Annotated in this window: 60 protein-coding genes, 1 tRNA gene and 1 pseudogene (1 of these 62 running past the window's edge); 43 read left to right on the forward strand and 19 right to left on the reverse strand. The window is 31.9% G+C overall.

Annotation, left to right across the window (positions count from 1 at the left end):
* Nucleotides 1-84 precede the first annotated feature (84 nt).
* A complete protein-coding gene (locus Q0807_RS06815) occupies nt 85-651 on the forward strand; it encodes a hypothetical protein (RefSeq protein WP_299107910.1) in 567 nt (188 codons plus the stop codon).
* 415 nt (nt 652-1,066) lie between these two features.
* Here Q0807_RS06815 and Q0807_RS06820 read toward each other — a convergent pair whose 3' ends face one another.
* Nucleotides 1,067-1,900 (reverse strand): alpha/beta hydrolase, encoded by an 834-nt coding sequence (locus Q0807_RS06820; RefSeq protein ID WP_068359671.1) that lies wholly within the window; start codon nt 1,898-1,900, stop codon nt 1,067-1,069.
* Between the two features lie 92 nt (nt 1,901-1,992).
* Here Q0807_RS06820 and Q0807_RS06825 point away from each other — a divergent pair, with 92 nt between their 5' ends.
* The gene (locus Q0807_RS06825; RefSeq protein ID WP_299107920.1) at nt 1,993-2,406 is read left to right on the forward strand and encodes a helix-turn-helix domain-containing protein; all 414 of its coding nucleotides are present in this window, start codon (nt 1,993-1,995) and stop codon (nt 2,404-2,406) included.
* Between the two features lie 392 nt (nt 2,407-2,798).
* Nucleotides 2,799-3,542, forward strand: coding sequence for a DUF6090 family protein (locus Q0807_RS06830; protein WP_299107922.1), 744 nt, complete (start codon nt 2,799-2,801; stop codon nt 3,540-3,542).
* A gap of 231 nt (nt 3,543-3,773) precedes the next feature.
* Here the strand turns inward: Q0807_RS06830 and Q0807_RS06835 are convergent, their stop codons facing one another.
* Nucleotides 3,774-4,388, reverse strand: a complete 615-nt coding sequence (locus Q0807_RS06835; RefSeq protein ID WP_299107925.1) for a hypothetical protein — start codon at nt 4,386-4,388, stop codon at nt 3,774-3,776.
* 416 nt (nt 4,389-4,804) lie between these two features.
* On the opposite strand from Q0807_RS06835, the gene Q0807_RS06840 reads away from it, so the two are divergent.
* The 7 genes from Q0807_RS06840 to Q0807_RS06870 all read left to right on the forward strand — a co-directional run bounded on the left by Q0807_RS06840 (nt 4,805) and on the right by Q0807_RS06870 (nt 9,390).
* Complete coding sequence (locus Q0807_RS06840; protein ID WP_299107928.1) at nt 4,805-5,530, forward strand: tRNA-uridine aminocarboxypropyltransferase; 726 nt, start codon at nt 4,805-4,807, stop codon at nt 5,528-5,530.
* Nucleotides 5,531-5,701: 171 nt separating this feature from the next.
* Nucleotides 5,702-6,265: a Crp/Fnr family transcriptional regulator gene (locus tag Q0807_RS06845; protein WP_299107931.1), complete on the forward strand. Its 564-nt coding sequence runs from the start codon at nt 5,702-5,704 to the stop codon at nt 6,263-6,265.
* A 148-nt stretch (nt 6,266-6,413) separates the two neighbouring features.
* Nucleotides 6,414-7,223, forward strand: a complete 810-nt coding sequence (locus Q0807_RS06850; protein WP_299107934.1) for a type 1 glutamine amidotransferase domain-containing protein — start codon at nt 6,414-6,416, stop codon at nt 7,221-7,223.
* Complete coding sequence (locus Q0807_RS06855; protein ID WP_299107937.1) at nt 7,224-7,616, forward strand: ACT domain-containing protein; 393 nt, start codon at nt 7,224-7,226, stop codon at nt 7,614-7,616.
* Nucleotides 7,617-7,630: 14 nt separating this feature from the next.
* Nucleotides 7,631-7,957: a multidrug efflux SMR transporter gene (locus tag Q0807_RS06860; protein WP_299107939.1), complete on the forward strand. Its 327-nt coding sequence runs from the start codon at nt 7,631-7,633 to the stop codon at nt 7,955-7,957.
* A gap of 398 nt (nt 7,958-8,355) precedes the next feature.
* Nucleotides 8,356-9,000 (forward strand): spermidine synthase, encoded by a 645-nt coding sequence (locus tag Q0807_RS06865; RefSeq protein ID WP_299107942.1) that lies wholly within the window; start codon nt 8,356-8,358, stop codon nt 8,998-9,000.
* Nucleotides 9,001-9,039: 39 nt separating this feature from the next.
* Nucleotides 9,040-9,390 carry a hypothetical protein gene (locus Q0807_RS06870; RefSeq protein ID WP_299107944.1) on the forward strand — a complete coding sequence of 117 codons (351 nt, stop codon included), beginning with the start codon at nt 9,040-9,042 and terminating at the stop codon, nt 9,388-9,390.
* Here Q0807_RS06870 and Q0807_RS06875 read toward each other — a convergent pair.
* Nucleotides 9,387-9,872 carry a CBS domain-containing protein gene (locus Q0807_RS06875; protein WP_299107947.1) on the reverse strand — a complete coding sequence of 162 codons (486 nt, stop codon included), beginning with the start codon at nt 9,870-9,872 and terminating at the stop codon, nt 9,387-9,389. The two genes, Q0807_RS06870 and Q0807_RS06875, sit on opposite strands and share 4 nt — an antisense overlap.
* Nucleotides 9,873-9,985: 113 nt before the next feature.
* On the opposite strand from Q0807_RS06875, the gene Q0807_RS06880 reads away from it, so the two are divergent.
* Nucleotides 9,986-10,795 carry an NAD(P)H-binding protein gene (locus Q0807_RS06880; RefSeq protein WP_299107949.1) on the forward strand — a complete coding sequence of 270 codons (810 nt, stop codon included), beginning with the start codon at nt 9,986-9,988 and terminating at the stop codon, nt 10,793-10,795.
* A 77-nt stretch (nt 10,796-10,872) separates the two neighbouring features.
* Nucleotides 10,873-11,583: a hypothetical protein gene (locus tag Q0807_RS06885; protein ID WP_299107951.1), complete on the forward strand. Its 711-nt coding sequence runs from the start codon at nt 10,873-10,875 to the stop codon at nt 11,581-11,583.
* A 61-nt stretch (nt 11,584-11,644) separates the two neighbouring features.
* Here Q0807_RS06885 and Q0807_RS06890 read toward each other — a convergent pair whose 3' ends face one another.
* Nucleotides 11,645-12,172 carry a hypothetical protein gene (locus tag Q0807_RS06890; RefSeq protein ID WP_299107953.1) on the reverse strand — a complete coding sequence of 176 codons (528 nt, stop codon included), beginning with the start codon at nt 12,170-12,172 and terminating at the stop codon, nt 11,645-11,647.
* A gap of 174 nt (nt 12,173-12,346) precedes the next feature.
* Between Q0807_RS06890 and Q0807_RS06895 the strand changes: the two genes are divergently transcribed.
* Nucleotides 12,347-13,300, forward strand: a complete 954-nt coding sequence (locus Q0807_RS06895; protein WP_299107955.1) for an NAD-dependent epimerase/dehydratase family protein — start codon at nt 12,347-12,349, stop codon at nt 13,298-13,300.
* Nucleotides 13,301-13,447: 147 nt separating this feature from the next.
* Here the strand turns inward: Q0807_RS06895 and Q0807_RS06900 are convergent.
* The 3 genes from Q0807_RS06900 to Q0807_RS06910 all read right to left on the reverse strand — a co-directional run bounded on the left by Q0807_RS06900 (nt 13,448) and on the right by Q0807_RS06910 (nt 16,985).
* Nucleotides 13,448-13,521: transfer RNA gene (locus Q0807_RS06900), tRNA-Asn, on the reverse strand.
* 93 nt (nt 13,522-13,614) lie between these two features.
* Nucleotides 13,615-14,958 carry an RIP metalloprotease RseP gene (rseP, locus tag Q0807_RS06905; protein ID WP_299107957.1) on the reverse strand — a complete coding sequence of 448 codons (1,344 nt, stop codon included), beginning with the start codon at nt 14,956-14,958 and terminating at the stop codon, nt 13,615-13,617.
* 92 nt (nt 14,959-15,050) lie between these two features.
* Nucleotides 15,051-16,985 carry a M1 family aminopeptidase gene (locus Q0807_RS06910; RefSeq protein WP_299107959.1) on the reverse strand — a complete coding sequence of 645 codons (1,935 nt, stop codon included), beginning with the start codon at nt 16,983-16,985 and terminating at the stop codon, nt 15,051-15,053.
* Nucleotides 16,986-17,069: 84 nt separating this feature from the next.
* Here Q0807_RS06910 and Q0807_RS06915 point away from each other — a divergent pair, with 84 nt between their 5' ends.
* The 4 genes from Q0807_RS06915 to Q0807_RS06930 all read left to right on the forward strand — a co-directional run bounded on the left by Q0807_RS06915 (nt 17,070) and on the right by Q0807_RS06930 (nt 20,485).
* A complete protein-coding gene (locus Q0807_RS06915) occupies nt 17,070-17,750 on the forward strand; it encodes an SCO family protein (protein ID WP_299107961.1) in 681 nt (226 codons plus the stop codon).
* Between the two features lie 97 nt (nt 17,751-17,847).
* On the forward strand, nt 17,848-18,075 hold the full coding sequence (locus tag Q0807_RS06920; RefSeq protein ID WP_299107963.1) for a FeoA family protein: 228 nt from the start codon (nt 17,848-17,850) through the stop codon (nt 18,073-18,075).
* Nucleotides 18,068-20,317 (forward strand): ferrous iron transport protein B, encoded by a 2,250-nt coding sequence (feoB, locus tag Q0807_RS06925; protein WP_299107965.1) that lies wholly within the window; start codon nt 18,068-18,070, stop codon nt 20,315-20,317. Before Q0807_RS06920 ends, feoB begins: the two co-directional genes overlap by 8 nt.
* Before the next feature lie 27 nt (nt 20,318-20,344).
* Complete coding sequence (locus Q0807_RS06930) at nt 20,345-20,485, forward strand: FeoB-associated Cys-rich membrane protein (protein ID WP_299107967.1); 141 nt, start codon at nt 20,345-20,347, stop codon at nt 20,483-20,485.
* A gap of 29 nt (nt 20,486-20,514) precedes the next feature.
* Here Q0807_RS06930 and Q0807_RS06935 read toward each other — a convergent pair whose 3' ends face one another.
* On the reverse strand, nt 20,515-21,168 hold the full coding sequence (locus tag Q0807_RS06935; protein ID WP_299108647.1) for a metal-dependent transcriptional regulator: 654 nt from the start codon (nt 21,166-21,168) through the stop codon (nt 20,515-20,517).
* 123 nt (nt 21,169-21,291) lie between these two features.
* On the opposite strand from Q0807_RS06935, the gene Q0807_RS06940 reads away from it, so the two are divergent.
* The 6 genes from Q0807_RS06940 (at nt 21,292) to Q0807_RS06965 (ending at nt 28,155) form a co-directional block, all read left to right on the forward strand.
* Nucleotides 21,292-23,544 carry a TonB-dependent receptor gene (locus Q0807_RS06940; RefSeq protein WP_299107969.1) on the forward strand — a complete coding sequence of 751 codons (2,253 nt, stop codon included), beginning with the start codon at nt 21,292-21,294 and terminating at the stop codon, nt 23,542-23,544.
* Between the two features lie 40 nt (nt 23,545-23,584).
* A complete protein-coding gene (locus Q0807_RS06945) occupies nt 23,585-24,511 on the forward strand; it encodes a zinc ABC transporter substrate-binding protein (protein ID WP_299107971.1) in 927 nt (308 codons plus the stop codon).
* Nucleotides 24,512-24,558: 47 nt separating this feature from the next.
* Nucleotides 24,559-25,329 (forward strand): metal ABC transporter ATP-binding protein, encoded by a 771-nt coding sequence (locus Q0807_RS06950; protein ID WP_299107973.1) that lies wholly within the window; start codon nt 24,559-24,561, stop codon nt 25,327-25,329.
* A 147-nt stretch (nt 25,330-25,476) separates the two neighbouring features.
* On the forward strand, nt 25,477-25,869 hold the full coding sequence (locus Q0807_RS06955; protein WP_299107975.1) for a VOC family protein: 393 nt from the start codon (nt 25,477-25,479) through the stop codon (nt 25,867-25,869).
* A 5-nt stretch (nt 25,870-25,874) separates the two neighbouring features.
* A complete protein-coding gene (locus Q0807_RS06960) occupies nt 25,875-27,002 on the forward strand; it encodes a metal ABC transporter permease (RefSeq protein WP_299108649.1) in 1,128 nt (375 codons plus the stop codon).
* Nucleotides 26,995-28,155, forward strand: coding sequence for a metal ABC transporter permease (locus tag Q0807_RS06965; RefSeq protein ID WP_299107977.1), 1,161 nt, complete (start codon nt 26,995-26,997; stop codon nt 28,153-28,155). Before Q0807_RS06960 ends, Q0807_RS06965 begins: the two co-directional genes overlap by 8 nt.
* A 3-nt stretch (nt 28,156-28,158) precedes the next feature.
* Here Q0807_RS06965 and Q0807_RS06970 read toward each other — a convergent pair whose 3' ends face one another.
* The gene (locus tag Q0807_RS06970) at nt 28,159-28,950 is read right to left on the reverse strand and encodes a TerB family tellurite resistance protein (RefSeq protein WP_299107979.1); all 792 of its coding nucleotides are present in this window, start codon (nt 28,948-28,950) and stop codon (nt 28,159-28,161) included.
* Nucleotides 28,951-29,076: 126 nt separating this feature from the next.
* Here Q0807_RS06970 and Q0807_RS06975 point away from each other — a divergent pair, with 126 nt between their 5' ends.
* From Q0807_RS06975 to Q0807_RS07005, 7 genes are all read left to right on the forward strand, one after another.
* A complete protein-coding gene (locus tag Q0807_RS06975) occupies nt 29,077-29,484 on the forward strand; it encodes a hypothetical protein (RefSeq protein ID WP_299107981.1) in 408 nt (135 codons plus the stop codon).
* 130 nt (nt 29,485-29,614) lie between these two features.
* Nucleotides 29,615-30,025, forward strand: coding sequence for a BrxA/BrxB family bacilliredoxin (locus tag Q0807_RS06980; RefSeq protein ID WP_299107983.1), 411 nt, complete (start codon nt 29,615-29,617; stop codon nt 30,023-30,025).
* Nucleotides 30,026-30,138: 113 nt separating this feature from the next.
* Nucleotides 30,139-31,599 carry a VWA domain-containing protein gene (locus tag Q0807_RS06985; RefSeq protein WP_299107985.1) on the forward strand — a complete coding sequence of 487 codons (1,461 nt, stop codon included), beginning with the start codon at nt 30,139-30,141 and terminating at the stop codon, nt 31,597-31,599.
* Nucleotides 31,600-31,643: 44 nt separating this feature from the next.
* On the forward strand, nt 31,644-32,042 hold the full coding sequence (locus tag Q0807_RS06990) for a hypothetical protein (protein WP_299107987.1): 399 nt from the start codon (nt 31,644-31,646) through the stop codon (nt 32,040-32,042).
* A 51-nt stretch (nt 32,043-32,093) separates the two neighbouring features.
* The gene (locus tag Q0807_RS06995; RefSeq protein ID WP_299107989.1) at nt 32,094-32,831 is read left to right on the forward strand and encodes a 1-acyl-sn-glycerol-3-phosphate acyltransferase; all 738 of its coding nucleotides are present in this window, start codon (nt 32,094-32,096) and stop codon (nt 32,829-32,831) included.
* 23 nt (nt 32,832-32,854) lie between these two features.
* Complete coding sequence (locus Q0807_RS07000) at nt 32,855-33,835, forward strand: acyl-ACP desaturase (protein ID WP_299107991.1); 981 nt, start codon at nt 32,855-32,857, stop codon at nt 33,833-33,835.
* 9 nt (nt 33,836-33,844) lie between these two features.
* Nucleotides 33,845-34,507: an HD domain-containing protein gene (locus Q0807_RS07005; RefSeq protein ID WP_299107993.1), complete on the forward strand. Its 663-nt coding sequence runs from the start codon at nt 33,845-33,847 to the stop codon at nt 34,505-34,507.
* Here Q0807_RS07005 and Q0807_RS07010 read toward each other — a convergent pair whose 3' ends face one another.
* From Q0807_RS07010 to Q0807_RS07020, 3 genes are all read right to left on the reverse strand, one after another.
* A complete protein-coding gene (locus Q0807_RS07010) occupies nt 34,508-34,933 on the reverse strand; it encodes a hypothetical protein (protein ID WP_299107995.1) in 426 nt (141 codons plus the stop codon).
* 69 nt (nt 34,934-35,002) lie between these two features.
* The gene (locus tag Q0807_RS07015) at nt 35,003-35,176 is read right to left on the reverse strand and encodes a hypothetical protein (RefSeq protein WP_299107997.1); all 174 of its coding nucleotides are present in this window, start codon (nt 35,174-35,176) and stop codon (nt 35,003-35,005) included.
* Nucleotides 35,177-35,192: 16 nt separating this feature from the next.
* Complete coding sequence (locus Q0807_RS07020; RefSeq protein ID WP_299108000.1) at nt 35,193-36,071, reverse strand: AraC family transcriptional regulator; 879 nt, start codon at nt 36,069-36,071, stop codon at nt 35,193-35,195.
* A gap of 238 nt (nt 36,072-36,309) precedes the next feature.
* On the opposite strand from Q0807_RS07020, the gene Q0807_RS07025 reads away from it, so the two are divergent.
* Entirely contained in the window at nt 36,310-36,867 is a 558-nt protein-coding gene (locus Q0807_RS07025; protein ID WP_299108002.1) for a hypothetical protein, read from the forward strand.
* 443 nt (nt 36,868-37,310) lie between these two features.
* Nucleotides 37,311-37,868, forward strand: a complete 558-nt coding sequence (locus Q0807_RS07030) for a hypothetical protein (protein ID WP_299108004.1) — start codon at nt 37,311-37,313, stop codon at nt 37,866-37,868.
* An 835-nt stretch (nt 37,869-38,703) separates the two neighbouring features.
* Here Q0807_RS07030 and Q0807_RS07035 read toward each other — a convergent pair.
* From Q0807_RS07035 to hemH, 5 genes are all read right to left on the reverse strand, one after another.
* Nucleotides 38,704-39,486 carry an enoyl-CoA hydratase-related protein gene (locus tag Q0807_RS07035; protein WP_299108006.1) on the reverse strand — a complete coding sequence of 261 codons (783 nt, stop codon included), beginning with the start codon at nt 39,484-39,486 and terminating at the stop codon, nt 38,704-38,706.
* A 100-nt stretch (nt 39,487-39,586) separates the two neighbouring features.
* A complete protein-coding gene (locus Q0807_RS07040; RefSeq protein WP_299108651.1) occupies nt 39,587-41,071 on the reverse strand; it encodes an ATP-binding protein in 1,485 nt (494 codons plus the stop codon).
* A gap of 141 nt (nt 41,072-41,212) precedes the next feature.
* Nucleotides 41,213-41,761, reverse strand: coding sequence for a CopD family protein (locus Q0807_RS07045; RefSeq protein WP_299108008.1), 549 nt, complete (start codon nt 41,759-41,761; stop codon nt 41,213-41,215).
* 63 nt (nt 41,762-41,824) lie between these two features.
* Nucleotides 41,825-43,180: an MATE family efflux transporter gene (locus Q0807_RS07050; RefSeq protein WP_299108010.1), complete on the reverse strand. Its 1,356-nt coding sequence runs from the start codon at nt 43,178-43,180 to the stop codon at nt 41,825-41,827.
* Complete coding sequence (gene hemH / locus Q0807_RS07055; RefSeq protein WP_299108011.1) at nt 43,180-44,217, reverse strand: ferrochelatase; 1,038 nt, start codon at nt 44,215-44,217, stop codon at nt 43,180-43,182. Before hemH ends, Q0807_RS07050 begins: the two co-directional genes overlap by 1 nt.
* A gap of 221 nt (nt 44,218-44,438) precedes the next feature.
* On the opposite strand from hemH, the gene Q0807_RS07060 reads away from it, so the two are divergent.
* Both Q0807_RS07060 and Q0807_RS07065 read left to right on the forward strand, forming a co-directional pair.
* Entirely contained in the window at nt 44,439-47,954 is a 3,516-nt protein-coding gene (locus Q0807_RS07060; RefSeq protein ID WP_299108013.1) for a TraB/GumN family protein, read from the forward strand.
* Nucleotides 47,955-47,992: 38 nt separating this feature from the next.
* A complete protein-coding gene (locus Q0807_RS07065) occupies nt 47,993-48,325 on the forward strand; it encodes a hypothetical protein (RefSeq protein WP_299108015.1) in 333 nt (110 codons plus the stop codon).
* A 32-nt stretch (nt 48,326-48,357) separates the two neighbouring features.
* Here Q0807_RS07065 and Q0807_RS07070 read toward each other — a convergent pair whose 3' ends face one another.
* Nucleotides 48,358-49,257: a helix-turn-helix transcriptional regulator gene (locus Q0807_RS07070; protein ID WP_299108017.1), complete on the reverse strand. Its 900-nt coding sequence runs from the start codon at nt 49,255-49,257 to the stop codon at nt 48,358-48,360.
* Between the two features lie 209 nt (nt 49,258-49,466).
* On the opposite strand from Q0807_RS07070, the gene hemA reads away from it, so the two are divergent.
* From hemA to Q0807_RS07115, 9 genes and pseudogenes are all read left to right on the forward strand, one after another.
* On the forward strand, nt 49,467-50,714 hold the full coding sequence (gene hemA, locus Q0807_RS07075) for a glutamyl-tRNA reductase (protein ID WP_299108019.1): 1,248 nt from the start codon (nt 49,467-49,469) through the stop codon (nt 50,712-50,714).
* Nucleotides 50,707-52,287 carry a hydroxymethylbilane synthase gene (gene hemC / locus Q0807_RS07080; protein WP_299108021.1) on the forward strand — a complete coding sequence of 527 codons (1,581 nt, stop codon included), beginning with the start codon at nt 50,707-50,709 and terminating at the stop codon, nt 52,285-52,287. The genes hemA and hemC overlap by 8 nt, the downstream gene beginning before the upstream one ends.
* Before the next feature lie 2 nt (nt 52,288-52,289).
* Nucleotides 52,290-53,318 (forward strand): uroporphyrinogen decarboxylase, encoded by a 1,029-nt coding sequence (gene hemE, locus Q0807_RS07085; RefSeq protein WP_115815600.1) that lies wholly within the window; start codon nt 52,290-52,292, stop codon nt 53,316-53,318.
* A 73-nt stretch (nt 53,319-53,391) separates the two neighbouring features.
* Entirely contained in the window at nt 53,392-54,159 is a 768-nt protein-coding gene (locus Q0807_RS07090) for an EI24 domain-containing protein (protein WP_299108025.1), read from the forward strand.
* Nucleotides 54,156-54,704 (forward strand): GNAT family N-acetyltransferase, encoded by a 549-nt coding sequence (locus tag Q0807_RS07095; protein WP_299108027.1) that lies wholly within the window; start codon nt 54,156-54,158, stop codon nt 54,702-54,704. Before Q0807_RS07090 ends, Q0807_RS07095 begins: the two co-directional genes overlap by 4 nt.
* A 69-nt stretch (nt 54,705-54,773) precedes the next feature.
* Nucleotides 54,774-55,127 (forward strand): annotated as a pseudogene (locus Q0807_RS07100) (transposase); the annotation flags it as partial.
* 273 nt (nt 55,128-55,400) lie between these two features.
* On the forward strand, nt 55,401-56,303 hold the full coding sequence (gene hemF, locus Q0807_RS07105) for an oxygen-dependent coproporphyrinogen oxidase (protein ID WP_299108653.1): 903 nt from the start codon (nt 55,401-55,403) through the stop codon (nt 56,301-56,303).
* Nucleotides 56,304-56,321: 18 nt separating this feature from the next.
* Complete coding sequence (locus Q0807_RS07110) at nt 56,322-56,708, forward strand: YchJ family protein (protein ID WP_299108029.1); 387 nt, start codon at nt 56,322-56,324, stop codon at nt 56,706-56,708.
* Nucleotides 56,709-56,719: 11 nt separating this feature from the next.
* Complete coding sequence (locus Q0807_RS07115) at nt 56,720-57,493, forward strand: hypothetical protein (RefSeq protein WP_299108031.1); 774 nt, start codon at nt 56,720-56,722, stop codon at nt 57,491-57,493.
* 12 nt (nt 57,494-57,505) lie between these two features.
* Here Q0807_RS07115 and Q0807_RS07120 read toward each other — a convergent pair whose 3' ends face one another.
* Nucleotides 57,506-57,671: the 3' portion of a DEAD/DEAH box helicase family protein gene (locus Q0807_RS07120; protein WP_299108033.1), read on the reverse strand. The gene runs 2,471 nt beyond the window's last position; 166 of the gene's 2,637 nt are visible here — the last part of the coding sequence; the start codon falls outside the window, past its right edge; the stop codon is at nt 57,506-57,508.

The raw sequence follows: 57,671 nt of genomic DNA on the forward strand, positions 1-57,671 counted from the left end.
ATATTCTATCTGTGATTTATTTGCTAAATTAGTTGCTTAACCACGCAACTAACCATACACAACAACGTTGGCAACAAGCTGAAAATGAAACACGCATTAAACATATTACTTCTGATTTTCACTTTGATTTCCTGTAAAAATCAATCGGAATCAAAATCTGAATTGAGCATTGAAACTGCTGAATTGACTAAAGAATTTTCCCAACCCGAAATTCAACAGACCGATTCAATTGCTGAACAGTGGAATTTTATGGTCTTTGAAAAAGGAGGTTGTTTAGGTGGAACACAATATGTTGCAGAAAAAAAGAGAAAAATTCCTACTATGGTTTTTAGCGAAAAGGAATGGGAGAAATTTGAGAAAAATGACAAAACGGAATTGACTGAATTTCTTATAACCAAGCTTTCTGACACAACTAAAACCAAAGTGCATACTTGCCCATTTTTTGGAGCAACAAACGGAGAAATGGCTGTTTATTCACTTCAGCATATTCACAACAAGAATTGGCTTGAATTTTCGGAATTTAAAGAATATAAGGATAGAGAATACGGGAATGCAACTGACCAACCACAAATGTGGCTACAGAATATTTTAAAAAACGAAAACGAAAGGAAAAAAATAGCGGAATTGTATAAAAACGAACTGAATAAATAAAAGCCAGATTGCCAACACCGTGTATAATTAATTGCTTGGTCACTGCCGACTTACGAACATTCCTGCGGAATATTCTATCTGTGATTTATTTACTAATTTAGTTGCTTAACCACGCAACTAACCATACACAACAACGATGTGGTGAAATTGCCTGCGGCACGTAGAATCGCGTTTTCCAAACGCTTCCTTTCTACTAATTTCACCACATCGTCCACTGTTAATTGCACCTCGTCTAATTTTGTGCTATATTTAGTCGAGTCTACGAGAGCTCCACACGAAACTAAACACATCAAAGTGTATAGCGAATGAGGCGCAATTATGGCTTCCCATGAGGCGCGCCTCACTTCGCCATACACAGTGGACGTTAGCCACAAGTTAATCAAGCTAATCACAATTTATTAAAGAATCTATTTTTCTAATTCTTTAGGAAAATATTAATATACTCAGTCGATAATTTAGGATATTGAAAATGCATTGCGTGACCTGAATCAGGTAAAATAATGTGTTGAATTGTAGGAGCGTTTTTTAAAAGTGGAAACCAATTTTCCGTAGCGTATGATATATCGTGGTCTGATGAAATAACTAAAATTGGTGTCTGTAAAGTTGTATACTTTTCTCTAAAATTTTCTTTATCCTCTACCACAGATGGAGCAACAGCAAAATAGCGTTTAAATTCTTCTTCACTAGATGGAATTTTTGAAATATCTATATTAGAATGAATTCTACTTCTAGATTCTTTAGCTGCTTTTCTACTCTTCACTGATTTAGGTTCATAAAAAATAATAATTTCATCCTCTAAGTCATTTATTGGTTTTAAGGCGTGTTTCAGAAACAAAGGCTCAAGAGGTACTTCATTTTTTCCAATTGGATTACTACCTATAATTACAGTTTTTAAAACTCTTGACAAATTCATAAATGTAACATATTGTGCGACCCAACCACCATATGACCAACCTAATACAAAAAACTTATCAATCTTTAAATAGTCAGCAAGTTCAATTATTTGACTTGCAATCTTTTTAATATCCATTGGCAATTCACCCTCAGAATAGCCTACACCCGAATAATCAAAAGTAATTACAGTATTGTTTTCCGCTAATAAATCTAAAAAAAGCGGGTCCCAAGTATCTAAAGTTCCTCTAAATCTATTAGCTAATATAATTGGAATGCCATTACCTCTTTTTCGATAGGCAATTTTAAAATTATCAATATTTGCATATTCTGTCTTAATTGCATTTGAATTTTTCATCTCTTAAAATTTTATATTATATATTTACTTTCGATTTGCAAGTGCTAATATACAAATTCACTTGCATAATGCAAGTGCTTTAAAAATAATTTATGTCAAAAGATAAAGAAAGGTCGAATTGTCCCATAAGTTGCTCTCTTGATTTATGGGGAGATAAGTGGTCATTAATAATCATTCGTGATTTAATGTTTGCCAAACAATGTACTTATGGTGATTTTTTAAAATCAGAAGAAAAAATATCAACCAACATTTTAGCCTCAAGATTAAAAACTTTAGAACAGAATAAGATAATTGAGAAACTCGAACATCCAAATAGCAAATCAAAAGTGTTATATAAACTCACTAAAAAAGGAATTGATTTGCTTCCTGTACTTATTGAAATTAATTTATGGGGAGGAAAATATTTTTCTGACATTCCTGATAAAACAAAAACACTATTAAAAGAGGTTAAAAAAGATAAAACAGCTTTTCTTAAAAGAACAATAAAGAAATTAGCAGATAGTTAAAAACCTGTGGCTAACACTGTATATAATTTATTGCTTGGTTCTAGCCTACTTACGAAAATCCTCGCGGATTTTCTATTAGGTTTTTATTTGTTAACTTAGTTGCTTAACCACGCAACAAACCATATACAAACACGATGTGGTGAAATTGCCTGCGGCACGTAGAATCGCGTTTTCCAAACGCTTCCTTTCTACTAATTTCACCACATCGTCCACTGTTAATTGCACCTCGTCTAATTTTGTGCTATATTTAGTCGAGTCTACGTGAACTCCACACGAAACTACACACATCAAAGTGTATAGCGAATGAGGCGCAATTATGCCTTCCCGTGAGGCGCGCCTCACTTCGCCATACACAGTGGACGTTGTGCTTCAATACCAGAAACCACTAACCAATGATAAAATTCTTTAGAAAAATTAGACAAAAAACGCTGATTGAAAATAAATTCAGTAAATATCTACTTTATGCCATTGGAGAGATTATTCTTGTAGTTATTGGAATTTTGATTGCTCTTTCAATAAATAATAGGAACGAAAACCGAAAACTTGAAGAAAAAAGAGTAATATATTACCAACAACTTATAATAGATTTAAAAAGTGACAAAGCGTATGCTAAAAGTTTAATTTCAACTTTTGAAGATTATTTAAAAACATATGAAGATTATACGGAAACCTTTGAAGAACCTAGTTTAAATGCTACTAAAACCTTGCATAATCTACGTAATGTAAAATATACTGTTGTGCTTATGGACTTTGAGACAAACACTATTAACACCCTAATAAATTCGGGAGACATAAGTCTTTTACCACAAGAAATCAATAATAGTTTGACAACTTATTTGGGACGTCAAAACAAAATGATTGACGGAAATAATGGAAACGTAAAGGAATTAGTTGGAATGCTACGAAATGCATCCACGCTTGGAGGAAATATATCTTTAAGAAAAAGGCTAGAAATTCAGCCAGAATTAAATGATGAATTAAAAATTACGGACAATCAACCTCAATTAATTCTTGTACTCGAAGCTTTTCATTTATGGAATACGAATACTTCAACTACATCTATTAAACGACTTAATGATTTAATTGAGGATGCTGATGCAACTATAGATAGTATTGATAAAGAATTAAATAAATAACGAAAGCACAACACCGTGTATATTTAATTGCTTCATTGAGCTTACTTGCGAAAATTCCTGCGGAATTTTCACGGGTTCGTAAAAGTTTGCTAAATTAGTTGCTTAACCACGCAACTAACCATATACAATCACGTTGTGCTTAATTTAAAAACATTACTCGAATTTATCACAAAAAAATCAATTCAATTAATTAAACTGTTTTTTCTACTTGAATTCATCAGTTTCCCTAATTTAATTGGTAACTATTACCCATTTTTTTAAACTTTCTTCAGTTTCAGATGAAAGCTCCAAGGTTAGCGAACGAAACATATAGATACCAGCAACGCCACTTGTATTTCCTGCGGCCAGGCAAAGGTTAGTATCTGCCTCTGGATTAAATTCTCCACTATTTTCGTCATAAATAAACTTCTGATCAGATGAATCTGTATTACTTTCAACAAGGTTTAAGCTCATACCTTCAGCAGGTCCTCCTAGCATTTCTATACAAAAACCCGTAAACTCTACTGAGCAAATCTGAAGAGTCTCTTCATTATAAATAAATTGCACATCACCACCAGTAGGCTTACAAGAATGTGTATGAAGATTTTCACTGAAGCCATTGCCTTGTGTATCTATGCACCATCCTAATTGATCCTGTTCGTCCAAATTATCTGCAAGATGAATAAGAGGTGTAGGACTTTGGATAATGGGCTCATTCAATTCCGGTTCTTCGAGTACAACTGTATTACTATCTTCATCATCTGAGCCACAACTCCATAAAAAAGCAAAAATTATTACAACGAATAAGCATAATCCTTTTGCAGGATAAGACTTTACTTTTTTTACATACGCTTTATTTTTTTTCATATAATATATTTTAGTTACTCAATAGAAGTAAGACTTTACTTTAACTAAAAGGTTTAATCAACAATTAAAATAAAAAGAAATAGAAATCGAATTGAGTGAGGGAAAAGTGATATCGTCCAATCCTATATCTCTACTAAAAATACTACGGAATAAAACTCTATTTCTAATTTACAAAGTTTATATACCTTTAAAATGCTTAAAAAAAATATAGAATTGAAAAACTAAAACTATACACAACACCGTGTACAATTAATTACCTAGCTATAGACTACTCGCCAAAATCCTCAAAGATTTCCTATTCGGTTTGTATTTGCTAAATTAGGTGTTTTAAATACGTAACACCAGAGCACAGTAAACAGACAAAGCAAAACATATACAATAACCTTATACCAAATTAAAAAATAAAAAGATTCATCTTGCAAGTAGATACAAAAAATCCAAGAATCCAATGTTACAAGTGCATGAGGCCCTCAAGCACTTGTATTTGTAAACACATTAGTACTTTCCAGACTAAGACCCGTTTTATTATTCTTATGCACCCTAAGGAGTACAAAAAAGAAAAAAACGGAACAGGACACATGACGAAGCTTCAACTTGAAAATTCAGAGATTATAGTTGGTGTCGATTTCTCCAATGATAATCGCGTAAATGAAATACTGGCTAATGACAGTAATTCTTCTTTTTTACTTTATCCAGGAAAGGATAATTTCAACTTATCGGCAAGAAAAAGTTCAGAAATGAATTCTTTTATGGGTAAAAATCCACATATCTTTCTTATTGATGGCACATGGCCTTGTGCTCGTAAAATGCTTAAACTAAGTAAGAACTTGCAAAAACTAAAAAGAGTGAGCTTTGATAATAACATAAAATCAAAATTTATTATAAAGCAACAGCCAGAATCGCTTTGCCTTAGCACTATTGAGTCCGTCTATACCGTTTTAAATTTACTTAACGAAGGCAACTTAGAACAATGTGACACAAAGGACTTTCTTATTCCTTTTGAAAAAATGATTGAGTATCAACTCGACTATATGCTAAACCCTAATAGTAAAAACTATTGTCCAACCGCAAACAGAACAATTATTCCCAAGAATATGTATAAAAAAAATACAGAAAGAAATATTATTTTCGAACAAGAATAGACTAATTAAGAATAATAAAAATCTCATATTCAATTAAGTGAATAATAAATGGAAAACATATAATCCTCAGTGACTTGTTAAAATAGCAAATGAGCAAATTCTTATCACAAAAACTCATTCGGTATTATCTAACAAAACTGAACTAGTAACAAATTGATTACCAAAAACTGTATGGAAATAAACCAAATTATTGATACTATTTATCCGTTAACAACAAAAGCAAAAAACTTGTTAACGGAATCAATAATTGAAACCAAGTTTCCAAAAGGCCATATTTTATTTAGAGCAAATAAAATTGAAACCAATATTTATTTTATTAAAAAAGGAATAGCAAGAGCATATGCTTTTTCAGATGATAATCAAATTACGTTTTGGTTTGGCAAAGAAGGAGATCCTATAGTATCAATGCAAAGTCATGTTAACAATCAAAAAGGATATGAAGATGTAGAATTATTAGAAGATTGCGAACTCTACGAATTAAAAACAGAAAAACTTCAAAAACTCTTTTTAGAAGACATTCAAATTGCAAATTGGGGACGTAAATTTTCAGAATTAGAACTTATTAAATCAGAAGAGCGCCTTATTTCTTTACAATTTAATACCGCAACCCAAAGGTATTTAGCACTTCTTAAAAATTACCCTAGCATTATACAACGTGTACAACTATCTCATATCGCATCCTATTTAGGCATTACCCAAGTTAGTTTAAGTAGAATTAGAGCCAACATAAAATAAATCTCGTTTTTATCATTTGTTAAATGGTTTCTCGCAAATGTTTAAGACTTTTGCCTTGTAGTATTATTCTATTTTGGAGGTTCTAAAATTATTTTCACCTTCTCATAAATGGAATAATCTAAAACATTATTTTAAAATAAATTTAGAGATGTCAAAAACGATTAAAATTAAAACGCTTCTTTTTCTATCCTTGTTTACAGTTGTTCTTATAGGCTGTAATAATAAAAGTAACTCAGAGAAATCAACTGTAAAAACAGAAACGAAAGCACTAAAAAAGATATTATTTGTAGTAACAAGCCATAGTGAAAAAGGAGATACAGGAGAAAAAACAGGATACTATCTCGGTGAAGTTTCTCATCCTTGGGATGTATTGCATACTGCTGGTTACGAAATAGATTTTGTAAGCCCACAAGGTGGAAAAGCACCTTTAGACGCCTTTGACATGACGGATGCTATCAATAAGAAATTTTGGGATAACAACATGTATCGAAACAAAATTGAAAATACCAAAAAACCGAACGAAGTAAATCCAGATGATTATGTAGCCATCCATTATGCAGGTGGTCATGGTGCTATGTGGGATTTTGCAGACAACTCAGAAATTGCAGATATAGCAAAGCAGATATATGAAAACAATGGTGTAGTAAGCGCTGTGTGCCATGGACCTGCTGGTCTTGTAAATATTAAATTAAGTAACGGATCATATCTTGTAGATGGTAAAAAAGTAAACGCATTTACAAATGAAGAAGAGGTTAAAGTAAAACTTGAAAATGTCGTTCCGTTTTTACTAGAAGATCAATTAATAGCGCATGGTGCTATTTTCGAAAAGTCAGCACCTTTTACTAAGCACGTTGTTACTGACCAAAGACTGGTAACAGGCCAAAACCCGCAATCTGCTCATAGTGTTGGACAGGCTACCTTAAATGAGCTACTAAGACTCAATAAAAGCGCTGAATAAATGAATGGAGAAAAAAATTTAGAGATGCTTTTAAAATCAATGAAACCTAAACACAATTTAGGCGAATTTGTATTTTGTAAAACAGAAAATCTGGATCAACTCAACTTGAGCCAAATCATAATGACTTTTAAAGAAGAAGAAAGCACTACCATTATTACTAAAAAGGAAGTTGCAGACCAACTAAACTTAGACTATTCTTTTATTGCGTCTTGGATTACGCTTACAGTGCATTCCTCTTTAGAGGCAGTAGGTCTAACAGCTGCATTTTCTAGTGCCTTATCCGAAAACGGAATTAGTTGCAATGTTGTTGCAGCTTATTATCACGACCATATTTTTGTAGATAAAAAAGATACAGATAAAGCAAAGGGAATTTTGAATGCATTTTCAAAATAATGAATTAATAACTAATGAACTGGATACTACTAATAATTGCTGGTCTTTTTGAAGTCGGATTTGCTGCTTGTCTCGGCAAAGCAAAAGAGGCTACCGGAACTGAATCTACCTATTGGTACATTAGTTTTTTAATTTGTTTAGTAATAAGTATGTCTCTTCTTATAAAAGTGACACAACAACTACCTATTGGCACAGCCTATGCTGTTTGGACAGGTATTGGTGCTGTAGGAACCGTATTGGTTGGGATTTTCATTTTTAAAGAACCAGCAACATTTTTACGCTTATTTTTCATTTCTACATTAATTATCTCAATTGTTGGGTTGAAGATAGTTTCGCACTAAACCATCTAGAATACTAAAAAACAATATCAATTATATTTACTATTAATTGCTAGTTCTCACCTACATTCAAAATTATTGTAAGTTTTCTATTCGGTTTTTATTTCCTAAATTAGGTGCAAAACCATATAGAAATACATTTCAAATTTGAATGACAAACAATAATGTAAAAACGGAATTGTTTTTGATAAAAAACCAAAAGATACAATACCAAAATTTGAGTTAACTACAAGAAGACATTTTTCGAGATTGTTACATTTTAAAAAAAATGTTAGATTATTTTGACAGAAATTATAGTCGTTATTAACTTATTAGATTCAACCGTCTTTAAATCCTTATTATTCGTTACAATTGCATAGTATAAAACCAACCACATAACCCACAAATTATTATTTCTTTCTATGAAGCGATTGCTCAGCTATGTTTATCCTGTTACCAAAACTATTAAGTCTAATTACAGCGGAAACTTAGAAATTACATGGTACAATGGTAAAAAACACCTCAATACAGAAAATGCAAATTACAGCTATGGATCATTACAACGTATTTTAGAATTCGGACTCAATAAAATTAAGCTCAATAAAGTAGATGCTGTTTTGGTTTTAGGAATGGGTGGCGGAAGCGTTATAGAAACCCTCAGAACCAAATTTAAATACACTAAAAGTATTGAAGCTGTAGAAATAGATGCTGTAATTATTGATATTGCAAAAACCGAATTTGGTATCACCGAGAACGAGCAATTAAAAATTTATTGTGCAGATGCTGCAGATTTTATGGTGGACAACACAAAACAATTCGACTTAATTATTATCGATTTATATATTGACCTTACAGTGCCAAGTAAATTTCTAAATACAAAATTTTGGAATCAAGTTTTAAATTCAAAATCATCTAAAGGCGTGATACTTTTTAATGCTTCTGTTGAAGAAGTAAATAAGGATAAAGTTGAAACTCTAATCTCTTATTTAAAAACAAAAATATATGACGTTAAGATCTACAACAAAGTTAATAACACCAACACTGTAATCATTGCCAGTGGTTTATAAAAATTATAATTAGTATATTGTTGTTACAAATACAAGAATATGCGCAAAAAATGTCCAGAATGTGGCGATGTAATAATTGGCAGAATAGATAAAAAATACTGTAGTGATGGCTGTAGAAATGCGCAAAACAATCGCCTTAATAAAGATTCTAAAAACCTAGTAAGAAACACTAATAACCGCTTACGTAAAAATTACAGAATTCTAGAGGCTCTAAACCCTAACAAAAAAATGAAATGCTCTAGAGCTAAACTAATTGAAAAAGGTTTCGATTTTAATTACTTTACAAGCATATATACTACAAAAGCAGGCACTATTTACTATTTTGTATATGACCAAGGTTATTTACCATTAGAAGGCGAATATTATGCTTTAGTAAAACGCGATGATTAAGAACCACCTTTAGTTGTACTATTCCAATTTTCTCCTTTAAGCGAAAGTGCTGCTTTCAGAATATCCTTCTGACTAATTTGCCCAATTAATTTTCCATTTTCCACTATTGGAAAACGTCTTCTCTTAGACTGTAGAAACTTGTTTGCAGCATCAAACACATCTAAGTTGGCATCTATAGTTTCAACATTTGTTGCCATTCGTTTTTCAACATTATCATGATCCAATGGCATATTGTAATATCTACTTTCACTCAATTGTTTTAGACAATCACCTTCAGAAATAATACCTACTAATTCTTGGTTACTATTAACTACTGGTCCTCCAGAAATTTTATGCTTTATTAAAGCTACAACAACCTCTTGCACAGACTGGTCAGGTCTAAATGTTATGAGATTAGTGGTCATATAATCTCGCACTTTCAAATTAACAGATTCTGTAGTGTTTTGCTGCTTTCGCGCGCCTTGAAAACTTTTAAATGCCATAGCTATAATATTTAGAGTGAATCTTAAAGTTACTGAAAATTAATTGGTTAACCAAATCCAAAGCTATACGGACTAATAAGTTGTATTTTTGTCGTCAATTTTAACTCTCTATCTTGAAATCACAAATTAGTGTTATTGGTTGCGGTTGGTTAGGCCTAGATTTAGCTAAAAAACTAGTTGAAGAAGGTTTTATTGTTAACGGTTCTACAACGTCTAAAAACAAATTAGAAGTAATAAAAAAATACTCCATTCAACCTTTTTTAGTTGAATTAAACGAAACTGAAATCTCAGGTAATTATTCTCAATTTTTAACAGGAAGTGATACTGTAATTATTAATATTCCACCAGGACTGCGAAGAAACCCAAATAAAAATCACATCTTAGAAGTAAAACATTTAATGTGTGCCATAGAAGCTCATGCTATAAAAAATGTACTTTATATAAGTTCTACTTCTGTTTTTAAAAACGAAGCCAATTCACCAACAATTACAGCGCAAACAAAGCCAAATGCTGCAGCTAGTAATGCAAAACAACTTATAGAGATAGAGCAAATGCTTCAAAACAACCCTAATTTTAAAACTACAATTTTAAGATTTGGCGGTTTAATAGATGAAACGCGTCATCCATCTAGTATGTTATCTGGAAGAAAAAATGTATCTAATCCAAAGGCTCCAATCAACTTAATTCATAAAGTAGATTGCATTACAATAATTCAAAATATAATTGAAAATAAATATTGGAATACAACCCTAAATGCTGCTTACCCAAAGCATATAAATAAAGACACATATTACTCAGAGGATTGCAAGCGTAAAAATTTACCACTTCCGGAGTATAATTATAAGGAAGAAAGCAAAGGAAAAATTATAGATTCAACAAGTTTGGTACAACTATTGAATTATACCTTTACAGTAGAACCATAGAAATTATGAAATTTATAAGACCTTTTCTTATTAATTTTTATAGTTTTAGCCATAATATTAAACTAATTATAAAACAAATGAAGACGATTACTATTGCATTCCTTATGCTATTTTCAGTAAGCATGGTCGCACAGACGAATACTGAATTAAAAAAACACTACGAAGCATATTATAAACAAATGAAAAAACAAGGTGATGTACAAGGCATTATTAATGCTATGACACATCTTGAAGTTTTAGAACCTTCTGTAGCACGTAGAGATACGTTAGCTTATATCTACCTTTCCGAAGGTCAATATATGCAAGCAATAAATACTATTGGAGTTGAAAAATCAGATACTGATTCTGATATTAATGTTGAAGTAAAAGCTTTAGCCTTAAAAAATCTAAATCAGCCAAAAATGGCATTAGAGCATTTTGAAGTTTTATTTATTCGTAATCCTAATGTTTATTTAGCATATGAAATGGCTGATATGAAAATTCAAATCAACGATTTAGTAGGTGCAAAACTAAATATCGATTACGGTTTAGCTAACGTAAAAGACGACATGAAACGTACGTTTTACGAAAGACAACAACCTTATGAAACATCAATGAAAGCGGCTTTACTCTATCTTAAAGGCCTTTTAAAATATACAGAGAACAAGACAGCTAATATGGATACAGCTTTAGCTTTAATTAATGAAGCTCTAGCCATTGATCCTAATTTTAATATAGCTAAGATTAGCCGAGAAGCTTTAGAGGCTCAAAAAGCACAGAAAGCAGCTGCTGCAGCAAAAAAAGAATAATACTTCCTTAGATTTATAAATAAAAAATGCAGCTCAATGAGCTGCATTTTTTATTTATAAATTATTCTGGCTGAATATCATTGTACATGTCGCGCTCTAACTTTTTATTAATCTGATAATTAAGATTAGAAAAAGCAACAAACACTTCTTTAATACCTAACAGTTTATCCTTTCTCTCAATATTATCTAGAGTTAGATATTCATTCAATTTCAACAGCGCTGTTTCTATAATAGCATTTCGAGAAATTATTGGGTTGGTTCTAAATTCATTTGGCAAACTCGCCTTAAAACCTTTAATAAATTCTTGCAAATCAGCCACATCTTCATTAAAAAATGAAAAATCACCTTTCTTTAAAAACCCTATTTGTTTCGATAATTCTTGGTATTGTGTCCAAGGAATTACAACTGCTTGCGCTTCAGGGCTAAGTGCATAATCTTTATAATCAATACTCTCAATAGTTTTAGCGGTAATTTTTTTATCTTGATTAGTATTTTCAGTAACTTCTATTTCAGTCGTTGTTGTTTTATCATTATCGCAACCCATAATCATAAAACCACACAGAAACAAAAGGATAGATGTAATCTTCATAAATGTATTTTATTTTAAATGGTAAAGATACTTAAACTATATATTTTAATATTTAGTATTTTACATTCCATTTTGAGATTGAATATTTGATAATAGAATAGACTTTTTTCTGAAAAATTTAATATTCCGTAGTGTATATTCTTACTATTTTTGCGAATAAAATAATTAGAACTCATGTCTTCAAAAATATTAATCATTGGTGCCTGTGGGCAAATTGGTACAGAACTCACTACCAAATTAAGAGAAATCCATGGTGTAGATAACGTTATTGCTAGCGATATTAATACCAGAAAATTAGATTTGGTTAACGCAGGGCCATTTGTAATTTTAGATGCTAAAAACTTTAATGCGATTAAAGATTGCTGTATTAATCATAAAGTAGATACCGTTTATCTTATGGCTGCATTACTGAGTGCAACTGGAGAAAAATACCCAATGGAAGCGTGGGATTTAAACATGAATTCACTTTTCCACGTACTTAACTTAGCTAAAGGCGGACAAATTAAAAAAGTATTTTGGCCAAGTAGTATTGCTGTTTTTGGACCAACAACACCTAGAGAAAATACACCTCAACATACTATTTGCGAACCTACTACAGTTTACGGAATTACAAAACAAGTTGGTGAGCGTTGGTGCGAATACTATTATAATAAATATGGTGTAGATGTAAGAAGTATTAGATATCCAGGTATTATTAGCCATAAAGCAATGCCAGGAGGAGGCACAACAGATTATGCCGTAGAAATCTATCATGAAGCCATAAAAGAGGGCAAATACGAGAGTTTCTTGTCTGAGGATACCAATTTACCAATGATGTTTATGGATGATGCTATTAAAGCAACTACAGCGATCATGGCTGCACCACCAGAAAAGTTAAGCATAAGATCATCTTATAATTTATCTGCTATTAGTTTTACACCAAAAGACATTGCAAATAGTATTAAGGCAGAAATGCCAGATTTTAAAATGAGCTACAAACCAGATTTTAGACAAGCCATAGCAGACAGCTGGCCATCGTCTATAGATGATAGCGTAGCTCGCGAAGATTGGAACTGGTCTCACGATTTTGATTTAAATAAGATGACCTCAGAGATGTTAACCCAATTAAAGAAGAAGTATAAGGCTTAACCTTTTATTCGTTTTAAAACACCATTCAAAATCCTATCATTAATATGATGGGATTTTTTTATTTTTTAAAGTTTCATTTTTTAAAAAAAATTCAATAAAACCCTATAAAACACAAAAAAACCGACACTTTCGTATCGGTTTTGTTTGCTCCTCTTCAAAGACTCGAACTTTGGACCCTCTGATTAACAGTCAGATGCTCTAACCAACTGAGCTAAAGAGGAAGGTTATTTTTCGCGTTAGCGAGCGCAAATATAAATCATTTTTTTTATTCCAACAAAATGAAATTATATTTTTTTTTCATTTTAATTTAAAATTTATCTGGTAATGGCTTTAAAAATATCGTTACCGTTTGCAAATAAGACTAATGCGATTAAAATAAAAAATCCTACCATTTGGGCACGCTCTAAAAATTTCTCGCTTGGCTTACGCCCAGAAATCATTTCGTATAATAAAAACATTACATGTCCACCATCTAAAGCTGGTATTGGTAATAAGTTAAGAATTGCTAACATAATAGACAGAAAGGCCGTTAAACCCCAGAAATCTTGCCAAATCCATTGGTCAGGGAAAACATCGAAAATAGCCTTAAATCCTCCAACGCCTTTATAAGCTCCCGTACTTGGTGTAAATATCTTTCCTAATTGACCAAAGTAATCAGAAACTTGTTCTTTAAACTTATCTACGCCTCCACCAAAACTTTCATAAAAGGTGTAGTCTTTATGGATAATATCAAAATAACCTAATTCACCAAATCTAGAATTATGAGTAGCAAGACCAACTTCAAACTTTCCATCTTCACTAACCTTTAAATCTCTGTCAATTTTTTCATCTTCTCTTAAGAAGTTCACTTTAACAGTTTGATTTTTATATTTTTCTAATTTATCTCCGACTTGATCAAAATAGCGAATCTTTTCACCATTAAGAGATAATAGAATATCGCCAGTTTTTATATCAACGCCTTTATTTATAGATGTATCTGGTACTGTACCAACCATAAATGGAATTCTTAATCTAAACGTTCCATTCTTACGTTCTCCAGATGATAATTGACCTAAAAAATCTTCAGGTAATACAATCTCCTTATTTACACCATCTCTTACGATAGAATACTTTTCACCTTTGATTAAATTTTTTCTTACTTCAGAGTATGTACTAACTTTTTCATCGTTAATAGCTATAATTTTATCGCCTGTTTTAAAACCAACGTCTAAGAGCAACTTATTTTCTATCCAATACCCATCCTTCATACTGTCTGTTGTAACATCAGTATCTCCATAGGTAAACGAAAGTGCTACGTAGATGAAATATGCTAATATGAAGTTTACAGTTACACCACCAAGCATAATAATTAATCGCTGCCAAGCTGGTTTAGAACGAAATTCCCATGGTTGAGGTGGCAAAGCCATAGCCTCTTTATCCATGCTTTCATCAATCATTCCTGCAATTTTCACATAACCACCAAGCGGTAACCATCCAATACCATATTCGGTATCACCAATTTTCTTTTTAAAAAGTGAAAACTTAACATCAAAAAAGAGGTAAAATTTTTCAACTTTAGTTTTAAAAAGTTTGGCTGGTATAAAATGTCCAAGCTCGTGTAACACAATAAGCAAAGATAAACTGAGTAAAAATTGAGATATTTTTATAATAAATTCCATGTAATCTTTTTCAAAATTCGATTTGCAAAAGTAAGGTATTTAAATCAAAAAGATTTATTAAAATATTTGACATCGTTTTATGATGCTTAGTTCTAAATTTTAATAATTCGCCTATTGACTATTTGATTTTCTGTTTGAAATTGCACAAACAATAAGCCTGATGTTAAACTATTTAAATCCATTTGAGAAGACCAACTAGATTGCAACAACAATTGCCCTAAACTATTGTATATTTTAATACTTTCTACCTCTAAATGGTCTGGTTTTAAAATATGAATAACAGACGATGTTGGGTTTGGGTAAAGCGTAATATCTGAATCAATATCAAATTCTAAATCACTTAAGGTTACTGTATTGTTTTTTGAAATAAGATTATAGTCCGGATCAAACAAAACCTCCTGAACAGTAAAATTTACAGTTTCAAAAAAATCTTCGTTGTTTATAGTATTATCTAGAACAACATCTAAACTTTCGCCCAAAGTTCCTACAATCCTAACTGGAACACCTGCTTCAAAAAACGATACAGACGCATCACTTTGGGTTTGGGATACTACCAACTCTAACTGATTTCCGTTTTGGTCCCAATTTACCGTATAACTTGGATAGCCTTGATTATAAATCCAATCATCAAAAAATTCATCTAAAGTTTCACCTGTTGACAATTCCATGGCATTAATAAAATCTTCCGTTTTAGCAAAATCGAAAGCCAAAGCTGGTGTATCTAAATAATCTTGTAAACCTTGGTAAAAATCGGTGTCTCCTAATTTACGTCTTAACATATGTAAAACCATAGCACCTTTATTATAACTAAGGCGACTACTAAAAATTCTATTTACAGACGTTGTATCTTGATCAGAAAGGTAAACGGCTCCATTTGTTTGAGACGTAATGGTATTTACAGATTGTTGTCTCCAATTTTTAAAACTAGCCTCACCATCTAAATCTTCAATAACCAAAGCTGCTAAATACGTCGCAAATCCTTCATTTAGCCAAATATCTTTCCAACTACCACAAGTAATTTTATTACCAAACCATTGATGTGCTAGCTCATGAGCAATAAGTCCTCTACTAAATCCACCCATAAAAGAAATTGTAGTGTGTTCCATTCCTCCTCCCCAACCAAATTGGGCATGACCATATTTTTCATCTGAAAAAGGATATTCTTCAAACAAGTTCGTGAAAATATCCATAATATCTACAGTAATTTCTGTGCTAGCTTGAGCCGTTATTAAACTTTCTGGATAGACATAATTTATAATATCAAAAGGGCTTCCGTTGTTTGGTACTGTATGCGAATACACTTCATAATTAGTAACCGCAAATGCAATTAAATAAGCAGGAATGGGATGACGATGTTTAAAATGCGTCGTTTTATCAGAACCTACAACTGTTTGGCTTATCTCTAAACCATTAGAAGCAACAACATAACTCTCATTAGTAGCGTTAAACTCTGGTGTTGTAATATGTACATCTATAGAATCTATTTTATCTATTAAATCTTGTTTGCAAGGCCACCAACCTTTAGCACCATAGGGTTCAGAAAGTGTCCACATTATTGGAGCACCATTATGTGTGGTTTGCTCAAAAGAACCAAAACCTGAACTTATTGGATTACCAGAATAGGTCACTGTTAAAGAATCTAAAACGCCTTGTGCTTGTGTAAGTGGCAATGTTATTACTAATTCATCATCAACATTTTGTAAATAGCTTAAACTATTTCCTCGTTGTAAAACCTGAGTAACCGTCATATTATCAGCCAAGTCAAAAGTAATTTCTGTCATGATTTCATTAGCTTCAAAATAGGTTGTGATTTCACCAGCAATTTGAGAGACTGAAGGGTCTACATTTAATTCTAATCGATGATATTTCACATCATAATTCGCTGTATTAGCATTTATGGTATTTACCATTTGACGCAATGCCATATTAGCTTCAGAAGAGCGAATTGCTTTTAAATTTTCATGATAATCCTGAGCATTTATTTGCGTCGCAAATAATAGGATAAAGCATCCCAAAAGTTGTTTCATAGCACTCATTTTAATGTTAAAAATAAAGCTTTTATTATCATTGGGTCGTATTTTTGCCTTTCAACTTTCTATAACTCAATTATAATGTCGTTTCTTTCTTTTTTTAAAGGTTACAAAAACTTCGGAATATTCTTTTCTATACTTTGTATCATAATCATTGCTATTATTTATAATATCCTTAATGTAAAACAACCGCTTCCTATTTATCAACCTGCAATGGTTGCTGAAGAATTGGTAGATAGCACCATTCAGCATCAATTAAAATATCATAAAATTGCCGATTTTAGTTTAACCAACCAAAACGGAGAAATTATAACGCAAGAAAATTATAAGGATAAAATATATGTAGCAGATTTCTTCTTTACAACTTGCCAAACCATTTGTCCTGTAATGACAAAAAACATGGAGCAAATACAAAAGGAAATTATTAATGATGATGACGTTATGCTGCTCTCACATTCAGTAACACCCAAAATAGATTCTGTAGCACAATTAAAAAAATACGCCAAAGAAAAAGGTGTTATAGATAGCAAATGGAATTTAGTTACAGGTGACAAAAAACAAATCTATGAATTGGCCAGAAAAAGCTACTTAGCGGTAAAAACAGATGGTAATGGTGATGAGTATGATATGATTCATACCGAAAACTTTATGCTCATTGATAAAAAGCGTCAAATAAGAGGTTTTTACGATGGTACAAAACCAGAAGATATTGAACGTATTTTAGAAGATATTAAAACCTTAAAGTACTTTGATGGCTTGTAAAACATTATAAAGCTGTTAAATATTTATTATCTAGTTTTATTCACTAATAAATTTCTCTTACTTTTGCTTCTTTAAAACAATTCTAAATAAGCAACGTTTGACATTAGCAGAATTAAAACGAGGACAACAAGGCGTAATTACAGACGTGTCTTCAATTCATATTCCTTTAAAACTTCTCGAAATGGGCTGTTTACCTGGTAATTCAGTTGAACTTGTGCAAGTTGCACCATTTGCAGACCCAATGTATCTTAATATAAACGGAACACATTTGGCGATTAGAAAAGAAACTGCTATTCACATTATAATTGAAACCATAGATGAGTAAGCAGATTAACGTTGCATTAATAGGAAACCCAAACACAGGAAAAACTTCGGTGTTTAACGCGCTTACTGGTTTAAATCAGAAAGTAGGTAATTATCCTGGCATTACAGTCGAAAAAAAAGAAGGTATTTGCAAGTTACCTCGAGGCGTAAAAGCACATATTATTGATTTACCTGGAACTTATAGTTTAAATGCATCGTCATTAGATGAAAATGTTGTTATTGAATTACTTCTTAATAAAAACGATAAAGATTATCCAGATGTTGCAGTTGTAGTAAGTGATGTAGAAAACTTAAAACGAAATCTATTATTATTTACGCAAATTAAAGATTTAAAGATTCCGACAATATTAGTCATTAACATGTCTGACAGAATGGAATACAAAGGAATTTCATTAGATCTAGATTATTTAGAAGAGCAACTAAAAACTAAAATTGCGTTAATTAGTACCCGAAAAAATAAGGGAATAGATAAACTAAAAGAATTAATAGCAACACACAAAGAGCTTTCTATAGAGCCTTGTATGGACGCATCTACAATAGATGAAGCCTATTTTGGAAACTTAAGAAAAGCATTTCCTAATCAATTATTATATAAACTTTGGTTAGTTATTACCCAAGATGTTAACTTCGGAAAAACGGACAGAAAAACCTTTGATGCCGTTGAAGATTTTAAAACTAAATCTAAAGCAGATTTAAAACGTCTTCAGCAAAAGGAAACCATAAAGCGCTACCAGTTTATTAATCATACGCTAACAAAAGGGCAAACAATAGACCTTAAATCAGCAAAAGACTTACGCATTAGATTAGATAGAATATTAACCCATAAAGTTTGGGGTTATTTAATTTTTGGGGTTATTCTGTTAACTATTTTTCAAGCTATTTACGATTGGTCTGGGATTCCTATGGACTTTATCGATAGCTCTTTCGCTTCATTAAGCGAATGGACAAAAAACACATTACCGGAAGGCATATTTACCAATCTACTTGCCGAAGGTATAATTGCAGGCCTTGGAGGAATAGTTATTTTCATACCACAAATTGCATTTTTATTCCTCTTCATATCTATACTTGAAGAAAGCGGTTATATGAGTCGTGTGGTCTTTTTAATGGACAGAATAATGCGACGTTTTGGACTTAGCGGAAAAAGCGTTGTGCCTTTAATTTCTGGTACCGCTTGTGCTATTCCTGCAATTATGGCCACTCGTAATATTGAAAGCTGGAAAGAACGCTTAATCACCATTTTAGTTACACCTTTCACCACCTGTTCTGCGAGATTACCTGTGTATCTTATCATTATTGAATTAGTAATACCAGAAGGAAGAATACTTGGTTTAGGCTACCAACCACTAACCTTAATGTTATTATACCTAATTGGGTTTGGCGCTGCTGTTGGTTCTGCCTGGATTTTAAACAAGATAATGAAATTTAAAAGTAAGAGTTTCTTTGTTGTAGAAATGCCAAATTACAAACTTCCGCTTTTCAAAAATGTAGCTTTTACCGTTTTAGAAAAAACAAAGGCTTTTGTCTTTGGAGCTGGTAAAATAATTTTAGCCATATCAATTATAATTTGGGTTTTAGGCTCAATTGGAGTTAATGATAAATTTGATAATGCTAAGTCAATTATAACAGAGCAATTTGATTCTAATGGCTTTAATGACATTCAAGATATATCTCTAAGTAATAAAGTAGAACGTTATACGGAAGATTTAATTACTACAAATCTCGAAAACTCAATTGATCTTTCTCAAGCTCAAATTTCAGATTCATTAACTCTAAAAATAGATGGATTTAAAAAAGCAGTTATTAACGATGAAATTTCGGCTTTAAGACTAGAAAATTCAGTTTTAGGCTATATAGGTAAAGCAGTAGAACCAGCAATAAAACCTCTTGGTTATGATTGGAAAATAGGAATTGCTATTGTTAGCTCTTTTGCAGCAAGAGAAGTTTTTATTGGTACACTATCTACTATTTATAGTGTTGGTAGCGAAATGGAAGATGAAGAGAATAAAACCATTCGAGCAAAAATGGGCTCTGAAATGCACCAAAACACCAATAAAAAAGTGTTTACATTTTCATCTGGTATTTCATTACTATTATTTTATGCCTTTGCCATGCAATGCATGAGTACACTTGCCATAGTAAAACGCGAAACAAATTCTTGGAAGTGGCCAATATACCAATTGGTAATTATGACGGGATTTGCTTATATTGTAGCATTGATTGCTTATCAGCTTTTAAAATAGAGTTAATAATTTAGTAGATATAAAATTATGAACACAATTATTCAAAACATATTAGTAGTAACAGCAGTAGCTTTCGCTTTATTGTTTTTGATACGCAAGTTTGTTTGGTCTCCAAATAAAAAAGCATCTAAAGCTTGTGGTGGAGATGACGGTTGCGGATGTCATTAAATAGTGTAATACTATTTATCTTACTATTTCTAAACCTTTTTTAAATACAGGTTTTTAGCAACGTTTTGAGAAACAACAATTTCAGAACTTTCAATTTCTATCTTTATTGAATTATCATAGGGTTCCTTATGTTTAACTGTAATTATAGTACCTAAGGCTATCTTATTGCTATCAAGATATTTCAAAAAACTAGAGGACGTATCATCTACACCAACACATTTATAAACAGAACCAACTTCTGCTTTTGCTAAGGTTATTTTCTCAATGTGTTGAAAATTCCCCTCCTTATCTGGAATTGGATCACCATGTGGATCATATTTTGGAAACTCTAAAAAAGCATCTAGTTGATTAATTAGTTTTTCAGACTTAATATGCTCTAAATGTTCTGCGACCTCATGAACTTCATCCCAAGAAAAATTCAATTTCTCAACCAAAAACACTTCCCAAAGTCGGTGTTTTCTAATAATGTTTGTAGCAACAAATCGTCCTTCTTTTGTTAAAGTAACACCTTGGTATTTTTTATAGTCGGCATAATTTTTTTCAGAAAGCTTTTTAATCATATCAGTAACCGAAGAAGCTTTCGTTTGCATCACCTCAGCAATAGCATTTGTATTTACCGTTTTTTCACCATTGCTTCCAAGGTGATAAATAGCTTTAATATAGTTTTCTTCAGTTAGTGTAATCATAGTATAAGTCTATTGTACAAATATAGAAAAGATATATTTCTTAAAATATTTTTAGACTAATCTAAATTATATTTTATATTTGTGTAAAAATAATTCAAGGTAAAACTAATTTAAACCAAAATGAAACTAATTCAAGCTTTAATTTTAATACTTTGTACTTCTGCTTCAGCCCAAGTTATATACTCTATAAAGGGTAAAGTTTTATCCAATGGAGAACCACTACCTGACACTAATATTTATATTGAAAACACCACAAAAGGAACAACAACCAATGATGATGGTATTTTTATCATAGAAAATCTAAAATCAGGAAACTATACCATAGTAGCTTCTTTTACAGGTTATAAAATTCAAAAGAAAACTATTACAATTAGAGATGAGTCAGCTTTTTTAACCTTTAATTTAAATGAAAGCGACAATTTAGATGACGTCATAATTACCGGAACCCTTAAAGCAGTTTCAAGATTAGAAAGTCCGGTACCTGTTGAAGTTTACACACCAACGTTCTTAAAGAAAAACCCAACACCCAATATTTTTGAAGCGCTACAGAATGTGAATGGTGTGCGTCCGCAACTTAATTGTAATGTTTGTAACACAGGTGATATTCATATTAATGGCTTAGAAGGTCCTTATACACTTGTTTTAATTGATGGTATGCCAATTGTTAGCGGTTTATCTACAGTTTATGGTTTATCTGGAATCCCAAATTCACTCATAGAACAAATTGAAATCGTAAAAGGACCAGCTTCTTCTTTATACGGAAGCGAAGCTGTTGGTGGCTTAATTAATATAATCACCAAATTACCAGAAAACGCTCCTCGTTTTTTTGCTGACGGTTTTGTTACAGGTTGGGGCGAAGTTAATTTAGATGTTGGCTTTAAAGCAAACGTTAGCGAAAAAGCAACTGTTTTGTTTGGTACCAACTATTTTAAATACGATAATATTATCGATAACAACAACGACAACTTCACAGATTTAACACTCCAAGATCGAATTTCCATCTTTCAGAAATGGGATTTTAAAAGAGCAAATAACAAGAAATTATCTCTTGCAGGTCGTTACTTTTATGAGGATCGGTGGGGCGGAGAATTACAATGGACCAAAGTTAACAGAGGCGGAAACGAGGTTTATGGCGAAAGTATTTACACTTCTCGTTTTGAAATTCTAGGAAACTATGAGTTACCAATTAGAGAGAAAGTAAATTTTCAATTTTCGTATTCTGACCATGATCAAAACTCAGTTTATGGAGATACACCCTATTTAGCACAACAACGTATTGGATTTGGTCAATTTATTTGGGATAAAACAATCAGTAACCACGATTTACTCTTTGGCTCTGCAATTCGTTACAATTATTACAATGATAATACCACAGCAACCCTCAATGCAGACGAGGTTACTATTCCTTCATTGTTTGTTCAAGATGAAATTGTACTCAGTAAAAAACAAAGTTTATTATTAGGTATGCGCTATGATTATGATAGCAGACATGGTAATATTTTTACACCAAGAATTGCCTATAAATACAAACCAACGGACAACGATATAATTAGATTAAACGCAGGTACCGGTTTTAGAGTCGTAAATCTATTCACCGAAGAACACGCTGCACTCACAGGAGCAAGAGATGTTGTTATTGAAGAAGCTTTAGAACCCGAAGAATCATATAATATTACACTTAATTATATGAAAAAATTGTACTTAAAAAACGGAATGTATTTCACTTTTGATACTTCTACTTGGTATACTTATTTTACAAATGCTATTATTCCGGATTACGATACCAACCCAAATCAAATAATTTATGGAAATCTCGATGGCTATTCAACCTCTACAGGACTTAGCTTTAATATTGATGCTGTTTTAGGTAGTGGCATAAATACATCTATTGGTGCTACATATCAAGATGTATCACAAACTGAAAATGGCGAACATACAGAACAAATATTAACTGAGAAATTTTCTGGAGTATGGTCTTTTAGTTATAAAAATTATCCAACAAATCTTACTATAGATTACACCGGAAACATTTATGGACCAATGCGACTACCTCTTCTTGGTGATTTAGACCCTAGGCAAGAATATTCGCCAACCTGGAGTATTCAAAATATTCAAATAACGCATGATGGCTTAGAGAATCTCGAAATTTATGGAGGCGTTAAAAACCTATTAAACTGGACACCCAACAAAGGGAATCCATTCATAATTGCAAGGTCTGACGATCCTTTTGATGAAAACGTTCAGTTTAATGGAAATGGCAATGTGCTTGCTACTTCAGATAACCCTTATGCCCTAACCTTTGACCCCTCATATGTTTACGGTCCAAATCAAGGTATTCGTTTATTCTTTGGAGTAAGATATAAGTTAAATTAATCACTCATTTTTAGTACCTTCGCAATAAATATTTAGATACATGAAAAAAGTAATATTCCTCTTAGCTATCACACTAATTATAACAGCTTGTAAGAATGACTCAAAAACAGATGAAAACCTAAATAAAAAACTCAATGTTGTAACTACTACAACAATGATTACAGATTTAGTAAAAAACATTGGAGGAGATTCTATAAACGTACAAGGTTTAATGGGAGCAGGTGTAGATCCACACTTATACAAAGCAAGTGAAGGCGATGTTTCTAAACTGGTAAACGCAGATGTTATATTCTATAATGGATTGCATTTAGAGGGTAAATTAGTAGAAGTTTTTGAAAAAATGAAAGGTGCAGACAAGACACCTATAGCCTTAGCAGATGAGCTTAATAAAAAACAATTGATTGGTTCAGATTATTTTGCCTCAAACTATGATCCTCACGTTTGGTTCAATATTGATTTCTTTCAGCAATTTGTAGAAAAAGTAACACTAGTATTATGCGAAAAAGACCCAAAAAATACAGAGACATTTAGAGCTAATGAAAAACGTTATTTAGCAGAATTAGAAGATTTAAAAAAAGATGTACAAGGAGTTGTTGATGCCTTAGAACCAGAAAAAAGAATACTAGTCACAGCTCACGATGCTTTTAATTATTTTGGAAAAGCATACAACTTTAACGTTGTTGGTCTACAAGGTTTATCAACTGCTACGGAAGCAGGCGTAAAAGACGTTCAAAAATTGGCGGCTTTTATTATTGAAAAGAATATAAAAGCTATATTTATAGAAAGTTCGGTTCCAAAACGTACAATAGAAGCTTTACAAAAGGCTGTAAACTCTAAAGGTCATGATGTTGCTATTGGAGGAACGTTATACTCTGATGCACTAGGTAATGCAGAATCCAGAGAAGGGACTTACATTGGTATGTATCGTTATAACATTAAAACAATTGTAGGAGCGTTAAACAAATAAGTATTATCCTATTTTATAAAAAACAAATTGAATAAAATATTATACATGTGAATACACCAATAGAAAATAAGACCTCTTCTTCCAAGGAAAAAATTGCAGTAAAAGTAGATGACTTAACCGTTGCTTATAATTACAAACCTGTTCTTTGGGATATCGATTTAGAAATTCCAGAAGGTGTTCTTATGGCTATTGTTGGACCAAATGGTGCCGGAAAATCTACATTAATAAAATCTATTTTAGGTATTTTAAAACCCATTGCAGGTAGTGTTTCTATTTACGGAAAACCTTATGAGAAACAACGGCAATTAGTTGCTTATGTTCCTCAAAAAGGAAGTGTAGATTGGGACTTTCCTACGACAGCTTTAGATGTGGTAATGATGGGAACCTATGGAAGCTTAGGTTGGATAAAACGTCCTGGTCAAAAAGAAAAAAAGGCAGCACTCGAGGCTTTAGAGAAAGTAGGTATGTTGGCTTTTAAAAGTCGACAAATTAGTCAGCTTTCTGGTGGACAGCAACAACGTATATTTTTGGCTAGAGCATTAGTACAAAATGCTGCTATTTATTTTATGGACGAACCTTTTCAAGGTGTAGATGCGACAACAGAAATTGCTATCATTAATATTTTAAAAGAATTACGAAAAGCAGGTAAAACAGTTATTGTGGTTCATCACGATTTACAAACTGTTCCTGAATATTTTGATTGGGTAACCTTTTTAAACGTAAAAAAAATTGCCACAGGTCCAGTAAAAGACATCTTTAATGATGATAATTTAACAAAGACATATGGTATTAATTATAAAGTGAGTATTCAGGAGTAAAGCTAGTTTTCAGTTTATAAAAAAACGTCACTTCGAGTGATTTTTGAGCTAGAATAAAATAGTATCGAGAAGTCTTTAATAGGTTCTAGATACAAAACCATAAAAAAGTAATTTTACTTAAACTGACGGAAATTAAAAGGAATAAAAATGAAATACGCATACACCATTTTATATGTAGAAGATGTTGAAAAGACAATTTCATTTTATGAAAACGCATTCGGGTTTCAAAAAAAATTCATCTCACCAGAAAGTGATTATGGTGAATTAATTTCAGGTGAAACAACCATTGCTTTTGCTTCAAATGTATTAGGAGATTCAAATTTTAAGAATGGATTTAAAAAGCTTTCAATAAACGAAAAATCAAACGGAATAGAGATGGCTTTTACATCTGAAAATATAGAAGAAGATTTTAACAAAGCTATAAACGTTGGTGCAGTAAAATATGAAAGTATAAAAGAGAAACCTTGGGGACAAAAAGTAGGTTATTTAAGAGATATCAATGGATTTTTAATCGAAATCTGTACGCCAATTAAAAATTAGAAACAATAGACTTTTTAGAATACATAGAACTCGTCTTCACAGACTATACATTACGAACCATAACACTTGGTACAGCAATTTTAGGTGCTGTTACCGGAATGTTGGGAAGTTTTGCTGTGCTGAGAAAACAAAGCTTATTAGGTGACGCCATTTCTCATGCTGCTTTACCAGGTATTGCAATTGCCTTTTTAATTACAGGTGCAAAAGACACCAATACCTTATTAATTGGAGCTCTAATTAGTGGTTTAATTGGTACGTTTTGGATAAAGAGCATCGTCACTAAAACGCATTTAAAATCAGATACAGCTTTAGGGTTAATTCTTTCATTGTTTTTTGGGTTCGGAATGTTGTTACTCACGTTTATTCAAAAACAACCCAATGCCAACCAAGCAGGTTTAGACAAATATCTATTTGGACAAGCTGCAACCTTAGTAGAAAGTGACGTATGGATGATGGCCATTGTTACAGGACTTTGCTTAATTGTAATGCTTACTTTCTGGAAAGAATTTAAAATTCTATTATTTGATGCTGACTACACTAAAACACTAGGTTTCAATACCAAATTTATAGATATTCTTATCACCACATTTATAGTTTTAGCAATTGTTTTAGGATTACAAACCGTTGGTGTTGTATTAATGAGCGCCATGCTTTTAGCACCAGCTGCTGCTGCGAGACAATGGACAAACAGCTTGTCCGTAATGGTATTTTTAGCAGCCATTTTTGGAGCGTTTTCTGGTGTTTTCGGAACCGCAATTAGTGCTAGTCAAAACAACCTATCTACAGGTCCTGTAATTGTTTTAGTGGCTTCTGTGTTTGTTGCTTTTTCATTTATTTTTTCTCCTAGTCGAGGTTTACTTTTTAAACAAATTAGGGTAATTAAAAACAGACGCGATTTAGAATTACACAAAACACTAGCATTTATGCATCATATTGCAGAAACACACAAAGATATTTCACATCCTCATGCTATTAAACTACTCAATAATTTTCAAGGATATACTAAAAGCACACTTCAAAAATTAGTAGAAAAAGATTACGTACAGATTAATGGAAACATGTGGAGCTTAACTAAAACAGGTTTTGAAACGGCTGCTAATTTATATACTAAACAATCTACAGAAGATGAGTAGTGCACAAATAGAAATACAACTAATAGCTAGTATCGTTGCTGTTGCATGCGCTATTCCTGGAACGTTTTTAGTGCTTAGAAAAATGGCAATGATTAGCGATGCAATTAGTCATTCTATATTACCAGGAATTGTAGTTGGTTTTTTTATCACACAAGATTTAAACTCACCTGTACTAATTTTACTGGCAGCTTTTACAGGTATTATTACAGTAGTATTAGTAGAGTACATTCAAAAAACAGGATTAGTAAAAGAAGATACAGCCATAGGTTTAGTATTCCCAGCATTGTTTAGTATTGGTGTGATTTTAATTGCTAAAAATGCGAATGATGTGCATTTAGATGTTGATGCCGTTTTATTAGGCGAATTAGCTTTTGCTCCTTTTGATAGGTTATTAATTGGAGGTACAGATGTTGGACCAAAATCACTTTGGGTTGTAGGCACCATTTTGCTTGTAACCATTTCGCTTCTAATTCTGTTTTTTAAAGAATTAAAAGTAAGCACTTTCGATAAAGGTTTAGCTGCTTCCTTAGGGTTTTCACCAGCTATTATTCATTATGGTTTAATGTCTATTTCATCTATAACAACCGTTGGCGCCTTTGATGCTGTTGGTGCTATTTTGGTTGTTGCATTAATGATTGCTCCTGCCGCTACAGCCTATTTACTAACAACAGACTTAAAGAAAATGCTAGCATTAGCAATAGGTTTTGGGATTTTTAGTGCCATTTTTGGGTATTGGGTAGCACATTGGTTAGATGCTTCAATTGCAGGATCAATATCAACGGTACTTGGTTTAGTATTTTTATTAGTGTATTTATTTGCACCTTCTAAAGGAATCATTGCAGTAATGTATAGAGAGAAGCAACAACAAACAGAAGTCTCTTTACTGACATTTTTATTACACTTAAAAAACCACGATGAGCTTGAAGAACGACACGTTAATCACCTCAACGAACATATTAATTGGCAAAAAGTGCGAGCTCAAACGGTCTTAGATTTAGCCCTAAAAAATAATATGATTCATATTGAAAAAAACATTGTCTCTTTAACTAAAAAAGGCGATGAATTTACCTCAAAAGCCATCGACTATATTATGACTAATGAAGACGCACAGATTGAAGACATGAAAGATGATTTCTTTTTGTTTAGAGGGTAAATTTTATTTAAACCCACGTTCTTTCTGAATATGCTCATAAGCTTCTTGTACCTGTCTAAACTTAGCTTCGGCACCTTCTCGATGTTCTTTTCCTAAATGACCAACGCGATCCGGATGGTATTTTTTAGCCATGGTTCTATAAGCTTTTTTAACAGCATCATCTGAAACCGACTTTTCTATTTCGAGAATTTTATACGCATTATCACTACTATTATAGAACATCGCTTTAATACTTTCGTAATCTCTACTACTTATGCCCAAATAGCCAGTAATAGTATAAATCTGTCTTAACTCATCTTCAGTAACATGTCCATCTGCTTTAGCGATTCCGAATAAAAAATGAAGTAATTGCAAACGCGATGCATGATCCATCATTTGCTTAATTTGCGTACAAACCTCTCGTGTAGAAATATTTTGTTTGGTAATACGCTTAAACAATTCAAAAGCCTTGTTCGCTCTATCTTTACCATACATATTAGTAAATTGCTGACGCACAAAATCTAGTTCGCGCTGATCTTGTTTACCATCAGCTTTTATAACAATAGAAGCTAATATTAACAAACTGACTTCAAAATCTCCAGACTGTGTTTGTGGACGAGAAGATGTACGCTTACCATAATTTGGTTTTGTTCTATAAGTATCCCGTTGTTTTCCCGTTTGACGATCACCAAGTAAAGGTGTTCCTTTATCTGTTAAATTATCAACAAAACTACCAATAGCCAATCCTATAATAGCACCAATAGGACCTCCAAAAGACCAACCTAAAGCACCACCAACCCATTTTGCAAAACTCATATTCTATTTATTTTATGAAATTCAAATATACTATATGTTAGTGGTTTGAAAATGCAATTTGTTACGTTTTGCATGCAACCTTTTGTATAAAATTCATCTTATAGGTATAACCAATACTAAATTATTATGAAACACACTTTTTATCTTTTAACACTTATGCTACTTACACTAAGCTGTAATAGTGATGATGATAACTCTGAACAGAATGAACCCACACTTTACAGCTCATGGTCTTTGGTCAATGTTTCTGGAGGTTTAGCAGGCGCTAATGACGATTTTGAAATGGATTTAATCACATGGGATTTTGATGAAGCCAACCTAGAACTGACAGTTACTAATAACAATACTGCAAATGTTATTTATGATGGTTTGCCATCTGGCACTTATGACTATGAGGTTCCTTCAACAACAAATGAAGTTACAACCGTTGTTATTGACAATATTAATTATGTCATAACAACACTAACAAATTCTCAACTTATATTAGATGAAGGTGTTGCAGTAGACGGTTTTTTACTCACTTTTAGTCAATAATAATTATTGTACTAAACCACTATTGAAAACCAAAATACCATCATTTAAACTCCTAACTTAAGACCAACTGATTCGTACTATTTTTCATTATCTTTGCAATTCAAATTAAGAATAATTAAAATAAAAAAATATGTATCCAGCAGAATTAGTAAAACCAATGCGTGAGGATTTAACCAACGTCGGTTTTGAAGAATTACATACATCAGAAGCTGTAGAAGGAGCACTTGCAAAAGAAGGTACAACATTAGTTGTTGTAAATTCAGTTTGTGGTTGTGCTGCAGCTAATGCAAGACCAGGAGCTAGAACAAGTTTAGATAATGCAAAAAAACCAGACCATATCGTTACTGTTTTTGCAGGTGTAGATAAAGAAGCCGTTGATGCAGCAAGAGCGCATATGATTCCTTTTCCTCCAAGTTCGCCATGTATGGCTTTGTTTAAAAACGGAGAATTAGTGCACATGTTAGAGCGTCACCATATTGAAGGTCGTCCTGCTGAATTAATCGCAGAAAACCTTAAAGATGCATACAACGAGCATTGCTAAGAAAGTTTAAAGTCTTAAAATAGATTTATAAAACCACGAATTAATTTTCGTGGTTTTTTTGGTTTTAGACGCAACCATTTCATGTTTTCTTCATCTATTAAAAAAGCCATATCATGAAATCAATCAAACCAATTATTCTCAGTTTTATTTTAATTCTATTTTCTTGTGAATATAACGAAACAAACTCTGATTCATACGTCGATTTTTACGGTATTGAATTTGCCGGAGATCAATATAATGAGATTGGAGAAAACCAATTCATTAGTACGGAAACCATTCCTATTTCTACATTTTCAATAGATGCAGATGGTGCTTCATATTCCAATATTAGACGATTTATTCAACAAGACCAATCATTACCTCCTGTTGCGGCTGTAAGAACAGAAGAACTCATTAATTATTTCAATTTAGATTACGCCTATAATGATGCTACACATCCTATTAATTTAAATGGTGAGATCAGTTCTTGTCCATGGAATACTGATAATAAACTGGTTAGAATTGGCATGAAAGCCAAACCTTTAAACCTAAATGATACGCAAGCCTCAAATTTTGTATTATTAATAGATGTATCAGGATCTATGGGCAGTGAAGACAAATTAGAACTTTTAAAAAGCGGTTTTAAAGATTTTGTAGACCAAACCTCTGATACAGATAAAATTGCCATTGTTACTTATGCTGGTTCTGCAGGTCTTGTTTTACCATCTACAGCTTGTTCTAATAAACAAACTATTAAAGATGCCATTGACAGCTTAGGCTCAGGAGGTAGCACAGCTGGTGCACAGGGTATAATTACAGCCTATGATATTGCTTTAGAAAATTATATCACTAATGGAAATAATAGAATTATAATTGGTACAGATGGAGATTTTAATGTTGGCATTAGTAACCAAGATGACTTAATAAGTTTAATTGAAGAAAAGCGAGATTTAGGAGTTTTTCTGACGGTTTTAGGAGTTGGACGTGGTAATCTTAATGACGGAACATTAGAACAAATTGCCAATAAAGGCAATGGAAACTATGAGTATATTGATACTATAGAGCAATTAAGAAAAGTCTTTATTTATGATTATAGTAAGTTTTTTACAGTAGCTAAAGATGTAAAAGTGCAAGTAGAATTTAATCCAGAAATCGTTGATGCTTATCGCCTAATTGGCTATGAGAACAGAGCCTTAAATACAGAAGATTTTGAAGATGACACAGAAGATGCTGGTGAGATTGGTGCCAACCAAAACATAACAGCGATTTACGAAATTGTACCAACTGTAGAGTCAAACCTTCTTAACGATAAAGCTTTTACAATTGCAGTGAGATATAAGCTACCAGATAATGATACTAGTATTCCAATGACTTTAGATATCTACGACCAAGAAGTTGCTTTTAGTCAATCTTCAGATTTTATGAAATTTACAGCGAGTGTTGCCTCGTTTTCAATGTTAATTACTGATTCTGAATTTAAAGGAGATACCAGTTATTCTAATATTTCAAATTGGCTGAATCAAACTAGTCTTTCAGATGAGCACAATTTTAAGAATCAATTTAAAACTATCGTCCTAGACGCTTCGTCTCTTTAATTCTTTTGTCTTTTAAATTAGAAGGATTTCTTAAAACTATTGACATGAAAAAAATTATATTTTATCTCACATTTATAATTGTAACAAGTACAATCTTTATTGCTTGCAGTCTGCCTGACGACGATCCTGTAACATGCGAAGAAATGATTGAAGAATTACAACAATTAAAAATTACAATTACCGAATACGCAGCAACTTCAACTTGTAGCGAAGAATTTGAATGTCAATATATCGCCTTTGGTTCTAAACCATGTGGTGGTCCTTGGGAATTTCTTATTTATACCACATCTATTGATACAGAACAATTAGTGACTTTGGTTAATGATTATAATCAACTAGAGAGTAATTACAATGAAAATTGTGGAGCGATTTCTGATTGTTCAGTTCCAAATGAACCAACTGGCTTTACTTGCGAAGATAATCAGTGTATTCCTGTTTTTTAAACTTTAAAAACTTAGTTATTTAGTTATTTTTGTACCTATAAACCTTTTGTTGTGCAAAAAATACTCGCCTATCCGCTTTCGGTTATTTTCTATTTATGCTTTGGCTTAACCTTAGTTGTATTTCATGTTATACAATGGTTTTGCCACAAAGTATTTGGCTATAAAGGCCTTAAACATGCAGTAGATGCTTTACAATTTGCCATAATGCGATGCCTTAATCTTTTAGGCACCAGAATTACGTTCAATAATCCATACGATATTAGCACAGACAGACCTATAATTATTGTTGCTAACCACCAAAGCATGTATGATATTTCTCCAATATTATGGTACATGCGCAAGCATCATGTAAAATTTGTGTCTAAACAAGAATTAGGAAAAGGCATACCTAGTATCTCCTATAACTTACGTCATGGTGGTTCTGTATTAATAGACAGAAAAAATCCTCGTCAGGCATTACCTGCAATGATGAAATTTGGAGAGTATATTGAAAAAACAAAAAGAGCAGCCGTTATTTTCCCTGAAGGTACACGAAGTAAAGACGGAACACCACGACCTTTTAAGACTAAAGGACTAGAACTTTTAATAAAAAAAGTGCCTTCAGCTTTGATTGTTCCTATTACTGTAAACAACTCTTGGAAGATGTTACGCTATGGCGCTTTTCCTATGGGAATAGGAAATCATATTAAATTTACGGTGCATAAGCCCTTAGAAATTATTAACTTTACTGATAAGACTGAATTAATTCAACAAGTTGAAAAAACAATTGTTGATGCTATTGAGCATTAAACATCCTAAAAACTACTATAAATATGTCGTTGAAAAATGTAAGATTGGAAGTGATGCAGCATCTTGAAAAAGATGTACAATCGCTTATTGAAAAATATTTAATTCCTGTTGAAAAAATTTGGCAGCCTACCGATTTCTTACCAGATTCTACTAAAGACACATTTTTTGAAGACGTAAAAGAAATTAGAGAGCTTTCTAAAGAATTACCTTATGATTTTTGGGTGGTTTTAGTTGGTGATATGATTACAGAAGAGGCTTTACCAAGTTACGAATCTTGGCTTATGGATGTAGAAGGTGTTGATCAAGTAGAGCGTAACGGCTGGTCTACATGGTTAAGACATTGGACAGGTGAAGAAAACAGACATGGTGATGTTTTAAATAAATACTTGTACTTATCTGGACGCGTAAACATGCGTGAGATTGAAAAAACCACACAATATTTAATTAATGATGGTTTTGATATTGGTACAGGTAGAGACCCTTATAAAAACTTTGTTTATACTAGTTTTCAAGAATTAGCGACTTATGTTTCTCACAATCGTGTAGCTAAAATTGCCAAACAAAAAGGGAATAAACAATTGGCTAAAATGTGTAAAATTATTTCTGGTGATGAAATGCGTCACCACCATGCTTATTCTGAGTTTGTAGAGCGCATTTTTGCTGTAGATCCAAGTCAGATGATGATGGCTTTTCATGATATGATGAAGCGTAAAATCGCCATGCCTGCACATTTTTTAAGAGAATCTGGTGAAAGTATAGGAACTGCCTTCGAAGAATTTTCTAACACTGCACAGCGTATTGGTGTTTACACCTCAAACGATTACGTAGATATCTTACAAAAGCTAATTGACCGTTGGGAAATAGGAAATATGACAGGTTTAAGCGAAGAGGCTGAAAAAGCTAGAGATTACTTAATGAAGTTACCTCCTAGAATGTATCGTTTATCTGAACGTATAAAAATTCCTGAAAATTCGTTTCAATTTAAATGGGTTGATCCTGCATAATTTTTTATAATGACAATTTCTGAAGCACAACTCATTGAGTCTACTATAAATTTCGTTAAAACCGAACTTAAAAATGCCGAAGGTGGACACGATTGGTTTCATATTGAACGTGTTTACAAAAACACCTTATCAATTGCCAAGCATGAAGATGTGAATACTACTGTCGTTACTTTAGCTGCTTTGCTACATGATATTGCAGATTCTAAATTTCATAATGGTGATGAAACTATTGGCTCTAGAAAAGCAAGCGAATTCCTTTTAAGTAAAAACGTAGATAGTGAAATTATTGAACATGTAACTCAGATTATTGATAATATGTCTTTTAAAAACACGTTTGATTTAAATACATCCTTTACCTCAAAAGAAATGGAAGTGGTACAAGATGCCGACCGTTTGGACGCTATTGGAGCTATTGGTATTGCACGTTGTTTTAATTATGGAGGTTTTAAAGATAGAGCACTTTACAATCCTGATATTAAGCCTAACCTAAATATGACAAAGGCTGAATATAAAAACTCTGATGCACCAACAATTAATCATTTTTATGAAAAATTGTTACTCTTAAAAGACCAAATGAATACTAAAACTGGGAAACGTATGGCCTTAGAGCGCCACAATTATATGAAAGGCTTTTTAAAGCAGTTTTATGCAGAATGGGAAGGGAAGTTGTAATTAATCCAAATCGATTTCTATTTTCAATGTTTTTCCATTTCGAACTTCAACCATCTCATTAATTATAAAGTATTTACTTAGAGGCACTCCCACTTCATCTCCTACACTATAATTATTTTCTGTTGCCCAAAATTCAAAAGCGTAATTATACAGTCCAGAAGAAACATTTTTGAATCTAATCTGTTTATCACCATTTCCGTTTACTTCATCAAAAACATTAGCCTCCTGCAGCTCAATACGAACTCTTGCGATAGCATAATTATCAGGAATATTAAAATTAAATTCTACAGCTCCAGTACTTTGTGAGGTTCCTATACCTCCAGAAATATATTCAGTATCTAAAACTGTTATATCTTCTTTTTCACAGCTTAACATCAATAATGTTAATAATAGAACTCTAATTTTAAAGAATGATTTGAATTCCATATTGTAAATTATTTTTGAATTTACGAGATTTTTTAAGAAGTTAACACAACGCTATTAAAACGCACCTAATTAATTCTCCTTTGCGACCTCTAAAGCCGTTAACTTATATTCAATTGCAGCCATTTCTTCACCATAATGAATAATTTGATCTGCAGTAAGATTATCACTTGAGTTTACGGCATCTATGATTTCTTGGCCTTTTTTGGTATAGTATGTAATTGTAATATCTATTTTATCTTCCATATGTATTACACTATAATTATTGTACCATTAGTTTTAACTCACCTCTATACTTAGATGCACTTTTACCTGTAAATTCTTTAAATAGTTTATTAAAGTGAGAAAAATTATTAAAACCACACTCAAAACTAACATCAGCGATACTCATTTGACTTTCGGATAATAATTTGGTAGCGTGTACTACTCTATATTCATTAACAAGTTTAGTAAATGTTTTACCTGTAACTTTTTTAAAGTAACGACAAAACGCAGGAACCGTCATGCTCACCTTCTCTGCAATTTCATCTAAACTAATATGTTCTTTAAAATTCTGATTAACATGTTTAAATACAATATCGATTTTAGCACTGTCTTGTGGTTCAGTTTCAAATGCAAAACCATCCACGTTTAACAATGTATAATCTTCGGCTTTTGCTAAACCATGTAAAACTTCTAGTAATATTAAAATCTTTTTAAAACCTTCTTTTTCATTTAATTTTTCAATTTTAGCACCAAGTTTTTGCTTCGTCTTTATGCCAAAAAGAATTCCTTTTTTAGAACGCTCAAATAAATTATTAATTTTTTCCATTTCAGGAATATCAAAAAAATGATTCCCTAAAAATTCAGGTTTAAACTGCACTAAGGTTTCAGAGCCATTAATGGTTAAACGATCTGTAAATCCATTATGTGGCAAATTTGGTCCTATTAATAATAACTGGCTATTATTAAAGTAAGACAAATGGTTACCAATGTGTCTTTTCCCTTGACCCTTGTTAACATATACTAATTCTATTTCAGGGTGAAAATGCCAAAATGGTTTCGTTTCACCCTTGTAAACATCCATCTTATGTTTCTTAACTAATAATGAACTTCCAAATTCAGGGCTAATTTTTTCTAAAGTAGGTTTTCTTGCTTTCATTTTACAATTATTAATACAAAGTTAAACCTAATTAAAAAGCTCAACTATGTAAAATTACCAAAATTATATAGCATATTAACTCTTTAACGTTTATATAACAAAGTTGAGGTTAATTTTGTACATAAATTTGCCAAATCTGATGTTTTCTAAAACGATATGCTAATCTAACTTTGCAGTGTTGAATTACTTAAACTGATTTTAAATCAAAAAAAATCGGTTTTCACAAAAATGAAAGATTATGAAAACATTATTTAAAAACATTTTAGTATTAGCAGTGATGTTAGGAACATGCACAAGCTACGCAAATGCCACGTTAGAAGTTTCACCTACTTTTAATAATGTAAACGAAGGAGATTTAATTTCTGTATCTGATGCCTCTGGAGAGGTTATTTATAACGGACGTATTAACTATGCTGGTAATCTAGAAAAACTTTATGATTTCTCTCAACTGAATAATGGAATCTATACTGTAGAGGTAAACAAAGATTTTGAAATTATAGTTAACTCAGTAGAGGTAAAAAACAATGTTGTTACTTTTATTGAAAATTCTAACTCTAAAATTTTTAAACCTGTATTTAGAACTATAGACTCTAAAGTTATTATTTCGAAATTAGCAATTGACACTGACGAAATGGAAGTGGAATTATATTTTGAAAATGAGCTAATTCATACAGAAGTTGCAAAAGGTAAAGAGACTATTAACCGCGTATACCAATTAGACAAATCTCTTAGAGGTGATTATACAGCAATCATTAGATCAAATGGTCGTGTATTTGTAAAGAGCTTTAAATTATAATTTATTGTTTATACATTAGTTTTATTAGTAAAAAAAGTGGGCTTAAAAGCCCACTTTTTAGTTTTATATATTTCTCTTTTAGTTTTTGCTACATCTAAATATGTAGCGTTTTTTATTCTCAATCATCCAATAAAATTATGCACTAAATCTAATGTGTATTATATGATTTCAATTAGCCAAATATAATTAAATTACCAGCTACTAAAATTAAATATACTAAGCATCATAAATATATTGAGTTACGAATATAAGTTCTAGCTCCTCTTATTGCATAAAAAATCCACTCTATATCAAATTAACACAAATATATTCTATTTTACCTCAATAAAAACAACAGGGCATATATTCAGTTAAAATAATATATAAATATGATAAAACTCATGTTTTCTAAGTTGTGAATACCCTATACATTTGTATCAGTAATCACTTAATACCATATTATTATGAAAAAAGTATTTAAAATTATTTTAGTATTAGCTGTAGTGTTAGGAACATCTACAAGCTACGCAAACGAAGTTGTAAAAGCTGAATCTGCTTTTAACTACGTTAACAAAGGAAATCACATTTCTGTATCTGATGCTTTCGGAGAAGTTATCTACAGTGGAGAAGTAAACTATAGCGGAAACCTAATCACTCTTTATGATTTCACACAGTTAAAGAATGGTATGTACGATATAGAAGTAACCAATGGTTTTAAAATTGAAATTAACACAATTGAAGTAAAAGATGCCATTGTTTCTATTTTAGAAGCTAACAAAAAGGTAATTCACAAACCTGTAGTTAGAAATAAAAACTCCTCTGTTTTAATTACCAAATTAGCCCTAGATGGTGCGGATATGGAAATAGAACTTTATTTTGATGGTAATCTAATTCACACAGAGACGCTAAAAGGGCAAACTGTATTTAACCGTGTATACAAGTTAGATGACAATCTTAGAGGCAATTACACTACTATTATTAAGTCTAACAATAGAGTGTTTATTAAAAACTTCAGCATATAAATAAAACTCATTATTTATTTTAAAGTGGACACTTACGTGTCCACTTTTTGTTTTTAACTATTATTATTAAATGCTTAGCTAAGGGTTAGTATGTATTAAAATATCCATTTTATAAAATCAAACGCTACGAAAATAGTTTTATCAAGAATTATCAATTCTAATAATCATAAAACTAACTAAAATTAGATTTAAACATTAATCCTTCTCCTACATGAGTCGAAATGTTAAATGTATAGAAAATTACCCTAAAATAATAATATATTAACCACAATAAACATAACCAACACATACTTGGTTAATATACCATACAATTATGCCAAAATGCTTGTTTTTTTAAAATGTAATTATGTATAAATTTGTGTAAGCACTTACATATTGAAGTATTAAAATTTCTTATCGATTCTGAACATAAAGAAAGATAATAAGATTTAAAATGTGCTTACAAGATGAGACCAGATGTTCATCAAAATTTAGAATATAAATTGTTGTTTATATATTATTAGTTTATTTATTTAGTTAAAAAAGTGGGTAGTAGAGAACCCACTTTTTTTTGTTTAAAACAATTTTATATACTCTCTTTATAAGACCCAAGACGTTGCCTGAAAAAGGGTAATTCTGCACAGTTATTAGGTAAAAATATTGTTTTTTAGGTTGAAACCAGGCTATACATTTGTCAAAAATTAACACTTAAACTTATGTATCAAATCTACAAAATACAATTACTAATAATGAGTCCACTTGTTGTGGCTAGCTTTATACTAATAGCACCTCTTTATTTTATAACTAAACTATTTTCAAGGAAATCTTGAGTTAAATAGGTTTAACTGCAAGTATTCTATTTACCAGGGAACTCAGCCTTGCGTTTTTCTAAAAAAGCAGTTGTACCTTCTACAAAATCTTCAGTCCCAAAGCATTTTCCGAATTGCTTAATTTCCACTTTATAACCATCCTTACCATCTTTGTAGTTAGCGTTAATTGCTTTAATCGCTTTACCAATGGCAACAGATGAATTACGCATAATTTTACTGGCTAATTTTTCTGCAAATGGTACCAATTCTTCTTGAGCAACTACATGATTGACTAGACCATAATTTAAGGCTTGGTTGGCATCAATCATTCCTGCTGTCATAATCATTTCCATAGCTCTACCCTTACCTACTAATTGAGGTAAACGTTGAGTTCCTCCATAACCAGGAATCACACCTAATGAGGTTTCTGGCAAGCCCATTTTAGCATTAGTACTTGTAATTCTAAAGTGGCTAGCCATTGCAAGCTCTAAACCACCACCAAGCGCAAAACCATTAATTGCCGCAATAACAGGTGTCGTTAAATTCTCAACAAAATCGAATAATAACTCTTGTCCCTCAGCTGCTAATTTTCCACCTTCCTTAACACTAAAGTCGGCAAATTCACTAATATCCGCACCTGCTACAAACGCTTTTTCACCACTTCCGGTTATAATAATTACTTTAGTGTTTTCATCATTATCAGCATCGTTAAAAGCATTGTGCAATTCTGATATAGTTTCTCTATTTAAAGCATTTAGTTTTTTAGGTCTGTTGATTGTAATCGTTGTGATGCCATCTGAATAGTTAGCTAATATATTATTGTAGTTCATTTTAAGTATGTTTTATTTCCACAAAAAAGGGAAGCTTGTTGTTTAATAGTCTAAGTTTCTTTGCAAGTCCTCAAGTTAAACATAACCTTAATATTCGTTGCTAAGAAACCACTGCGTTAGCAGAATTTGATGGGTTCTTAGGAAATGTAACCGTAAAAATAGTTCCTTTTCCTAATTGAGATGTAAAGGTAATACTTCCGTTATAAGTTTCCACAATGTTTTTTACCATCGCTAAACCTAAGCCCATTCCACTCGTTTTTGTGGTGAATTTAGGTTCAAATATTTTTGATTTTGTTTCCTCTTCAATTCCTAAGCCATTATCTTCTATAGTGATACTAACATTGTCATTTTCACTCAATACACGAACTTCTATTTTTGGATTTTCCGCATCATTAGGAATTGCTTGAATACCATTTTTCACCAAATTGGTAACCACTCTAATTAACTGCGTTCTATCAAATTTAGCAATGATTTCTTCCTCTTCAGAATAGAATTCAATATAGCTTTCATTAAAAATATCGAGTGCTAATTTTACAATATGCACTACGTTTAAGTTTTCACTTTTTTGCGCTGGCATTTTAGCAAAATTAGAAAATGCTGAAGCTATAGAACTCATAATATCAATTTGCTGAATCAATGTATTACTATATTCATTAACCTTTTGATGGATGTTTTCATCTTCTGGATTAAACTTACGCTGAAAACTTTGAACCGTTAATCGCATTGGTGTTAGAGGATTTTTAATCTCATGCGCTACTTGCTTTGCCATTTCTCGCCAAGCTTGCTCACGCTCATTAGTCGCCAAAACCACAGCACTGGCTTCTAGCTCATCAATCATACTATTATAAGCATTAACTAATGCTTCAATTTCTGCACTAGTGGATTCTATTTGTATTTTTTTATTCCGTTTTTCTAATCGTGTTTCATTCATCTTATCACTAATGGTTCTCAGTGATTTGGTTATGAATTTAGATATAAAATAAGCAAAAATAATAGCAACGAGAATTAACACCACATAAGCCAAAGCCAAACGCAATAAAAACTCTTTTAGCTCTTTATTTAAAAAATCATCATTCTCTAAATAAGGTAAATTTAGAATCGCCAAAGTCTTAAACTTCTCATCCGTTATATAAGTGTAAGACGACTGAAATGTTTGTCCGGCTTCAACATTTTTCACCACATAACGATGCTCTAATGTATTAGATAGGGTATTTAATATTTCGGGATTTAGACATGTATCTGTCGTATCTCTTTGGATAGTACGTTTTGAACTTTTGAGTAATTGACCATCTAAATCGTATAAATTAATCTGAAGATTATGAATAGCATCAATATCAAAAATTTCATCTTTAAAAATTAATGGAACATTCTCTGTTGTAACAGGATATGTGGTTTCACGTATAACAAAATCAATGCTCTGTTTTATCGCTTTTTCCTTACGCTCTAAACGTTCTCTGTGATAATCCTTCGCTTCTTCTCTATATTGATATATAGTAACAGCAGCTATTAAAACTGAAGCCACTAGTACCAAAAGTACCATGTTTAAAATGATGCGAGCTCTTAAGGAAAGACGTTTTTTATTCATAGAAATGCCCATGCAAATGGGTATCTTTTAATTCTGAATTATAAGTTTTAAATATAGCAATAATCAATCCAAAAATGCGAAGGCCAATTCTCAAATTATAAATACCAAGTATTTAAAAACTCTGTTTTACTAGAGTTTAAATTAGGCTTCAGGATTTTTGGACCTAATATTTTTATACAATTTGAAGCCTAACATAATTAAGACACCTAAAACAAGTAGACCTAAAATTCCAAAAATCCAATTGATAGAGTTTTTAAGAATCACTAGAAAAACCACGGCAAACAATATAAAAGTTGCGCCTTCATTCCAAATACGCATAAAACTAGAGGTTATTTTTACCTCATCCTTTTGAAGTTGCTTATAATATAGATGCGTTTTAAAATGATAGATGAATAACAAAAGAACAAAAAGCAGCTTTACATGCATCCAACCTTGTTGAAACCAACTTGGCAATAAAATCATTAACCAAACAGCAAACAAGGTTGCCAAAATTGCCGAAGGCCAAGTAATAATAAACCACAAACGCTTAGACATTAACTTTAGTTGTTTGCCTAATATTTCCTTATCTGGTGATGGCTTATGGAAAGCTTCTATTTGATAAACAAACAATCTAGGAATGTAAAACAAACCAGCAAACCACGTAATAACAAAAATGAGGTGTAAAGATTTTATGTAATTGTAATATTCCATATTATAAAAAACAGTGTGTTTAAAATTGAATAATTATGTCAATCTAAAATTACGGATTAAAAATTACTCTGTTGTTTTAGATTTTAGATTTAAATTCACTTCGCGATATAAAAAATAACCTGTTACTAATGTTGAAAGCACATCTGAAATTGGAAAAGACAACCAAATACCAAATTCCCCAAAATACAGTGGTAAAATATACATTAAAGGAATAAAAAAAATAGCCTGTCTAGTTAAGGTTAACAATAATGCTGGCAAAGCCTTACCTACAGCCTGAAAATAAGCTGCTCCAATAAGTTGAAGCGCTAAAATAGGCACAGCTGCAAACGTCCATCGCATATTGCTTGGCGTTTCTCGTATAACATCCGCATCTGTTGTAAACCATTTAGTAATTATCTCAGGAAAAACCATTAAGCCAATAAAAACAATGGTTCCTAAAATAGTAGCATATTTTATAGCTGTGAAAATAACCTCTTTTACTCGATCATATTTTCCTGCTCCAAAATTATAACCTGCAATAGGAATAAATCCTTGTGTTATCCCAAAAACAGGAAACAAAGCGAACATACTTAATCGACCAACAATAGCATAAGTTGTTACTGAGGTTTCACCTCCAAAATCATATAATGCGTTATTTACTAATAAAAACGTAACGCTTACTATTGCTTGTCTTGCTAGGGTTACAAAACCTAAAGAACCTATTTCAGACACTATAGTTTTATCGAATACGAAATGCGAAAGGTTAATTTTTAATTCAGAATGTTTAGATAAAAAATACCAAAATATAAATAGAAAAGAAACAATATAAGACCCTGTAGTTGCCCAAGCTGCTCCAGCCATTCCGTAATCTAAAACATTAATAAAAAGATAGTCTAATACTAAGTTACCAATAGATGGAATTAGCATCGCATACATGGCAAATTTAGGTTTACCTTCTGCTCGGATAACATTATTACCCATCATTACAAATCCTAAAATAGGAACACCATAAAGTATAATTTCGTAATACACTTTAGCAGGTTCAAAAATATTTCCTTTTCCTCCAAATGCAGGAATTAACGTATCTACAAAATACAAACCAAATACCGCAAATGTGATGGTAAATAAAAATGTGAGGGTTAATTGATTACCGAACGTTTTTAGTGCTTTAGCCTTATTATCTGCGCCCAAAGCACGCGAAATAATTGAAGAACCACCAACACCAATTGCCATACCTAAAGCAGCAATAAAAAAGGAAACCGGAAGCACAACATTTATAGCTGCAATGGCTGTAGAGCCAATCCAATTTCCAACAAAAATAGTATCTACTAAAATATTTAGAGACATTACCAAAATACCAATAGCTGCAGGCACAGCCTGTCTTATCAGTAATTTACCAATGGATTCTGTTCCTAAATCTTGTGAAGACACTTTTGCCATTATTTGGCTATAGTTTCAGCATTTACCCATTCGTCAGCAATATTTGCAAGTACTTGAGCAAAATCATCGCGCTCATTAAGACACGGAATAACAGTGAATTCTTTACCTCCCATTTCGTGAAAAATTTCCTCACCTTCCATGGCAATTTCTTCTAAAGTTTCTAAACAATCACTCACAAAAGCAGGCGTTACAATAGCCATTTTATTAATGCCTTCCTTTCCCATTCTTTCAATCGTACGATCTGTATATGGTTTTAACCATGGATCAAATCCAAGTCTAGATTGAAACGTTGTAGAATAAGTTCCATTTTTTAAGCCTAGTTTTTTAGCAACATTTACCGTTGTAATTTCACATTGATGACGGTAACAAAACTCATGCTGCTTACTACCTTTTTTAAAGCAACATTTTCCATTCATTTTACAGTTGCCATTGGTAATATCACTTTTTCTAATATGTCGTTCTGGCACGCCATGGTAACTAAAAAGAATATGCTCGTAATCTAAATCGTTTAAAACTTCACCAATACTTTTAGAAAGTACATCTATATAATCTTTACGATGATAAAATGCAGGTGTTCTTGTAATTTTTACCTCAGGAAAATATTCAGCAACCAGCTCATCTACTTTTACATCAATTGTTTCTGTAGTTGCCATAGCAAATTGTGGATACAATGGAACGGTTTTTATTTCAGTACATCCTTTGTCTACCAATTCTTGTAATCCTTTTTTAATTGTCATACTTCCATAACGCATGGCTAATGCAACAGGATAATCTACTTTATTTCGAAGTTTTTCTTGAAGTCGTTCTGACAGTACAATTAAAGGCGAACCTTCCTCCCACCAAATTTTCTTGTAAGCAGCGGCAGAAGCCTTAGGCCTCGTATTTAAAATAATACCTTTTACCAATAACGTACGCGCCAGTAGCGGTAAATCTATAACACGTTCATCCATTAAAAATTCCCCCAAATATTTCTTTACATCCTTTGGGTTTGGACTTTCTGGAGAACCTAAATTAACTAATAAAATTCCTTTTGACATGCTTATTTTTTTCAACTACAAAAATACAATACTAATTACAATACTTTACGAAGAACAGTATTGGTTTTATTTATAGTGATATCATCAAATATTTTAATGATTTTGAAGTTATTCTATTGACCTTAAACATCTATAAATCTAACTTTTTAACGAGTTTTACTAATTATATATGGCTATTTAAAGGATTTAAATATCTTTACAAGACTCGACAAATACATATTATGAAAAAAACCCTATCTCTATTTCTTACATTATTTACAATAATCGCTTTCTCTCAACAACAATATCAGAGCCTACTCTGGGAAATTACCGGTAACGGATTAGAAAAACCCTCTTACCTTTATGGAACCATGCACGTTAGCAAAAAAGTGGCTTTCCGTTTAGATGATGTTTTTTATAAAGCATTAGAAGAAAGTGATTGCATTGCATTAGAATCTGACCCAACAACATGGCCAGGTTTTAATTATGAAATGATGTTAGACCAAATGGCTGCTTATAGCAATTATAGCAATGAGTTTTACACCAATTTATTTAAGTTAACGCATCCTGAGGAAATGGCAATTAGAGGTTCGGTTAGAATGGATAATAATGCCGTAAATGCTTATTTGTATAGAAAAAGCTATGCTTCAGATAATTTTGAAGAAGAAACATATTTAGACATGTTTATTTTTCAAGCAGGAAAGAAAAACAATAAAGACATTTATGCTTTAGAAGATTTAGCAGAATCTCGCTACTTAACAACTAAAGCGGCTTATAATGCTAACAAAAAAGAATTGGATCCTTGGGTACAAAAATTGTATGCTAAGGAAAACCCATATTTAATTCAAGAAAATCTTTATCGAGACAGAAATTTAGATTTATTAGATTCTATTGGTGCAGGTGTAAATACAGAATTCTACAGAGAGAATATGCTTTACATTCGTAATAAAAATATGGTAGTAGCTTTGGCAAAACTAATGCCAACTAAATCCGTATTTGCTGGTGTAGGAGCTGCACATTTGCCAGGTGATCAAGGTATGATCAACATGTTGCGTAAAAGAGGATATACTGTAAAATCGTTAACGTCAGAACAAACAGATTTTAGTAAAACTGAAAAAACAAAATTAGATAGTCTTTTTATTGCGCCAACACTTAAAATTCACAGTACTCCAGATAACTTTTTAAGTATTAACACTTACGATAAGCTACGCGAGTTTTCCTATGGTGGACAAAAATACTATCTAGACCCAGACATGACTAATGGTGCTTATTTAACCATGAATAGAATTAGTCGTTTCACCTATTTACCTAACGAAAAGGAAAATATTACACTAGAGGATATAGACCATTTGTTATATGAAGATATTCCTGGAGATATAATAAAAAAGGAAGAATTAACGACACCATATCCTGGTATTAGTATTGTAAACAAAACAAAGAAAGGCGAGTTTCAGAAATATCATATTTACCAAACGCCATTAGAAATTATAATTATAAAATTTGCTGGTCGTAGTGATTTTGTTTTGAAACATCAAGCCAAAATTTTTGAATCTATTACTCTAAAAACACCAACAAATGACACACAATTGTTTGTTGCTCCTAATAAAAAATTTGAAGTTGACTTCCCTAAATATTACGTCTCAAGTAATATGCATAACTATGGAAAAAAACTAATTGAAGGTCATAAAGATGATGCATATTACTTTGTAGAAGAAGCGGTTTTAAATGACATGTCTTATATAGAAGAAGATAGTTTTGAAGCTAAATATTTTCATCATGCCTTGTATAAAAATTATAAACTTGAAGAAGTAGATGGAGGCTTTAAAGCAGGTGATTATAAAACGTACGAATCTAGAGCTATACTCGATTCTACCTCTAACAAAAATTTACATTTAAAAACCATTGTAAAAGATGGTAGTTACTATTTGTTAGGCTATGTAGGAAGTAATGAAGATGATAAATCTGCATTCTTTAAATCTTTTAAATTCAACAAAACAGATTATTCTGGTTTTAGAAAAGTAATAGATACAACATTACATTTTTCTGTGAATACAAATTCTAAAGCACCTGCTCCAAATCCTTATGGATACGGTTATAATACCGGAAAAAAAGATAAAGACTACGAGCGAAAAGTTAACGAAACAACTTACTCAACACACGCTAACGAGCAAATTGCAGTTTCTAGAACTAAGTTTCATGATTTACAGATGTATCATAACATTGATAGTCTTTGGGCTGACTTAGAAAAGCAAGTTAATTATGGTTCATATTATTTTAATACCAATAAAGGTTTTAAAATTTCTAACCGTTCTTCATCTAAAAAAGATTCTATTTATACCAATCGTTTTAGCTACACAGATTCCGCTAGTGCGAAACAAGTATTAGTAAAAAACATTTTAAAGCAAGGTGTACTTTTTGAATTAAAGACTCTGGTAGATTCTATCAGTGGACCTTCAAAATTTGTAACAGAATTCTACGATACATTCACACCGATAGATACCCTTTTAGGTAAAAGTGTACTTAAAGATAAAACAGGTCAGTTTTTTGAAGCATTGCGAGCAAAAGACAGTATTATTTTAGAATCTTATGGTTTAATTAAATTCAAAAAACACAATAGTAAAGACATTATTGCTGTACTTAAGAATTTTGAATTCGATAAAGAACGCTTAGACATTAAATCTCATTTAGTAGGTAAGTTGATAGAAATAGATTTAAAGAACAACCTACCGTTTATTAAGCAACTCTATCACGACAGTTATTCTGATACACAAACACAAACTGCTATTTTAGATGGATTATTTGCCTCTAACAATAAAGAAAATTATAAGATTGCTTTAGACTTAATGGAGCGAGACTTACCTTTAGGAAGCGTTAGTAGCATGTTCTATAATTATTACGGAAAAGACTCCTTAGAACTAAAGGCTACACTTTTCCCTAAAATCCTAGAATATTCAACGATTACGGAATATAAGCAACCTTTGTATAACTTATTGGCAAGAGTAAAAGATAGTGGTTATATAAAAACAAAATCTTATAAAAAATACAAGAGTCAACTAATTAATGACGGTAAAATTGAAGTAAAACGTAACTTAGGAAATTCTAATTACGGTTATAATTCTTACTCTTACACTTTAGCAACTTACGTTAGACTTATTTTCCCTTATAGAACTGAGCGTTCTGCACAAGATTTCTTTGAGAAATTATTGAACGTAGATGACACTAATGCATTAGTTAAATACTATGTTCTATTAACTAAAGCAAAGGAACCTATTCCAGCCAAATTAACCGAAAAGCTGGTTGACGATGAAGAAAATCAATATTTGCTTTTAGAGGAATTAAATGAAGCTAAACTTTTAAAGAAATTAAAATCCTTTAAAATAGATCAACTGCAATTTGCCAAATCTAAACTCTTATCTGATGCTAATTTTGAAAAGGAAACAGATTCTGTTCAATTTCTATTTAAACGTGAGTTTATAACTGATAAAGGCAAGAAAAATGCTGTTATGTACTTCTTTAAAATAGACAAAGATGATGAGTACTCAGGCAAGTCAGAAGTTCTACATTACATCTCTTTTATTAAACCAAAGGATCTAACACAATTGGTCGTAGACTACTATTCTAAATCAGATAGCTACGGAACTATTGTAGACAAGACAAAAGAACTAGAAGAACAATACACTGAAATAATCAATTTAGCGATTTACAAAGATCGTGAACGTGTTACACCAAGTGGACGTGATAATTATTATGATTATTAAATTAAGACCGAAACTTATTTTGTCTTGCTTTAAATAAAATGGCATTTCCAAAGAAAAAATCTAGAAAAATTACTGTAAATAACCATCCTTTTAAATGGATGGTTAAACCAGATTATTACGGTGTAATGTTATTAATAATTTCTGATGAATATAATTCTCAAAAGCTGTTTGCCAATTTCAGACATAAAATTAATGGAAAGAATGCAAGTATGTATAATAACCCTTTCATCGTTGAGCCTAATTTAGTTAGAAAAACCATTTTGTATGGATTATTAAAAGACTATTCTCCAGAAATAAAAGGAAATGATATTAATTTAGGAGATTTAAGTAATGTTCTTCTTTTAGACTATGGGTTACAAACTAATCAATAAAACTGACATAGTTATTCCTAATGTTTAGTATTTCAACTAGAGGCTGTTATATACTTCTTAGGCGTAGTCCCAAACTTCTTTTTAAAAGCTGCAATAAAGTGGCTTCCTGTGCTGTAACCTACCTTTAAACCTACTTCGTTAACATTATAATCACCAGATTCTAATAGCTTACGAGCCACTTCCATTTTATAATCAAACAAAAAACTAAAAACAGAGTCACCATAAATCTGTTTAAACCCTTCTTTTAATTTTTTAAGACTTAAACCTATATCATCAGCAAGTTCCTGTAATGTTGGTGGTTCAGCCATATTAGCTATAATGATGTCTTTCGCTTTTTTAAGTTTAGCCACATTAACCTCATCAACTAAAAAAGGACATTGCTCAATATCTGCATCTTCACTTCTATTAAAAAACAGACTCAACAATTCGTAAGCTTTTCCCTTAAAGTATAAAGATTTAATAGAACTATTAAGGTTAAAACTAATCATCTGATTTAAAACTACAGCAATAGATGGTGAAATTTTACCATCTTTATAATATTTTTTATCCTTATTATCATCCGTTAAAAACGTTACATAATTAGCATCATCAGAAAATAACGAATGGAATTTTTTAATAGAAATCACCAAAGAAACTAACCAAGAGTGTGGCTTTAGTTCTAAATGAATGGGTAAATCGCGTTGTGGATTATAAAGTAACAATGATGTCTCTTCAGCTATATTCAACGTATAATTGCCTTCATTAAACATAAAAGCCGCTGAACCCTTAATACAAAAATGAAACTGAATATAACTGCTATCAATCTCACGCTCAATAACTTTTGGAATATCACCATCATTCTTACTCGTTAGTAAAATAAAGCCGTCTTCAATACTAATTTCGTCAAAAGTACCTTCAGCGTTACTTTTTAAAGCTGATTTTTCTAATTTCATTTCAATACTATTTAGATTCGTTCTAAACAAAGACTCTAAAAACCCTTGGTTTCACTGCAAAAATATGATATTTATCATGTTTTTGTTAAAAACCATCCTAAAAAACCACAATCGATACTTTAAGTTCTTCTAGCGTTGTTTTTTTTTAAATATCAAAATTACATTTGCGCTGTTACTTTCCATAGTCAGGTAAACGAGTAAAGCAACACATGCCAAATAGAAGCAAATATTTTTACGCAATAGGGCTCAGCTATCAAAAAGCTGATGCGCAAGTACGTGGTCATTTTAGTCTTAGTGATGATGCAAAACAAAACGTTTTGTCTCAAGCCAAGCAAAATGGTATAGAAAGTCTTGTGGTGATATCTACATGCAACAGAACCGAACTTTACGGTTTTGCAGAACATCCTTTTCAATTGATTCAATTGTTATGTGAAAACACAAAAGGCACTGTTGAAGAATTTCAAGAAGTAGCATACGTTCACAAAAACAAAGAAGCCATTAACCACATGTTTCGTGTTGGTTCTGGTTTAGATAGTCAGATTTTAGGTGATTTTGAAATTATCAGTCAGCTTAAGTTTGGTGCCAAAGCATCAAGGAAAGCAGGATTATTAAATTCGTTTACAGAACGTTTAGTGAATTCTGTAATTCAGGCTAGTAAACGTATTAAAAACGAAACCGAAATATCATCTGGTGCAACATCTGTGTCTTTCGCTTCTGTTCAATACATCATGAATAACGTAGAAACGATTTCTGAAAAGAACATTCTACTCTTCGGAACAGGTAAAATAGGAAGAAACACTTGCGAAAATTTAGTAAAACACACTAAGAATTCGCACATAACTTTAATAAACAGAACAAAAACTAAAGCTGAAGAAGTTGCTGGTAAATTTAATCTTGTTGTAAAAGATTACGAAAATTTAACCGAAGAAATTAACGCTTCAGACATTATCATTGTTGCTACTGGCGCGCAAAACCCAACGGTTTACAAATCTTTAATTTCTACAAAAAAACCATTATTAGTTTTAGATTTATCTATCCCTAAAAATGTAAACGAAGATATTACAGAACACGATAATATTACGTTAGTACATTTAGATGATTTAGCTAAAATTACCGATGATACTTTAGAAAAACGCAAAGCATTTATTCCAGATGCTGAAGCAATTATATTAGAAATTACAGCCGAATTTAATGCTTGGTTAAATACCTTAAAATTTGTACCAACCATACAGGCTATAAAACATAAATTGACAGATTTTAAAAATTCTGAATTCAATACACAACGCAAAAAATTAGCTGATTTTAATGAAGACCATGCTGAACTGATTACTAATAATCTCATTCAGAAAATCACTAATCAGTTTGCACACCACTTAAGAGAAGACAGTAATTCTTCAGATGAAAGCATTGAGCTTATCAAAAAAATATTCCAGTTAGAAACTACCGATAATGTCTAAAATAATTCGCATTGGCACACGCGATAGCCAGCTCGCTATGTGGCAAGCAAAAACTGTTCAATCTCAACTTGAACACTTAGGTCATAAAACTGTCCTTGTCCCAATAAAATCAACAGGAGACTTAGTGCTCGACAAACCGTTGTACGAACTTGGCATTACAGGGATTTTCACAAAAACCTTAGATATTGCAATGCTTAAGGGCATTATTGATATTGCGGTTCACTCACTTAAAGATGTACCAACCGTTTTACCAAAAGGTATTATTCAAGCCGCAGTTTTAAAACGTGGAAATATTAACGACACCTTAGTTTTTAAAACAAACGAAGAGTTTTTGTCAGCCAGAGATGCCGTTATTGCAACAGGAAGTTTAAGACGACGTGCACAATGGTTAAATCGTTACCCAACACACACAATTGTTGGTTTACGAGGAAACGTGAATTCTAGATTAGAAAAACTTGAAGAAAACGAAGATTGGGATGGTGCTATTTTTGCAGGAGCAGGTTTAGGTCGATTAAATATTACACCAGAAAATTCTATTAATTTAGGTTGGATGATTCCTGCACCAGCACAAGGTGCTATTATGATTACGGCTTTAGAGTCTGATGAAGAAACAAGAGAAATTGTTGCAGAAATCAATGACGAAGTTACTCAAATCTGTACCTCTATTGAGCGCGAATTCTTAAACCGTTTAGAAGGTGGTTGTACAGCACCAATTGGTGCTATTTGTTACATCAACAAAGAGGAAGAAGTTAATTTTAAAGGAATTCTTTTAAGTAAAGATGGTACCAAAAAGATTGAAGTAACTAAGGTTGCTGCTTTAGGAAGCCATCACAATATTGCAGAATTCTGTGCTGATTATATTATTGGAAAAGGTGGTAAAATATTAATTGACGAACTCACCCAAGGCGACAAAATAACCAACATCTATTCCACTAAAAAATTAACAAACGACCAGGTTGCTAAGTTTCATGACGATGTGGTTGCGCAAAGCAATGATTCTGTAAAAATTAATCCTAATCGATTAACAAAAAGCATCGTTCGTAACGAAATTGAAAACGTCATTATTACAAGTCAGAATGCTGTTGAAGCCTTATTGACTAACTTTTCAGCTGTAGAATTACAATTCAAAAATATTTATTGCGTTGGTAGAAAAACGAAGCGTTTAGTAGAGAAAAAAATAGGAAAAGTTAAGCATTACGAACAGTATGCTAAAGATTTAGCCAATCATATGGTTGAATTTATGGATGGTTCTGAAGCAACATTTTTCTGTAGTAATTTGAGATTAGATACTATTCCAAATATTTTAGAAGAAAACAATATCAAAGTCAACGAAGTAGAAGCTTACGAAACAAAGTTTGATGCAGAAAAAGTAGAAGGCGATTTAGACGGAGTTATGTTTTACAGCCCATCTACAGTTCAAAGTTTCTTAAAGCAGAACAAAGCAAAAGGTATTGCATTTTGTATTGGCGAAACGACAGCAACTGAAGCTAAGAAGTATTTTGAGGAAGTTCGCGTAGCGAAAGTTCCATTAGTAGAAAGTGTTGTTGAATTAGTTAACGAATTTTACGCTTAATCATGATAAAAAACGATTTATTCCTAAGAGCATTAAAAGGTGAAATAGTAGAACGTCCACCAGTTTGGATGATGCGTCAAGCAGGTAGATACTTACCAGAGTTTATGGAAATCAAAGCAAAGTATGATTTCTTTACACGCTGCCAAACACCAGAATTAGCAAGTGAAATTACAGTACAACCGATTCGTCGTTATGGTATGGATGTTGCTATTCTGTTTTCAGATATTTTAGTGATTCCTCAAGCGATGAATATTGAAGTACAAATGAAGCCTAATTTTGGGCCTTACTTACCAAATCCTATCCGCTCTCAAAAAGATGTGGATAATGTAATCGTTCCTGATGTAAAAGAAGCTTTAAACTATGTTTACGATGCTATAAAAGCAACCAAAGAAAAACTTAATGACGAAATTCCGTTAATTGGTTTTGCTGGTTCACCTTGGACAATTTTATGTTACTGTGTGCAAGGACAAGGTTCTAAAAACTTTGATAAAGCCAAAGAATTTTGTTTTACAAATCCGATTGCTGCACATCAATTATTACAGAAAATTACAGATACTACAATTGCTTATTTAAAGGAAAAAGTAAAAGCTGGATGTAATGCTGTACAAGTTTTTGATTCTTGGGGAGGCATGTTATCACCTGTAGATTATCAAGAATTTTCTTGGCAATATATTCAACAAATCATTGATGCGTTAAAAGACGATGCACCAGTTATCGCTTTTGGTAAAGGGTGTTGGTTTGCTTTAGATACTATGGCTAAATCTGGAGCGTCTGCTTTAGGTATAGACTGGACGTGTTCTGCACGTAACGCACGTTACCTAACAGGAGGAAATATTACGCTACAAGGTAACTTTGACCCAACGCGATTATTTTCGCCACCTGCAGAAATTAAGAAGATGGTTACTCAGATGATTAACGACTTTGGAAAAGATAAATACATTGTTAATTTAGGCCATGGTATTTTACCAAACATACCTTTAGAAAATGCCAAAGCATTCATTGATGCTGTTAAAGAATATAAAGCAGAATAAGTTTAATTCTCTATTATTGTAACTTAAAACACCTTTTAACGTCTTTTAAGTATAGCCAATTAAAAACAATAATATGATTAATAACATATTAAAAGGTATAAAAGCTTATACCGGAACTTTTGCTTTAATTTCTCAGTTAAAACTTTGGAAATACTTCGCCATTCCTATTATTATTAGCGTTGTAACAGCCTTAATGATTGGGTTATCTGCTTACGGATTATCTGACAACATTGGACGTTTTATTGCTAACATTTGGCCATGGAAATGGGGAAGTGAAACCTTCACCTCAATTTCTACCTTTATTGGTGGCATTGTTGTTATTGCCACTGGCCTAATTCTATACAAACACATCATCATGGCTTTTTCTGCGCCATTTATGAGTCCGGTTTCAGAAAAAATTGAAGCACATTTAACAGGTGTAGAAAGACACAACCATAGAAAAACGTCTTTTCAAGAACAATTATGGAGAGGTATTAGAATAAATATTAGAAATTTAGGAAAAGAATTACTCTTTACAATACCTCTATTACTATTGAAATTTATTCCAATAGTCAATATATTTTCAACCGCATTATTGTTTTTATTGCAAGCCTATTATGCAGGTTTTGGTAATATGGATTATACTTTAGAACGACATTTTAAATATAAAGAAAGCATCAATTTTGTTGGAAAACATAAAGGCATTGCAATTGGTAATGGTATTGTTTTCATGCTCTTTTTATTAATTCCGGTTGTAGGTGTAATTTTGGTTTTACCAATGAGTGTAACAGCTTCTTCAATAAATACCGTAAATCTATTAGAACAAGAAAATTCTCTAAACCACAATAGCGTCATAGTATGATGGTTGCAAAATTTAATGATTTCGAAATAAATCCAATACATAAGGGCGACGCTTGGAAGGTTTGTGATTTGTGTGTGGCCAATGCAGATAGATTAAAACGCTATTTTCCAAAAACCTTAGAACAGAATTTAAATCCAACCTTATCTCAACTATTTGTTGAAAAAATGGTAAAACAGTTTGAAGACAAAGAAACGTTTCTATTCACTTTAAAACATTCTGAAACTAGAGAACTCGCAGGACTTATTTATATCAAGGAGCTCGATTGGAACATAAAACAAGGAGAATTCGCCTACTGCATTGGTTATCCTTTTGAAGGGCAAGGCTTAATGTCTAAGGCGATTGATAAACTATCACAACATGCATTCACTAATTTAGGTCTAGAAACGCTTCAAATTATTGCTCATAAAGACAATTTACCAAGTGTAAAGGTGGCTTTAAACAATGATTTTAAATGGATTAAAACTTTAGTCAATGAGTTTACACCAAATGGAGAAGCACCTTTGGATATGGAGTTATATGAATTATACAGACCTAGCAGGTTTTAAAAATCTAATAGCAAATATCACAATCCTGCAAGGTTTCCAAAACCTTGTAGGTATTTAAGAGAAAACACCATGAAACTAGAAACTTTAGAAAAAGACCATTATTATCATATATATAATCGTGGAATTGATGGCTGTAATATCTTTAATTCCGATGAAAACAAACGTTATTTTCTAGAGTTAACAGGAAAATATTTAGACAACAAAATAAAAATTTCGGCTTATTGTCTTTTAGATAATCATTTTCATTTTCTAATTCAAATTAATGCTGAAACAAAGGAAGCTACTCAAGCTTTTTCTAATCTTTTCAATGCTTACTCTAAAGCATTCAATAAGCAAAACAACAGAACTGGAAGTATTTTCGAAAAACATTTTAAGCGAAAAAAGATAGATTCAGAAGCTTATTTTAAAACTGTATTTTGTTACATTCATCGTAATCCTAAAAATAATTGGCAACATTACAAATTCTCTTCTTATTCTTTTTATCATCTTGAAAAAACACCGAAATACTTTAATTTAGACAAAAATTACAGTTTGGATTTATTTAGTAATTTAAACAATCTAAAGTATGTCCACAACCAATATAAAATAGAAGACCTACAAGGTTCTGAAAACCTTGCAGGTCAAAATAACAACAATCATAAATCTCACAATCTACAAGGTCTCAAAGACCTTGTAAGTTTTAAACCCAACAATATTATCAAAGACAAATTCTTCAAATACATACACCAATTACAAGATACTATCACTTCAAAGCTTGAAGAAGTGGATGGTAAAGCGAAATTCCAAGAAGATATTTGGGAACGACCAGAAGGTGGAGGCGGAAGAACACGCGTCATTGAAAATGGTGCTGTTTTCGAAAAAGGTGGTGTAAACATATCTGGTGTTCATGGTAAATTACCAGACAGCATGCAAAAATATTTTGGTGTAGAAGATGCTGATTTTTTTGCTTGTGGTTTAAGTTTAGTCTTGCATCCTACAAATCCAATGGTTCCAACGGTTCACGCGAATTGGCGCTATTTTGAAATGTATGATAAAGAAGGTAACATCGTTGACCAATGGTTTGGTGGTGGACAAGATTTAACGCCTTACTACTTATTTAAAGAAGATGCCAAACACTTTCATCAAACTTGCAAAACGGCTTGCAACAAACATAACCCAGAATTTTACCCAAAATACAAGTCGCGTTGCGATGAATACTTTTACAACGCTCATAGAAATGAAGGTCGTGGTTTAGGTGGTTTATTCTTTGATTATTGCAAAGCCACAGACGAGATGAGTATGCAAAATTGGTACGATTTTGTTACCGAAGTTGGAGATAGTTTCCTGGAAGCTTATGTACCAATTGTTGAAAAACGAAAAACTTTAGAATACACCAAACCGCAACGCGACTGGCAAGAAATTAGAAGAGGACGTTATGTGGAATTCAATTTAGTGCATGATAAAGGCACATTATTCGGTTTGAAAACTAATGGACGCATAGAAAGTATCCTAATGAGTTTACCACCACATGTACAATGGGTTTACGACCATCAACCAGAAGCCGGAAGTGAGGAAGAAAAACTAATTAAGGTCTTACAAAATCCTGTGGATTGGGTTTAACTTTCAAGTAAATTAAAGATGAATTGTTACTGCGGAAATTCAAAATCATATACAGATTGTTGCGAAGTTTTTCATCTCAATAAAGGAAAAACAGAAACCGCTGAGCAACTCATGCGTTCTCGTTATAGTGCGTTTGTTTTGGCCGATGGCGATTATTTAATGGCAACACATCACAGTTCTACAAGACCAATAAAAGAGAAAAAAGCCATTGTAAAATGGGCAAAATCCGTACAATGGATACGACTAGAAGTATTAGAAACTTCAAATGGCTCAATAAATGATGTAGAAGGAATTGTTACCTTTAACGCTTATTTCTTTGAAAAAGGAAAAGTAGACGTCATTAGCGAAAAGTCCGCTTTTGTAAAAGAAAATAACCAATGGTTTTACTTAGGATTGAGTAAATAAAAAATCAAATTATGTGGAAATTATTTAAGCGTGTCTTTTTAATTATTAATATAAAAACATTTGTAATTACAGGTTTAGCCATTGCATCAACGGCCTTTTGCTTACATTTTCATATTAAAGCGGATTTCCCATTAACGCTAATTGGTACAGCTATTGTATTTCCTATTGTGTTTTCAATTGGTGGTGCATATAAACGTAGAGAAGTTGCACTTGATGAATATGGTTCAATTAAAGCTCATGGACGTGCGTTGTATTTTGCAGTATCAGATTGGTTAGAGAATCCACCTCAAGAGCTTAAAGACGAATTAAAAGTCCACCTTGGAAATCTATTAAGCTCATGTAAACATGTCTTCTCAAATCCTGTGAGTGATTTAGAAGAAAACGAAAAAGCAGTTTATAGAAGCTTTCAAGATTTATCAAAATTTATTAAAAGCATGCGCTCTTATGGCTTACCATCTGGTGAAGCTTCAAGGTCTAATCAGTTTTTAAGTAAAATGATGATTTCTTTTGAGCGCGTTAAACACATTTACCAATACAGAACACCTAGAACTTTAAGAACCTATAGTGATATTTTTATAGTGGTTTTACCTGTTATTTACGGTCCACATTTTGCGCATAACGTCACAAGTTATAACTACGGATTAGAATTTGCAGTTCCAATTATGTTTAGTGTTATTTTGGTGGCTTTAGATAATATTCAATCGCATTTAGAAAATCCTTTTGACCAACAAGGCGAAGATGATGTTTACATCAATGATGAGAAATTTATCAGGAATTTAGATTAGACATATATCTAACTATTTCCAAACCATAACTTCTTTAGTCACTTCTTTAAACGCATTGTAAACATGAAACAATCGTGCTTTTAATAGTAGTTTTCTACCCTCAACACTTCGGGTAAATAATAATTTGTTTTTTCCTAAATAATGCGCCCAATACTTTTGAAACACTAATGCATTGTCC

Origin of the sequence: uncultured Winogradskyella sp., from assembly GCF_947495255.1 — a bacterium.
In the GTDB taxonomy this organism is placed as follows: domain Bacteria; phylum Bacteroidota; class Bacteroidia; order Flavobacteriales; family Flavobacteriaceae; genus Winogradskyella.

Coding starts and splice junctions, on each gene's coding strand:
- Q0807_RS07095 (WP_299108027.1), top strand. CDS start 54,156: ATGATGGTTGCAAAATTTAATGATTTCGAAATAAATCCAATACATAAG.
- Q0807_RS06865 (WP_299107942.1), top strand. CDS start 8,356: ATGAAGCGATTGCTCAGCTATGTTTATCCTGTTACCAAAACTATTAAG.
- Q0807_RS06940 (WP_299107969.1), top strand. CDS start 21,292: ATGAAACTAATTCAAGCTTTAATTTTAATACTTTGTACTTCTGCTTCA.
- Q0807_RS07000 (WP_299107991.1), top strand. CDS start 32,855: ATGTCGTTGAAAAATGTAAGATTGGAAGTGATGCAGCATCTTGAAAAA.
- Q0807_RS06910 (WP_299107959.1), bottom strand. CDS start 16,985: ATGAAACAACTTTTGGGATGCTTTATCCTATTATTTGCGACGCAAATA.
- rseP (WP_299107957.1), bottom strand. CDS start 14,958: ATGGAATTTATTATAAAAATATCTCAATTTTTACTCAGTTTATCTTTG.
- Q0807_RS07070 (WP_299108017.1), bottom strand. CDS start 49,257: ATGAAATTAGAAAAATCAGCTTTAAAAAGTAACGCTGAAGGTACTTTT.
- Q0807_RS07115 (WP_299108031.1), top strand. CDS start 56,720: ATGTGGAAATTATTTAAGCGTGTCTTTTTAATTATTAATATAAAAACA.
- Q0807_RS06915 (WP_299107961.1), top strand. CDS start 17,070: ATGTCGTTTCTTTCTTTTTTTAAAGGTTACAAAAACTTCGGAATATTC.
- Q0807_RS06830 (WP_299107922.1), top strand. CDS start 2,799: ATGATAAAATTCTTTAGAAAAATTAGACAAAAAACGCTGATTGAAAAT.
- Q0807_RS07045 (WP_299108008.1), bottom strand. CDS start 41,761: ATGGAATATTACAATTACATAAAATCTTTACACCTCATTTTTGTTATT.
- Q0807_RS06945 (WP_299107971.1), top strand. CDS start 23,585: ATGAAAAAAGTAATATTCCTCTTAGCTATCACACTAATTATAACAGCT.
- Q0807_RS06860 (WP_299107939.1), top strand. CDS start 7,631: ATGAACTGGATACTACTAATAATTGCTGGTCTTTTTGAAGTCGGATTT.
- Q0807_RS07110 (WP_299108029.1), top strand. CDS start 56,322: ATGAATTGTTACTGCGGAAATTCAAAATCATATACAGATTGTTGCGAA.
- Q0807_RS07040 (WP_299108651.1), bottom strand. CDS start 41,071: ATGAATAAAAAACGTCTTTCCTTAAGAGCTCGCATCATTTTAAACATG.
- Q0807_RS06890 (WP_299107953.1), bottom strand. CDS start 12,172: ATGAAGATTACATCTATCCTTTTGTTTCTGTGTGGTTTTATGATTATG.
- Q0807_RS06895 (WP_299107955.1), top strand. CDS start 12,347: ATGTCTTCAAAAATATTAATCATTGGTGCCTGTGGGCAAATTGGTACA.
- hemA (WP_299108019.1), top strand. CDS start 49,467: ATGCCAAATAGAAGCAAATATTTTTACGCAATAGGGCTCAGCTATCAA.
- Q0807_RS06850 (WP_299107934.1), top strand. CDS start 6,414: ATGTCAAAAACGATTAAAATTAAAACGCTTCTTTTTCTATCCTTGTTT.
- Q0807_RS06825 (WP_299107920.1), top strand. CDS start 1,993: ATGTCAAAAGATAAAGAAAGGTCGAATTGTCCCATAAGTTGCTCTCTT.
- Q0807_RS06855 (WP_299107937.1), top strand. CDS start 7,224: ATGAATGGAGAAAAAAATTTAGAGATGCTTTTAAAATCAATGAAACCT.
- feoB (WP_299107965.1), top strand. CDS start 18,068: ATGAGTAAGCAGATTAACGTTGCATTAATAGGAAACCCAAACACAGGA.
- Q0807_RS06985 (WP_299107985.1), top strand. CDS start 30,139: ATGAAATCAATCAAACCAATTATTCTCAGTTTTATTTTAATTCTATTT.
- Q0807_RS07005 (WP_299107993.1), top strand. CDS start 33,845: ATGACAATTTCTGAAGCACAACTCATTGAGTCTACTATAAATTTCGTT.
- Q0807_RS06955 (WP_299107975.1), top strand. CDS start 25,477: ATGAAATACGCATACACCATTTTATATGTAGAAGATGTTGAAAAGACA.
- hemE (WP_115815600.1), top strand. CDS start 52,290: ATGATAAAAAACGATTTATTCCTAAGAGCATTAAAAGGTGAAATAGTA.
- Q0807_RS06970 (WP_299107979.1), bottom strand. CDS start 28,950: ATGAGTTTTGCAAAATGGGTTGGTGGTGCTTTAGGTTGGTCTTTTGGA.
- Q0807_RS06875 (WP_299107947.1), bottom strand. CDS start 9,872: ATGGCATTTAAAAGTTTTCAAGGCGCGCGAAAGCAGCAAAACACTACA.
- Q0807_RS06820 (WP_068359671.1), bottom strand. CDS start 1,900: ATGAAAAATTCAAATGCAATTAAGACAGAATATGCAAATATTGATAAT.
- Q0807_RS07060 (WP_299108013.1), top strand. CDS start 44,439: ATGAAAAAAACCCTATCTCTATTTCTTACATTATTTACAATAATCGCT.
- Q0807_RS07035 (WP_299108006.1), bottom strand. CDS start 39,486: ATGAACTACAATAATATATTAGCTAACTATTCAGATGGCATCACAACG.
- Q0807_RS07030 (WP_299108004.1), top strand. CDS start 37,311: ATGAAAAAAGTATTTAAAATTATTTTAGTATTAGCTGTAGTGTTAGGA.
- Q0807_RS06975 (WP_299107981.1), top strand. CDS start 29,077: ATGAAACACACTTTTTATCTTTTAACACTTATGCTACTTACACTAAGC.
- Q0807_RS06815 (WP_299107910.1), top strand. CDS start 85: ATGAAACACGCATTAAACATATTACTTCTGATTTTCACTTTGATTTCC.
- Q0807_RS07010 (WP_299107995.1), bottom strand. CDS start 34,933: ATGGAATTCAAATCATTCTTTAAAATTAGAGTTCTATTATTAACATTA.
- Q0807_RS07090 (WP_299108025.1), top strand. CDS start 53,392: ATGATTAATAACATATTAAAAGGTATAAAAGCTTATACCGGAACTTTT.
- Q0807_RS07025 (WP_299108002.1), top strand. CDS start 36,310: ATGAAAACATTATTTAAAAACATTTTAGTATTAGCAGTGATGTTAGGA.
- hemH (WP_299108011.1), bottom strand. CDS start 44,217: ATGTCAAAAGGAATTTTATTAGTTAATTTAGGTTCTCCAGAAAGTCCA.
- Q0807_RS06845 (WP_299107931.1), top strand. CDS start 5,702: ATGGAAATAAACCAAATTATTGATACTATTTATCCGTTAACAACAAAA.
- Q0807_RS06835 (WP_299107925.1), bottom strand. CDS start 4,388: ATGAAAAAAAATAAAGCGTATGTAAAAAAAGTAAAGTCTTATCCTGCA.
- Q0807_RS06990 (WP_299107987.1), top strand. CDS start 31,644: ATGAAAAAAATTATATTTTATCTCACATTTATAATTGTAACAAGTACA.
- Q0807_RS06885 (WP_299107951.1), top strand. CDS start 10,873: ATGAAGACGATTACTATTGCATTCCTTATGCTATTTTCAGTAAGCATG.
- Q0807_RS06965 (WP_299107977.1), top strand. CDS start 26,995: ATGAGTAGTGCACAAATAGAAATACAACTAATAGCTAGTATCGTTGCT.
- Q0807_RS06980 (WP_299107983.1), top strand. CDS start 29,615: ATGTATCCAGCAGAATTAGTAAAACCAATGCGTGAGGATTTAACCAAC.
- Q0807_RS06930 (WP_299107967.1), top strand. CDS start 20,345: ATGAACACAATTATTCAAAACATATTAGTAGTAACAGCAGTAGCTTTC.
- Q0807_RS07050 (WP_299108010.1), bottom strand. CDS start 43,180: ATGGCAAAAGTGTCTTCACAAGATTTAGGAACAGAATCCATTGGTAAA.
- hemC (WP_299108021.1), top strand. CDS start 50,707: ATGTCTAAAATAATTCGCATTGGCACACGCGATAGCCAGCTCGCTATG.
- Q0807_RS06870 (WP_299107944.1), top strand. CDS start 9,040: ATGCGCAAAAAATGTCCAGAATGTGGCGATGTAATAATTGGCAGAATA.
- Q0807_RS07015 (WP_299107997.1), bottom strand. CDS start 35,176: ATGGAAGATAAAATAGATATTACAATTACATACTATACCAAAAAAGGC.
- Q0807_RS07020 (WP_299108000.1), bottom strand. CDS start 36,071: ATGAAAGCAAGAAAACCTACTTTAGAAAAAATTAGCCCTGAATTTGGA.
- Q0807_RS07065 (WP_299108015.1), top strand. CDS start 47,993: ATGGCATTTCCAAAGAAAAAATCTAGAAAAATTACTGTAAATAACCAT.